Raw genomic sequence first — 56,519 nt, forward strand, 5'->3', positions numbered from 1 at the left:
TGATCGAGGACAAGGTCCGGTTCCACGACCTCGGCCTGGTCGTCGTCGACGAGCAGCACCGCTTCGGAGTCGAGCAGCGCGACGCCCTCAGGGGCAAGGGGAAGCAGCCGCCGCACCTCCTCGTCATGACCGCCACCCCCATCCCGCGCACGGTCGCCATGACCGTCTTCGGCGACCTGGAGACCTCCGTCCTCGACCAGCTGCCCGCCGGCCGCTCGCCGATCGCCAGCCATGTCGTGCCCGCCGCCGACAAGCCGCACTTCCTCGCGCGCGCCTGGGAGCGGGTCCGCGAGGAGGTCGGGAAGGGACACCAGGCGTACGTCGTCTGCCCCCGCATCGGCGACGAGGAGGACCAGAAGAAGAAGGCCAAGGCCTCCCCGGAGGACGAGGCCGAGAAGCGCCCGCCGCTCGCCGTCCTCGACGTCGCCGAGAAGCTCGGCGCCGGCCCTCTCGCGGGCCTGCGGATCGCCGTCCTGCACGGCCGTATGCACCCCGACGACAAGGACGACGTCATGCGCCGCTTCGCCGCAGGCGAGCTCGACGTCCTCGTCGCCACCACCGTCATCGAGGTCGGTGTCAACGTGCCCAACGCCACCGCCATGGTGATCATGGACGCCGACCGCTTCGGCGTCTCCCAGCTCCACCAGCTCCGCGGCCGCGTCGGCCGGGGCTCCGCCCCGGGCCTCTGCCTCCTCGTCAGCGAGATGCCCGAGGCCAGCCCCGCCCGGCAGCGGCTGAACGCCGTCGCCACCACCCTCGACGGCTTCGAGCTCTCCCGCATCGACCTCGAACAGCGGCGTGAGGGCGACGTCCTCGGCCAGGCCCAGTCCGGCGTCCGCTCCTCGCTGCGGGTGCTCGCCGTCATCGACGACGAGGAGGTCATCGCCGCCGCCCGCGAGGAGGCCACCGCCCTCGTCCTCGCCGACCCCGACCTCACCGCCCACCCGGGCCTGCGCACCGCGCTCGACGCCCTCCTCAGCGAGGAGCGGGAGGAGTACCTGGAGAAGGGCTGAGCACGAGGCCCCGGCGGCGCCATAAGCTATTGCATACGCAATGGTTTATGGAGAACGAGGACACCGATGACCCGCGTGATCGCCGGTACCGCCGGCGGACGGCGCCTGGCCGTGCCCCCCGGCAACGGCACCCGCCCCACCTCCGACCGGGCACGGGAAGGCCTCTTCTCCACCTGGGAGGCGTTCCACGGCCTGGAAGGGGCCCGGGTCGCCGACCTGTACGCGGGCTCCGGCGCCGTCGGCCTGGAGGCGCTCTCCCGCGGCGCCGTCCACGCCCTCCTCGTCGAGGCCGACCCCCGCGCCGCGAAGACGATCCGGGACAACGTCCGCTCGATCGGCCTGCCCGGCGCCGAACTCCGCACCGGCAAGGCCGAGCAGATCGTGACCGGACCGGCCCCGGCCGAACCGTACGACCTCGTCTTCCTCGACCCGCCCTACGCGGTCACGGACGCCGATCTTCGCGAGATTCTCCTCACACTGCGCTCGGGGGACTGGCTGAGCGAGGATGCCCTCGTCACGGTGGAGCGCAGCACCCGAGGCGGGGAGTTCGGCTGGCCGGCCGGATTCGAGGCCCTGCGGTCCCGTCGCTACGGCGAGGGAACGTTTTGGTACGGTCGCGCCGCCTCTACGTGCGAAGACGCACGATGACCGGACCGGAGAGCGAGGGACCCAAGTTGCGCCGCGCCGTCTGTCCGGGGTCATTCGACCCCATCACCAACGGACACCTCGACATCATCGCCCGCGCCTCCAAGCTGTACGACGTCGTACACGTCGCGGTGATGATCAATCAGTCGAAGAAGGGCCTCTTCACGGTCGACGAGCGGATCGACCTGATCCGCGAGGTCACCGCCGACTTCGGCAACGTCGAGGTGGAGTCCTTCCACGGACTGCTCGTCGACTTCTGCAAGCAGCGCGACATCCCCGCGATCGTCAAGGGCCTGCGCGCGGTCAGCGACTTCGACTACGAGCTGCAGATGGCCCAGATGAACATCGGCCTCTCGGGCGTGGAGACCCTGTTCGTCCCCACCAACCCGACGTACAGCTTCCTCTCCTCCTCGCTGGTCAAGGAGGTCGCGGCCTGGGGCGGCGACGTCTCGCACCTGGTCCCGCCGACGGTCCTGCCCCGGCTGACCGAGCGGCTCGCACAGAAGTAGCCACGGAAGTGACGCGCGGCCACCGCCGCTGACGCTCCGTCACCTGGTGTCGGACGGGCACCGACTGCCCTTACAGTCGTCCCGTCCGTCTCCATCCAGCTGTAGAGAGTGGCGAGCACCAGGTGGACGTGCAGAAGAAGCTCGACGAGATCGTCGCGACCGTGCAGGGCGCCCGCTCCATGCCCATGTCGGCATCCTGCGTGGTCAATCGCGCCGAGCTGCTCTCCCTGCTGGAAGAGGTGCGGGAGGCCCTGCCCGGCTCCCTCGCCCAGGCCCAGGAGCTGATCGGCGGCCGCGAGCAGATGGTCGAGCAGGCCCGCCAGGAGGCCGAGCGGATCATCGAGGCCGCCCACGCCGAGCGGGGCTCGATCGTCTCCGACACGCAGGTCGCCCGCGAGTCGCAGGAGGAGGCCGACCGGATCCTCTCCGAGGCCCGTCGCGAGGCCGAGGAGGTACGGGCCGAGGCCGACGACTACGTCGACTCCAAGCTCGCCAACTTCGAGGTCGTCCTCAACAAGACCATCGGCTCCGTCGACCGCGGGCGCGAGAAGCTCCTCGGCCGCGGCCCGGGCCTCGACCAGGACGGCTACGCCGACGCGGACGCCCCCGAGTACAGCGCCGACCCGCAGACCCTGATCCGGCGGGCCGACGAGTACGTGGACGCCAAGCTGGGCGCCTTCGAGGCCGTCCTCAGTAAGACCCTGGAGGCCGTCGGACGCGGCCGGCAGAAGCTGCACGGCCGGATCGCCACGGACGCCCTCGGCGAGCACATGGCCGCGCAGGACGGCCTCGGCGGCGCGGTGCACACCAGCGACGCGGACTACCTGGCCGGCCTCGCGGAGCTGGCCACCCCCGAACCCGCGCCGGCCGCGCAGATCCCCGCGCAGCAGCCCGACCCGTACGGCTACCCGCAGCAGCCCCAGCAGGACCCCTCGTACGGCTACCAGCAGCAGGACGCCTACGCCTACCAGCAGCAGGACCCCTACGCGTACCAGGGCCAGTACGGCTACGAGCAGCAGCAGTACGACCCCCAGGGCCAGGGGCAGGTCCACGCCCAGCCCCACCAGCCGCAGCAGGCCGCCGCGCTCGACGAGACCAGCTTCTTCGACACGAGCATGATCGACCTGGAGCAGCTGCGCCGGTACGAACAGGGACAGTAAGGGGCACGGGGCCCGGATTGGGCCCTGGGCGAAGCGTCCAGTATCCTGGCTCTTCGGTCGCGCTATGTCCGCGATCCTTGCTGCCCACGTCTGGCAGCCTCCTCTACGCCGCAGAACGATCCGAAAGCAGGAAGACCCCTGAGTACGCGCCTCGACCACCGCAACCCCCTCGTGTTCGACACGCACGAGCTGGGGCGGCGTCCTGGTGCCCTCCAGCGGATCTCGCGTTCGGTCGAGGCTCCTGCGGAGCTCGGCGTCGAAGGAGTCATCGGAGTGCCCCAGGGCTCCCCGGTGGACATCGATCTCCGTCTTGAGTCGGTCATGGAAGGGGTGCTTGTCACAGGCACCGCCCGTGCATCGGCCGAGGGGGAGTGCGTAAGGTGTCTGGAGCCCGTCGCGCTTGAGCTCGACGTGGACTTCCAGGAGATGTTCTCGTACCCCGACTCCGACGACCGGGGCCGCTCCAAGGCGGCCGCGGACGACGAAGCCGAGGACGACGAGGACATGATCCCCCTCGAGGACGGCATGTTCGACCTCGAACCCTTGCTGCGTGATGCGGTGGTGCTCGCACTGCCGATGCAGCCGGTGTGCCGGGAGGACTGTGCGGGTCTGTGTTCCGAGTGCGGGACCAACCTGAACGAGAACCCGGACCACCACCATGACGCCGTCGACATCCGTTGGGCGGCACTGCAGGGACTCGCCGGTTCGCTGGGAACCGATGAGAAGGACAACATGAGCGGCAAAGCCTCTGACGGGGACGTCCGAAGCGCCGCCGAGAAGCAGGAGAAGTAGCCGTGGCTGTTCCGAAGCGGAAGATGTCGCGCAGCAACACGCGCCACCGCCGGTCGCAGTGGAAGGCTGCGGTCCCCACCCTGGTTTCGTGTGAGCGTTGCCAGGAGCCGAAGCTGCAGCACATCGCGTGCCCGAGCTGCGGCACCTACAACAAGCGCCAGGTCCTCTCGGTCTGAGTGGCTGGTGAGAGGCACGATGTCTGAGAACATCAGCGCAGCCTCGTCCCACACGCTTCTGGAAGGGCGGCTCGGGTATCAGCTCGAGTCCGCCCTTCTGGTGCGTGCGCTGACCCACCGCTCGTACGCGTACGAGAACGGCGGTCTGCCCACCAACGAGCGCCTCGAGTTCCTCGGGGACTCCGTGCTCGGCCTGGTGGTCACGGACACGCTGTACCGCACCCACCCCGACCTGCCGGAAGGCCAGCTGGCCAAACTGCGGGCCGCGGTGGTCAACTCGCGTGCGCTGGCGGAGGTCGGCCGCGGCCTCGAACTCGGCTCCTTCATCCGGCTCGGCCGGGGCGAAGAGGGCACGGGCGGCCGGGACAAGGCGTCCATCCTCGCCGACACCCTTGAAGCGGTGATCGGCGCGGTCTATCTCGACCAGGGCCTCGACGCGGCGTCCGAGCTGGTGCACCGGCTCTTCGACCCGCTGATCGAGAAGTCCTCGAACCTCGGTGCCGGACTGGACTGGAAGACCAGCCTCCAGGAGCTCACCGCGGCCGAGGGTCTTGGCGTCCCGGAGTACCTCGTCTCCGAAGAGGGTCCGGACCACGAGAAGACCTTTACTGCTGCCGCCCGCGTCGGTGGTGTCTCGTACGGCACCGGCACCGGCCGCAGCAAGAAGGAAGCGGAACAGCAGGCGGCGGAGTCCGCGTGGCGCGCGATCCGCGCGGCCGCGGACGAGCGCGCGGCGGCGGCGAAGGCCGCGGCCGACGCCGGCACGGGAGAGGTCGCCGACCCCTCTCCGACCGCCGACCGGGCCTCGGCCTGACGACCGGCGAGCCGTCCCGGAGAGACGGGGCCACACCGGCCACCGACTGACGGCGCCCCCGCACTCCTTCAGCGGAGACCTCCCGCCCGCCCCCGCCAGGGGCGGGCGGAGCCGTTTCCGGGGGAGCGGGGCGAGCCTTCCCCGCGCGAAGGACGGGCCGTCCCGGGCGACAGGGAAGGAAGGGGGGCCTTCCCCGGGGGTAGGTCGGTGGGCTTTCCCGGGGGTAGGTAGGTGGGCTTTTCCGGGCGGTAGGTGGGCGGGCTTCCCCGGGCGGTAGGCTGGTTCGGCCTGTTCGGCGGACCAGGGCCGGAGCGTCCTGGGACCACCACCCGTACCCCTCCGGAGGAGTCCCGTGCCCGAGCTGCCCGAGGTCGAGGTCGTACGGCGCGGTCTGGAGCGCTGGGTCGCCGGACGCACCGTGACCGAGGTCGAGGTGCTGCACCCCAGGGCCGTACGGCGCCATCCGGCGGGCGGCGAGGACTTCGCGGCCCGGCTGAAGGGGCAGCGCTTCGAGGGCGCGCGCCGGCGCGGCAAGTACCTGTGGCTGCCCCTGGCGGAGACCGGCACCTCCGTCCTGGGCCACCTCGGCATGAGCGGTCAGCTGCTCGTGCAGCCGGAGGGAGCCCCGGACGAGAAGCACCTCCGCATCCGCGTCCGCTTCGACGACTCCGCCGGCACGGAGCTCCGTTTCGTCGACCAGCGCACCTTCGGTGGCCTCTCGCTCCACGACCAGACCCCCGACGGGCTCCCGGACGTCATCGCGCACATCGCCCGCGACCCGCTGGACCCGGCGTTCGACGACGCCGCCTTCCAGAGCGCGCTGCGGCTGCGCCGTACCACCGTCAAGCGGGCGCTGCTCGACCAGTCGCTGATCAGCGGCGTCGGGAACATCTACGCCGACGAGGCGCTCTGGCGGTCGAAGCTGCACTACGACCGGCCGACGGCCACCCTGACCCGGCCGCGCTCGGCCGAGCTGCTCGGCCATGTCCGGGACGTGATGAACGCGGCGCTCGACGCCGGCGGCACGAGCTTCGACAGCCTGTACGTGAACGTCAACGGCGAGTCCGGCTACTTCGACCGCTCCCTCGACGCGTACGGACGAGAGGACGAGCCCTGCCGCCGCTGCGGTACGCCGATGCGGCGGCGGGCGTGGATGAACCGGTCCAGCTACTTCTGCCCGCGCTGCCAGCGCCCGCCGCGCGTCACGCCGTAGGGGTCGCGGCGCGCTCCGTGTCGTAACTCTCGCGCGAGGCCAGCACCTGGTCCATCCGGCCCTCGACGAGCTGGATGAGTCCGAGGAGCCGCTCGGCGATCTCGCGGCCGAGCGGGGTGAGCCGGTAGTCGACCCGCGGCGGGTTCGTGGGCTGCGCCTCGCGGTGGACGAGGCCGTCGCGCTCCAGGGCGTGCAGGGTCTGCGACAGCATCTTCTCGCTCACGCCGTCGACCCGGCGCCGCAGCTCGTTGAAGCGGAACGTCCCTTCGTGCAGGGCGCTCAGGGTCAGGCTGCCCCAGCGGCCCGTCACGTGCTCCAGCGTGCCGCGCGAGGGACAGGCGCGCGCGAACACGTCGTAGGCGAGGTCGTCAGTCATGCCTCCACGTTACTCCCGCACAGCGCTTACCGCCATGAGGGCGCTACCCATCTGCTTGCGCTTTCCAAAAGTTAGTGCTCTACTTCTGGTCATCACCCCGAACGCCTCTTCGAGGAGCCTTTTGTGACCACCCCCGTCGTCTCCATCGCCTACCACTCCGGCTACGGCCACACCACGGTCATCGCCGAGGCCGTCCGTGCCGGCGCCGCCGACGCGGGCGCCACCGTCCACCTGATCAAGGTCGACGAGATCACCGACGCCGAGTGGGAGCTGCTCGACGCCTCCGACGCGATCGTCTTCGGCTCCCCGACCTACATGGGCACCGCCTCCGGCGCCTTCCATCAGTTCGCCGAGGCCACCTCGAAGCGCTGGTTCACCGACGCCTGGCTGGACAAGCTCGCCGCCGGCTTCACCAACTCCGGCTCCAAGAGCGGCGACAAGGGGCACACCCTCCAGTACTTCCAGACCCTCGCCGGCCAGCACGGCATGAACTGGATCAACCTCGGCCTGAAGCCCGGCTGGAACACCAGCGAGGCCTCCGAGAACGACCTCAACCGCCTCGGCTTCTTCTCCGGCGCCGGCGCCCAGACCCACAACGACCTCGGCCCGGAGGGCGTCCACAAGGCCGACATCGCCACCGCCGAGCACCTCGGCCGCCGCGTCGCCCTGACGGCCCGCACCTTCGCGGCCGGCAAGGCCGCCGCCTGACCTCCACGCACACGAAAGGGCCCCGTCACCTCAGGGTGACGGGGCCCTTTCCGGGTCGGTGGCTCAGTAGCCGAAGTCCTGCGTCCACCAGGGGCCGCCGTCGCCGAAGACGACGCCCACGCCCAGGGTGGTGAAGTCGCAGTTCAGGATGTTGGCGCGGTGGCCGTCGCTGTTCATCCAGGACGCCATCACCGCCGCCGCGTCCACCTGGCCGCGGGCGATGTTCTCGCCGCCCATGCCGGTGACGCCCGCCTGCTCCGCCCGGGCCCACGGGGTGTCGCCGTCCGGGTCCGTGTGGTCGAAGAAGCCGCGCGCCGCCATGTCCGCGCTGAACGCGCCGGCCAGCGCCGAGAGCTTCGCGTCCATGCGGACCGGGGTGCAGCCCACCTTGGCGCGTTCGGCGTTGACCAGGCGCACGACCTCGGCCTCGGCGGCGTCGCCCCGGTCGGCGGTGGAGGTGACCGTGGTCGTCCGGGTCGGTGCGGGCGTCGTCGGGTCCGGCTTCGGCGCGGGCGCCTTCGTCGTGGGGACGGCCGCGATCTTCGTCGGCACCGGCTTCGCCGTGGGCGTCTTCGACTTCGTCGGGGTCGGCTTCGGCTTCGGCGTCGCCTTCGGGCTCGGCTTCCTGGACGGCGTCGCCGAGGGGGAGGGGGCGGTGCGGGCCTTGTCGCCGCTCGCCTCCGTGCCCGTGCCGGTCGGAGTCCGGGTGGCCCCGCCCTGCGTCGTCAGCTCCGGGGCCTGCCGGGACTGGACCTGGCGCTCGCTCGTGCCGGCGCTGCCGACGGTGAACGTGTCGCCGCCGGGAAGCAGGCCCGAGGCGACGGCGACGGCGCCGACCGCGACCGCCGCGGAGGCGCCGAGCAGGCCGTTGCGCACCGGCCGACGGCGGCGGGCACCCCGGTTCGGGCGGCCCGCACCGGCCGCGTAGTCTTCTGCGGCGGGTGCGGCGCCGGAGCGACGGTGGCGTCCCATCTGCTCTGCCTTCCTCTGCTGGTCTTCGCGGTGCTTCGCCGGTTCTTTGCCGGGCTTTGCTGATCTTTGCTGTCGGTACCGTTCCGGATCGACAGTCGAACGGCACGCCCTCGAACGGGTGAGGCGTGTTCGGTCGGGACTGTACGCCATGAGAAGCAGGGGCGATGTGCTCATCTGGCAATCCGCCCGTTAGCGTGCAGCCATGAGCGACGACGTACGGATGACCGCCTGGGTGCGCGGCCGGGTGCAGGGAGTTGGCTTCCGCTGGTTCACCAGGGCAAACGCCTTGGAGATCGGCGGCCTGGTGGGCTTCGCCCTGAACCTCGACGACGGCAGGGTGCAGGTCGTGGCCGAGGGGCCGCGTGAGAATTGCCACCGTCTGCTCGACTGGCTCCAGTCCGCCGACACACCCGGACGTGTGGACGGCGTGACTGAGATCTGGGACACCCCGCGCGGCGGCTACGACAGCTTCGCCATCCGCTGACGATCACGCTCCGGAACCCCGCCCGGTGACCCAGAGCGGCACCGGGCGGACGCGCGGTAACAGGGGCGTGACCAGCGAACCGCCTGATGGTTGCCAAGTCGCGCCGGTCGTGCAAGGCTGCCCGGTAAGGATGATCGCGACGCCCCCGAGGCACCGAGTTCGAAGGCCCCGCCGCCCGCTGAGCGGCCGTGGACTCCTCGGTAGCCCTTCAAACGGGGCGTGATCGTGTTGACCGTCAAACTTTTTGGTGAGACGCTGGAATCCCCGCGCACCTTAGCTGTTTGGCAGTGGAACCGGCACGACAAGCAGTACTGCCGAGCACCGCGGGTGCGAATCCCTCACGACCCACACCGCTTCGGTCGGTCACTCATTGTGGAGGACCATCCATCATGGCAAAGGCGCTTCTCGGTTACGTCGGCGGCTCCGACCCGCGACTCCTCGCCGAGATGCGACGGCTCCAGCAGCGCGTCCAGGACCTCGAATCCGAGCTGGTACGGATCCAGTCCGAGAACGACACGCTCGCCGCTGCCGCCGCTCAGCACAAGGGAGAGTCGCTGCTGAACAGCATCGACCTCGACGTACCCCAGGCAGAGCCTGCGCTCACCTGACAACCCAGCCCCCAGGGGCCAGGTGGAAAGCATTCTCGTCGGCGCAGCCGGACACCCACACAGCTGATCGTGCGGAACGACGCACGTGCACGACAGCTGGACATGCAAGGGGCGCCTCGGCGTCCCTTCTTTCTTTCACCCGCTGTTTCCCCCGCGTACCACCCCTCCTCATCCGAGGATCTGCCCCACGCGATCGCGGGCGAAACGCACGCGCCCCGGTAGAGTCCCCGGGGTGCACCTCAAGGCCCTGACGCTCCGCGGATTCAAGTCGTTCGCCTCGGCCACCACGCTGCGGTTCGAGCCGGGAATCACCTGTGTCGTGGGCCCCAACGGTTCGGGCAAGTCCAACGTGGTGGACGCCCTGTCCTGGGTCATGGGCGAGCAGGGCGCCAAGTCGCTGCGCGGCGGCAAGATGGAGGACGTCATCTTCGCCGGCACGACCGGGCGCCCTCCGCTCGGCCGCGCCGAGGTCTCGCTGACCATCGACAACTCCGACGGCGCGCTGCCCATCGACTACGCCGAGGTCACCCTCACCCGGATCATGTTCCGCGGCGGCAGCAGCGAGTACCAGATCAACGGCGACACCTGCCGGCTGCTCGACTTCCAGGACCTGCTCTCCGACTCCGGCATCGGCCGCGAGATGCACGTCATCGTCGGACAGGGGCAGCTCGACTCCGTGCTGCACGCCGACCCGATGGGCCGCCGCGCCTTCATCGAGGAGGCCGCCGGCGTCCTCAAGCACCGCAAGCGGAAAGAGAAGGCGCTGCGGAAGCTGGACGCGATGCAGGCCAACCTCGCGCGCGTGCAGGACCTCACCGACGAGCTCCGCCGTCAGCTCAAGCCGCTGGGCCGGCAGGCCGCCGTCGCCCGCCGCGCCGTCGTCATCCAGGCAGACCTGCGCGACGCCCGGCTCCGCCTCCTCGCCGACGACCTCGTCCGCCTCCAGCAGGCGCTGACCGCCGAGGTCGCCGACGAGGCGGCCCTGCTCGCCCGCAAGGAGGCCACCGAGGCCGAGCTGCGCGCCGCCCTCGCCACGGAGGCCGAGCTCGAAGCGGAGGCCCGCACCCTGGTGCCCCGCCTGGAACGCGCGCAGCAGAACTGGTACGCCCTCTCCCAGCTCGCCGAACGCGTCCGCGGCACCATCTCCCTGGCCGACGCGCGCGTGAAGAGCGCCACCACCGCACCCGCCGAGGAGCGCCGCGGCCGCGACCCGGAGGACCTGGAGCGGGAGGCCGCCCGCGTCCGCGAGCAGGAGGCCGAGCTCGAAGCCGCCCTGGAGGCCGCCGAGCGCGCCCTGGAGGACACCGTCGCCCACCGCGCGGAGCTGGAGCGGAGCCTCGCGGCCGAGGAGCGCCGCCTCAAGGACCTCGCCCGCGCCGGCGCCGACCGCCGCGAGGGCCTCGCCCGGCTCCACGGCCAGGTCAACGCCGCCCGCTCGCGCGCCGCCTCCGCCCAGGCCGAGATCGACCGGCTCGCCGCCGCCCGCGACGAGGCCGCGGAGCGCGCGGCAGCCGCCCAGGAGGAGTACGAACAGCTCAGGGCCGAGGTCGACGGCCTCGACGCGGAGGACACCGAGCACGGCGAGCGGTACGAGGCCGCCCGCCGCGAACTCGCGGACGCCGAGGCCGCGCTGAGCGCCGCCCGCGAGGCCGCCGCCACCGCCGAACGCCGCCGCGCCGCCACCCGTGCCCGGCACGACACCCTCGCCCTCGGGCTCCGCCGCAAGGACGGCACGGGCGCCCTGCTCTCCGCCGGGCTCACCGGACTCCTCGGCCCGGCGGCCGAACTCCTCACCGTCACCCCGGGATACGAGATCCCCGTCGCCGCCGCCCTCGGCGCGGCCGCCGACGCGCTCGCCGCCGAAGGTCCCTCCGCCGCCGCCGAGGCCCTGCGCCTGCTGCGCAAGCAGGACGCGGGCCGGGCCACCCTGATCCTGGCCGGAGCCCCCGAGCCGCGGCCCGCGGTGCCGGCCGACGGACACCCGTACGCCGCCGACCTGGTCCACGGGCCCGACGAACTCCTGGCCGCCGTCCGCCGGTTGCTCGCGGGGACGGTGGTCGTCGGCGACCTGGACGAAGCCGCCGAACTGGTCAGGACCCGGCCCGAGCTGACCGCCGTCACCGCCGAAGGGGACCTGCTCGGGGCGCACTTCGCGCAAGGAGGCTCGGCCGGCGCGCCCAGCCTCCTCGAAGTCCAGGCCTCGGTCGCCGAAGCGGCCGCCGAGCTCGACGAACTGGCCGTACGGTGCGAGGAGTTCGCCGCCGCACAGGCCCAGGCAACCGAGCGGCGGCGCCACGCGGGGGCGCTCGTCGAGGAGCTCGACGCCCGCCGCCGCGCCGGTGAGCGCGAGCGGTCCGCCGTCGCCCAGAAGCTCGGACGGCTCGCCGGGCAGGCCAGGGGAGCGGCCGGGGAGGCCGAGCGGACCGCGGCGGCCGCCGCCCGCGCCCAGGAGGCCCTGGAGAAGGCCACCGCGGAAGCCGAGGAACTCGCCGAACGGCTCCTCGTGGCGGAGGAGATGCCGGCCGAGGACGAGCCCGACACCTCGGTGCGCGACCGGCTCGCGATCGACGGCTCCAACGCGCGCCAGACCGAGATGGAGGCGCGGCTCCAGGTCCGTACCCACGAGGAGCGGGTCAAGGCTCTCGCCGGACGCGCCGACTCGCTCGACCGGGCCGCCCGCGCCGAACGGGAGGCACGCGCGCGTGCCGAGCAGCGCCGGGCCCGGCTGCGCCACGAGGAGCGCGTCGCCGGCGCGGTCGCCGCCGGTGCCCGCGCCCTGCTCGCCCATGTCGAGGTGTCCCTGGTCCGCGCCGAGCGGGAACGGGTGGTGGCCGAGGCGGCGAGGGCCGACCGGGAGCAGGGCCTGACGGCCGCCCGGGCCCGGGGCCGGGACCTCAAGGCCGAGCTCGACAAGCTGACCGACTCGGTGCACCGGGGCGAGGTGCTCGGCGCCGAGAAGCGGCTGCGGATCGAGCAGCTGGAGGCGAAGGCCCTGGAGGAGTTCGGCGTGGAGGCGACCGCGCTGGTCGCCGAGTACGGCCCGGACCAGCCCGTGCCTCCGTCGCCGGCCGCGGAGGGGGATCCGGAGGAGGCGTCCGACGCCCGCCCGCGGCCGTTCGTCCGTTCGGAGCAGGAGAAGCGGCTGAAGGCCGCCGAACGGGCGTACCACCAGCTCGGCAAGGTCAACCCGCTGGCCCTGGAGGAGTTCGCGGCCCTGGAGGAGCGGCACCGCTTCCTCTCGGAGCAGCTGGAGGACCTGAAGAAGACCCGTACGGACCTGCTTCAGGTCGTGAAGGAGGTCGACCTGCGCGTCGAGCAGGTCTTCACCGAGGCGTACCGGGACACCGCGCGCGAGTTCGAGGGCGTCTTCTCGCGGCTCTTCCCGGGCGGCGAGGGCCGTCTGGTCCTCACCGACCCGGAGAACATGCTCACCACCGGCGTCGAGGTGGAGGCCCGCCCGCCGGGCAAGAAGGTCAAGCGCCTCTCGCTGCTGTCGGGAGGGGAGCGCTCGCTGACCGCCGTGGCGCTGCTCGTCTCGATCTTCAAGGCCAGGCCCAGCCCGTTCTACGTGATGGACGAGGTCGAGGCGGCGCTCGACGACACCAACCTCCAGCGGCTGATCCGGATCATGCGGGAGCTCCAGGAGTCCTCGCAGCTGATCGTGATCACGCACCAGAAGCGGACGATGGAGGTCGCGGACGCGCTGTACGGCGTGTCCATGCAGGGCGACGGCGTCTCCAAGGTGATCAGCCAGCGACTCCGCTGAGGCTCGGAGAGCACCGCTCGTTCAATATGTGAACTCAAGCGGCCTCGCCGTGCTCATAAAGTCACACGACATCGGCTATTGACTTCGAAACTTGAAGGCATAGTCTCTGCAACGTTGCTTTTACCTTCACGTGGTGGGCGGCGTGAAGTTGTGCGCCACTGGAAGGGCTTGCCCCCCACCGAGGAGTCCATGTGACCAGCACCGCGCAGGCGCCCACGCCGCCGCCTTCCGAAGGCCGAGCCGCTCACCCGGACCACCTCGGCCACGTCATCTTCATCACGGCCTCCGCCGCGATGGGCGGCTTCCTCTTCGGCTACGACAGCTCCGTCATCAACGGCGCCGTCGAGGCGATCCGCGACCGCTACGACATCGGCTCCGGCACCCTCGCCCAGGTCATCGCCATCGCCCTGATCGGCTGCGCCATCGGCGCCGCCACCGCAGGACGGATCGCCGACCGCATCGGCCGCATCCGTTGTATGCAGATCTCCGCGGTCCTCTTCGCCGTCAGCGCCGTCGGCTCCGCGCTGCCCTTCGCCCTCTGGGACCTCGCCCTCTGGCGGATCATCGGCGGCTTCGCCATCGGCATGGCCTCCGTCATCGGCCCCGCCTACATCGCCGAGGTCGCCCCCGCCGCCTACCGCGGCCGCCTCGGCTCCTTCCAGCAGGCCGCGATCGTCATCGGCATCGCCATCTCCCAGCTGGTGAACTACGGCATCCTCCAGCTCGCCGACGGCGACCAGCGCGGCGAGATCGGCGGCCTGGAGGCCTGGCAGTGGATGCTCGGCGTGATGGTCGTCCCCGCACTCCTCTACGGCATGCTGTCCTTCGCGATCCCCGAGTCCCCGCGCTTCCTCATCTCGGTCGGGAAGACCGACCGGGCCAAGGAGGTCCTCGCCGAGGTCGAGGGCCACGGCGTCGACCTCGACCACCGCGTCGCCGAGATCGACCGGGCCATGCGCAGCGAGCACAAGTCCACCTTCAGGGACCTGCTCGTCGCCGGCAGCAGGTTCAAGCTGCTGCCCATCGTCTGGGTCGGCATCGGACTCTCGGTCTTCCAGCAGCTCGTGGGCATCAACGTCGCCTTCTACTACTCCGCGACCCTCTGGCAGTCCGTCGGCATCGACCCGTCCAGCTCGTTCTTCTACTCGTTCACCACGTCGATCATCAACATCATCGGCACCGTGATCGCGATGGTCCTGGTCGACCGCGTCGGCCGCAAGCCGCTCGCCCTCGTCGGTTCCGTCGGCATGGCGGTCGCCCTCGCCTTCGAGGCCTGGGCCTTCTCCGCCGACCTCGTCGACGGCAAGCTGCCCGAGACCCAGGGCGTCATGGCCCTCGTCGCCGCCCATGTCTTCGTGCTCTTCTTCGCCCTCTCGTGGGGCGTGGTGGTCTGGGTCTTCCTCGGCGAGATGTTCCCCAACCGGATCCGCGCCGCCGCGCTCGGCGTCGCCGCCTCCGCCCAGTGGATCGCCAACTGGGCCATCACCGCCAGCTTCCCGTCCCTCGCGGACTGGAACCTCTCCGGCACCTACGTGATCTACACGATCTTCGCCGTGCTCTCGATCCCCTTCGTGCTCAGGTACGTCAAGGAGACGAAGGGCAAGGCGTTGGAGGAGATGGGCTAAACCCCGCTGCCCCTCTCCTCACGACGACCGCCCCGGCCGAGGCCTCACGCCTCTGCCGGGGCGGTACGCGTCTCAGGCGGTGAGCCGTTGCGGTACGTGTCTCAAGCGGTGAGCCGCCGCGGTACGGGTCTCAGGCGGTGAGCCGCGGCAGTACGTCGTCGCAGAACAGCCGCAGGCTCCGCCACCCCTCCTCGACCGGCATCCCGCCGCACAGCGGATGCAGCACGAGGCTCTCCAGGCCGAGCTCCAGGCACTCCTCCGGCGTCACCACCCGGTACACCCCCTCCGCCCGCAGCTTCGCCACCGTCCTCGCCGCCGAACGCACCGCCGAGCGGATGTCCTTCGACTGCCAGGAGGCGTAGGTCCGCGCCTCGTGCAGGAAGTGCTCCCCGTACTCCGCCCAGGTCCGGTCCGGGTCCGCCGACAGATGCAGCAGCGGGGTCTCCTCCGCCGGCATCATCGTCCAGCCCTCCGTGCCGTACTCCGCGCACCGCTCCTGGTAGTACGTCTCCAGGTCCGGAAGGTGCGCGCTCGGGAAGAACGGCAGCCCCAGCCGGGCCGCCCGCCGCGCCGCCGCCCGCGAGGACCCCCCGACCAGAAGCAGCGGATGCGGCCGGGTGAACGGCCGCGGGGTGACCCGTACCGTACGGCCCTGATACGTGAACGGCTCCCCGGTCCAGGCCGTGAGCAGGGTCTCCAGGAGCAGGTCCTGGAGCTTGCCCCGCCGCCCCCAGTCGACCCCGCGCTCCTCGTACTCCTCCGGCCGGTAGCCGATCCCCGCCACCGTCACCAGACGGCCCCCGCTCAGCAGGTCGAGGACCGCGATGTCCTCGGCCAGGCGCAGTGGATCGTGCAGCGGGCCGATGATCGCCGAGACCGTGACCGCGATCCTGCGCGTCGCGCCGAAGACCGCGCCCGCGAAGGTGAAGGGGGAGGGCAGCCAGTTGTTCTCGACCCCGTGGTGCTCCTCCGTCTGCACGGTGTCGACGCCGTGCTCGTCGGCGTACGCGGCCATGGCGAGCGCGGCCCGGTAGCGCTCCGAGAGGGAGTCCGGGGTCGCACGGGGATCGACGAGGTTGAACCGTACGACGCTGAACGGCATGGGAAAGTCCCCCTTCGCAGGTGCGCGGAAGGGGGACAGTAGCTGACGGAGCGTCAGATGGAAACGGTCTCGCGGACTTCGGCGGGCGCCACGGGAACCGGCTGCGGAGAGCGCGGCAGCACGGCGTACAGCGCGCCCGCGACCACGATCGTCACCGCCCAGCCCAGACCGTTCTCACCGATCCAGGTCGAGGCGAGCGGACCCGAGAACCAGTCCACCTTCGTGAACAGCAGACCCACGGCCAGCGCCACGGCCCACGCCGTCATCGCCTGCCAGGCGAAACCGCCCCGGTACCAGTAGGCACTCGCCCGCGTGGTGTCCATCAGGGCCTTCGCGTCGTACGACCTCCGGCGCAGCATGTCCACGCCGAAGACGCCGATCCACGCCGAGAACGCCACCGCGAGCAGCGTCAGGAAGGAGATGAACGAGCCGATGAAGCTCGTCGCCACGACCATCAGGAGGAAGCCGAAGACCAGGCTGATCACCGCGTTCACGCTCACCGCCGCGGCCCGCGGCACCTTGATGCCCAGGGTCTGCGCCGTGAACCCGGCCGAGTACATCGACATCGAGTTGATCAGCAGCATCCCGATCAGGGCGATCAGCAGGTACGGCACCGAGATCCACATCGGCAGCAGCTCGCCGATGAAGGAGACCGGGTCCTGCGCCGAGGCCAGGTCCGGCGTCGACACCGCCATCACGGCGCCCATCAGCACCATGGGGAGCACCACGATCCCGGCGCCGCCGATCGTCGAGCCGACCATCGCCCGCGAGGAGGCCGTACGGGGCAGGTAGCGCGTGAAGTCGGGGCCCGAGGGCACCCAGCTGATGCCGCCCGCCGCGATCGTGCCGATCCCCGCGACCATCATCGCCGTCGAACCGGCGGGCTTGTCGAAGACCGCGGACCAGTCGGTGTTCGCCACCAGATGGACCAGGACGAGCACGGAGAAGGCGCCGAAGAGGTACGTCGACCACGTGCTGCACACCCGCAGCGCGTTGATGCCGAGACCCGACACCAGGAACGTGCAGGCCACGAAGAGCAGTAGCGTCACCACGATCAGGAGCGTGTTCGACTTCACCCCGAAGAGCAGGTCGAGGACGGTCAGCACCGCGTACGCCCCCGCGACCGCGTTGATCGTCTCCCAGCCCCAGCGGGCCACCCAGATCAGCGCACCGGGAAAAAGGTTTCCGCGCTGACCGAACACGGCCCGCGACAGCGCCATGCCGGGCGCCCCGCCGCGCTTCCCCGCGATCGAGATCAGGCCGACGATCCCGTACGAGAGGACCGGCGCGACGACCGCCACGACCAGGACCTGCCAGAAGTTCAGGCCGTTGAAGACGACCAGACCGGCGCCCATCGTGAGCAGCAGCACACTGATGTTGGCCGCGACCCAGGTCGGGAAGAGTTCGCGGACCCGGCCGGTCCGCTCGGCGTCGGGGACGGGTTCGAGACCGCGGGTCTCCATGGCGCCGTCGTGCGTCGCGCCTTCGGCATCGGAGGCGACGTGGGGCATAGGGGTACTCCGTTGTACAGATGTGGGGGAACCACCCACTGTACGTGCTCCGCCATCCGCCCCTTCGTGGCCGATACTGGACGCGTTATGGAACTCATCCTTGCTGTAGTCATCGCTCTGGTCGTCGCGGTCGCCGTGACGAGCGGGCTCGTGATCAGCGGTCGCAAGAAGAAGCAGCTGCCGCCGGCCGAGCCGCCGTCCACCACGCCGACCATCACCGCTCCGCCCGCCGAACCGCACGTCGGCGAGGAGGCGGAGACACCGCGGGAGGAACCACGCCGCACGGTCGAGGAGGTCGAACTCCCCACCGAGGCGGCCCCCGAGGCCCCGGTCGCGGTCGAGGAGCCCCTCGTCGAGGAGCCCGCCGCCCCCGAGATCGAGGTCCCCGAGCCCACCGCCGGCCGCCTCGTGCGGCTCCGGGCCCGGCTGGCCCGCTCCCAGAACTCGCTCGGCAAGGGGCTGCTCACGCTCCTGTCCCGCGAGCACCTCGACGAGGACACCTGGGAGGAGATCGAGGAGACGCTTCTCACGGCCGACGTCGGCGTCGCCCCCACCCAGGAGCTCGTCGACCGGCTGCGCGAGCGGGTCAAGGTGCTCGGCACCCGCACCCCGGACGAGCTGCGCGGCCTGCTCCGTGAGGAGCTCGTCACCCTTCTCGGTGACTTCGACCGCTCGGTGAAGACCGAGAGCCCCGAGGACACCCCGGGCGTGGTCATGGTCGTCGGCGTCAACGGCACCGGCAAGACCACCACCACCGGCAAGCTGGCCCGTGTCCTGGTCGCCGACGGCAAGTCCGTCGTCCTCGGCGCCGCCGACACCTTCCGCGCCGCCGCCGCCGACCAGCTCCAGACCTGGGGCGAGCGCGTCGGCGCCCGGACCGTGCGCGGACCGGAGGGCGGCGACCCGGCGTCGATCGCCTTCGACGCGGTCAAGGAGGGCATCGCCGAGAAGGCCGATGTCGTCCTCATCGACACCGCCGGCCGGCTCCACACCAAGACCGGCCTCATGGACGAGCTCGGCAAGGTCAAGCGCGTCGTCGAGAAGCACGGCCCGCTCGACGAGATCCTCCTCGTCCTCGACGCCACCACCGGCCAGAACGGCCTGATCCAGGCCCGCGTCTTCGCCGAGGTCGTCGACATCACCGGCATCGTGCTGACCAAGCTCGACGGCACCGCCAAGGGCGGCATCGTCGTCGCCGTCCAGCGCGAGCTGGGCGTCCCGGTCAAGCTGATCGGCCTCGGCGAGGGCCCGGACGACCTGGCACCGTTCGAGCCGGGCGCCTTCGTCGACGCCCTGATCGGCGACTGACACCGCGTACGGCATCTCGTACGGCATACGGAAGGGCCCCCGCCGGCTTCTGGCGGGGGCCCTTCCGCGTCCTCAGAAGTGCGTCCGGTGGCAGATGTACGCCAGCGTGCCGAGCAGCAGCCGGGCCTGCGGGGGCGCGCCCGCCGTGTCCAGCGTCGGGGGCCGCAGCCAGCGCACCGGCCCGAGCCCGCCCAGGTCCGACGGGGGAGCGGTGATGTGGGCGCCGGGGCCCAGACAGTGCAGGTCCAGATCGGCGTCGTCCCAGCCCATCCGGTAGAGCAGCTGCGGCAGCTCGGCCGCCGCGCCCGGGGCCACGAAGAAACGCGCCCGGCCGGTCGGGGTCGCGCACACCGGGCCGAGCGGCAGCCCCATGCGCTCCAGGCGCACGAGCGCCCGTCGGCCCGCGGCCTCGGCTACCTCGATCACGTCGAAGGCGCGGCCGACCGGGAGGAGCAGCGCCGCGCCCGGGTACGCGGACCAGGCCTTCACGGCGTCGTCGAGGCCGGCGCCCGCCGGGACCGGTTCCGCGAAGGAGAGGGGGTGCGCGCCGGGGGCCGCGCAGGCCGGATCGCCGCAGGAGCACTGGCCGGAGACGGCCCGCGCGCCGGGGACGACGTCCCAGCCCCAAAGTCCCGTGTACTCGGCCACCGCTGTGCACTCCGTGGTGCGTACGCGGCGGCGTGCGCCGGACCGCATCTCACGAATGCCGCCGATCGTGAAACCCATGCCCCCTCCAACGGGTCGAGCGCGCCGGTGGTTACGACCCGGAGCACAGCCGTCACCCTTCGTCACGGTCCGTCGCCGAGTGTGGCGCGCGGTCGTGAGAGGGGTGGTGCGGAGTGGGACACGCGCCTCTCCGCGCTTCCGTCCGCCGACTCCGGTTCGTCGCATGTCAAGTGAATCGCGTTCCACGCGTGGCGAGTTCATTCGAAGGGGTGGCGAATGGTGGCGTTTCTTGAATCGCCCTCGTGGAGGGGTGATCGTAGGATTACTTTCGGTACTCGAAGCTCGGGATCGCTTGCACGCGTGGGTATGCCGGAGGCAACCCGGTTTCCAGTTCGAAGGAGTGCGAACGTCGGACGGGTGCCGCGAGAGACGGCATTCTGATAGGGGTTCGTACGACAGGTCATCAGGTGGATGGGGGCGTTCCAGTGAGCGGCAACGGCGCAGACGGTACGACTGCCGGCAAGCGCCCGAACGAGCAGCTGGGCTCGTGGTTCGTGCGCAGCGGCTGGTCGAAGGGCGAACTGGCACGCCAGGTGAACCGCAGGGCACGCCAGATGGGCGCGCACCACATCTCCACGGACACTTCGCGCGTGCGCCGCTGGCTCGACGGCGAGCAGCCCCGCGAACCGATCCCGCGGATCCTCTCCGAGCTCTTCTCCGAGCGCTTCGGCTCCGTCGTCGCCATCGAGGACCTCGGGCTGCGCACCGCCCACCAGTCGCCCTCCGTCTCCGGCGTCGACCTGCCCTGGGCGGGGCCGCAGACCGTCGCCCTGCTCAGCGAGTTCTCCCGCAGCGACCTCATGCTCGCCCGCCGCGGCTTCCTCGGCTCCTCCCTCTCGCTCGCCGCGGGACCCGCCCTCATCGAACCGATGCAGCGCTGGCTCGTCCCCACGCCGGCCGGCGACATCGAGCGCCCCGAGCCGATCGTCGACGCCCGCAGACCCAACCGGCTCTCCGAGATCGAGCTCGACCTCCTGGAGTCCACCACCGCGATGTTCCGCAAGTGGGACGCCCAGTGCGGCGGCGGACTGCGCCGCAAGGCCGTCGTCGGCCAGCTCCACGAGGTCACCGACCTCCTCCAGGAGTCCCAGCCCGCCGCCACCGCCAAGCGCCTCTTCACCTGCGCCGCCGAACTCGCCGAGCTGGCCGGCTGGATGAGCTACGACGTGGGTCTCCAGCCCACCGCCCAGAAGTACTTCGTGCTGGCGCTGCACGCCGCCAAGGAGGCCGGCGACAAGCCCCTCGGCTCGTACATCCTGTCCTCGATGAGCCGCCAGATGATCCACCTCGGGCGGCCCGACGACGCCCTCGAACTCATCCACCTCGCCCAGTACGGCAGTCGGGACTGCGCCACCTCCCGCACCCAGGCCATGCTGTATGCGATGGAGGCCCGCGCCTACGCCAACATGGGGCAGCCCTCCAAGTGCAAGCGGGCCGTGCGGATGGCCGAGGACACCTTCGCCGACGTCGGCCTCGACGGCGAGCCCGAGCCCGACTGGATCGGCTTCTTCTCCGAGGCCGAGCTCAACGGCGAGAACTCCCACTCCTACCGCGACCTCGCCTATGTCGCCGGCCGCTCCCCGACCTACGCCTCGCTGGCCGAGCCCGTCATGGAGCGGGCCGTCGAGCTCTTCGAGAAGGACCCCGACCACCAGCGCTCGTACGCGCTCAACCTGATCGGCATGGCCACCGTCCACCTCCTCAAGCGCGAGCCCGAGCAGTCCGTGGTCCTCGCCGAGAAGGCCCTCGGGGTCGCCCGCAGCATCCGCTCCGAACGGGTCAACACCCGGCTCCGCAAGACCGTCGACCACGCCGCCCGCAACTACAGCGACGTCGCCGAGGTCGTCCAGCTCACCGACCGGCTCACCCAGCTCCTCCCCGAGGCCGCCGAAGCGGTCTGACCCCCCCAGGGGCCCCAGGCCCCGGCCCCCGGCCCCGCTACGGGGCCCGCACCAGACCCCGGCCGCGCCGGACGTCCCGTAAAGCCCGACTCGGCTCCCCCGCCGCAAGGTCACACGGACGCCCGGCGCGGCCGGTCCGTTCCCCGGACGTCTCCTCGTACCGACACGGCCGTTCACGGTCACGTAACACGCCCCACCCCTTCGTCACTGCGCCGAAACATCGAGCGGCATCGGCGGAAACCGCGCTGCGCGAATCTCTGGCCCATAACCGGCCACCCCTCAAGGCCGGACGCTCCCCGGCCCCGCCCCGCACGGCCGCATTCGACGACGAGGAGACGCCGATGGCACCAGCCATCACGACCCTGGCCGCAGACGCCCCCGAGCTGTCTGCCGCCAACACCGGGTTCATGCTCATCTGCTCCGCCCTGGTCATGCTGATGACCCCGGCGCTCGCCTTCTTCTACGGAGGCATGGTCCGCGTCAAGTCCACCCTCAACATGCTGATGATGAGCTTCATCAGCCTCGGGATCGTCACGATCCTCTGGGTGCTCTTCGGCTTCAGCCTCGCCTTCGGCACCGACTCCGGCTCCCTCATCGGCTGGTCCTCCGACTACGTCGGCCTCAGCGGCATCGGCATCACCGAGCTCTGGGACGGCTACACCATCCCGGTGTACGTCTTCGCCGTCTTCCAGCTGATGTTCGCGATCATCACCCCCGCGCTCATCAGCGGCGCCCTCGCCGACCGCGTCAAGTTCACCGCCTGGGCCCTCTTCATCACCCTCTGGGTCACGATCGTGTACTTCCCCGTCGCCCACTGGGTCTGGGGCGCCGGCGGCTGGCTCTTCGAGATGGGCGTCATCGACTTCGCCGGCGGCACCGCCGTCCACATCAACGCCGGTGCGGCGGCCCTCGGCGTCATCCTCGTCATCGGCAAGCGCGTCGGCTTCAAGAAGGACCCGATGCGCCCGCACAGCCTCCCGCTGGTCATGCTCGGCGCCGGTCTCCTCTGGTTCGGCTGGTTCGGCTTCAACGCCGGCTCCTGGCTCGGCAACGACGACGGCGTCGGCGCCGTGATGTTCGTCAACACCCAGGTCGCCACCGCCGCCGCCATGCTCGCCTGGCTCGCGTACGAGAAGCTCCGCCACGGCTCCTTCACCACCCTCGGCGCCGCCTCCGGCGCGGTCGCCGGCCTCGTCGCCATCACCCCCTCCGGCGGCTCCTGCTCCCCGCTCGGCGCGATCGCCATCGGCGCGATCGCCGGTCTGGCCTGCGCCATGGCCGTCGGCCTCAAGTACAAGTTCGGCTACGACGACTCCCTCGACGTCGTCGGCGTCCACCTCGTCGGCGGTGTCATCGGCTCCCTCCTCGTCGGCCTCTTCGCCACCGGCGGCGTCCAGTCCGAGGCCAAGGGCCTCTTCTACGGCGGCGGCCTGGAGCAGCTCGGCAAGCAGGCCGTCGGCGTCTTCGCCGTCCTCGCCTACTCCCTGGTCGCCTCCGCGATCCTCGCCCTGATCATCGACAAGACGATGGGGATGCGGGTCAGCGAGGACGACGAGGTCTCCGGCATCGACCAGGTCGAGCACGCCGAGACCGCGTACGACTTCAGCGGAGCCGGCGGCGGCATCACCGGACGCAGCACCGCCGCGGCCACGACCGTCCCGAGCGAGAACACGAAGGTGGACGCATGAAGCTCATCACCGCGGTCGTCAAGCCGCACCGGCTCGACGAGATCAAGGAGGCCCTGCAGGCCTTCGGGGTCCACGGCCTCACCGTCACCGAGGCCAGCGGCTACGGCCGCCAGCGCGGCCACACCGAGGTCTACCGGGGCGCCGAGTACACCGTCGACCTCGTCCCCAAGATCCGCATCGAGGTCCTCGTCGAGGACGAGGACGCCGAACAGCTCATCGACGTCGTCGTGAAGGCCGCCCGAACCGGCAAGATCGGAGACGGCAAGGTGTGGAGCGTGCCGGTCGAGACCGCCGTACGGGTCCGCACCGGCGAGCGCGGTCCGGACGCACTGTAAGCACGGATGGGAGCCGCCGGGTGACGAACCTCGACACGAGCGACACGACCGAAGAATCGGGACCCGGCGGTTACGCGGCGGCCCGGCTGCTCCTCCTCCAGGAGAAGGAGCGGCCCGGGCCGCCGCGCCGTGCCGCCCTCGCCCGGCTCACCGACGACTGGCTGGCCGGCCTCTTCGCCGCCGCCGCACCGCCCCGCGGGACCGCCCTCGTCGCCGTCGGCGGCTACGGGCGCGCCGAACTCTCCCCGCGCAGCGACCTCGACCTCCTCCTGCTCCACGACGGCACCGCCGACAAGGCCGCCGTCGCCGCCCTCGCCGACCGGATCTGGTACCCCGTCTGGGACCTCGGCCTCGCCCTCGACCACTCCGTCCGCACCCCCGCCGAGGCCCGCGCCACCGCCGCCGACGACCTCAAGGCCCACCTCGGCCTCCTCGACGCCCGGCTTCTCGCCGGAGACGCCGGACTCGTCGCCGCCCTGCGCACCACCGTCCTCGCCGACTGGCGCAACCAGGCCCCCCGGCGCCTCCCCGAACTCGACGCGCTCTGCCGCGAGCGCGCCGAACGCGCGGGGGAGCTGCAGTACCTCCTCGAACCCGACCTCAAGGAGGCCAGGGGCGGCCTCCGCGACGCCCAGGTGCTGCGCGCCGTCGCCGCCTCCTGGCTCGCCGACGCCCCCCGCGAAGGCCTCGACACGGCCCGCCGCCGCCTCCTCGACGCCCGTGACGCGCTCCACCTCGCGACCGGCCGCGCCACCGACCGGCTCGCCCTCCAGGAACAGGACGCCGTCGCCGCCGAACTCGGCCTCCTCGACGCCGACACCCTGCTCCGCGAGGTGTACGAGGCCGCCCGGACCATCTCGTACGCCACCGACGTCACCTGGCGCGAGGTCAACCGCGTCCTCAAGGCCCGCTCCGCCCGCCCGGCCCGGCTCCGCACCCTCCTCAGCCGCAACGGCGGCGCGAAACCCCTCGTCGAACGGACCCCGCTCGCCGAGGGCGTCGTCGAGATGGACGGCGAGGCCGTCCTCGCCCTCGGCGCCAAGCCGGAACGCGACCCCGTCCTGCCCCTGCGGGCCGCCGCCGCGGCCGCCCAGTCCGCCCTGCCGATCTCCCTGCACGCCGTACGCCGCCTCGCGGCCGCCGCCAAGCCCCTGCCGGTGCCCTGGCCCGCCGAAGCCCGTGAGGAGCTCGTGACGCTCCTCGGCGCGGGCGAGGCCACCGTCCCCGTCTGGGAGGCCCTGGAGGCCGAGGGGCTGATCAGCCGGCTCCTGCCCGACTGGGAGCGGGTCCGCTGCCGCCCCCAGCGCAACCCCGTCCACACCTGGACCGTCGACCGGCACCTCGTCGAGACCGCCGTACGGGCCTCCTCGCTCACCCGCCGCGTCGGCCGCCCCGACCTCCTCCTCGTCGCCGCCCTCCTCCACGACATCGGCAAGGGCTGGCCCGGCGACCACTCCGTCGCCGGCGAGACCATCGCCCGCGACCTCGCCGCCCGCATCGGCTTCGACCGCACCGACACCGCCGTCATCGCCACCGCCGTCCGCCACCATCTGCTCCTCGTCGAGACCGCCACCCGGCGCGACCTCGACGACCCCGCCACCGTCCAGTCCGTCGCCACCGCCGTCGGCACCCTCGGCACCCTGGAGCTCCTGCACGCCCTCACCGAGGCCGACGCCCTCGCCACCGGGCCCGCCGCCTGGTCCTCCTGGCGCGCCTCGCTCGTCGCCGACCTGGTCAAACGGGTCGCCGGGGTGCTCGCGGGCGCGCCCCTGCCCGATCCCGAGGCCGCCGCGCCCAGCGCCGAACAGGAACGGCTCGCGATCGAGGCCCTGCGCACCGGCGAACCCGTCCTCGCCCTCCACACCCGCGACGAGCAGCCCCTCGACGAGGAGGAGCCGGAGCCCGTCGGCGTCGAACTCCTCATCGCCCTGCCCGACCAGCCCGGCGTCCTCCCCGCCGTCGCGGGCGTCCTCGCCCTCCACCGGCTCACCGTCCGCGCCGCCGACCTCCGCGCCGTCGACCTCCCCGGCGACCTCGGCTCCGGCTCCGTCCTCGTCCTCGACTGGCGCGTCGCCGCCGAGTACGGCTCCCTGCCCGAGGCCGCCCGGCTCCGCGCCGACCTCGTCCGCGCCCTGGACGGCTCCCTCGACATCCCCGCCCGGCTCGCCGAACGCGAGGCCGCCTACCCCCGCCGCCGTGGCCTCACCGCCCCGCCGCCCCGGGTCACCGTCGCCGCGGCCGACTCCCGCCTCGCCACCGTCATCGAGGTCCGCGCCCAGGACGCGCCCGGCCTGCTCCACCGCATCGGCCGCGCGCTGGAGGGAGCGGCGGTACGGGTGCGCAGCGCCCACGTCTCCACCCTGGGCGCCAACGCCGTCGACACCCTGTACGTGACCCGCCCGGACGGCTCCCTCCTCCCGGACGAGGAGGCGATCGACCTGGCCCGGGCGCTGGAGGAGGCGCTGCGATGAACGGTCCCCGCGCGCCGGATTCGGCGGGCGGGGGCACACACTTCGAGCGGCCCGATACCCTGGAGGGCAATCCGACCGCCCCCGACACCGAGGATCCGCGACCGCCGTGTTCGATACCCTCTCCGACCGCCTTGCAGCGACCTTCAAGAACCTCCGCGGCAAGGGCCGTCTGTCCGAGGCGGACATCGACGCCACCGCGCGCGAGATCCGTATCGCGCTGCTGGAGGCGGACGTCGCCCTGCCGGTCGTCCGCGCCTTCATCAAGCAGGTCAAGGAGCGCTCGCTGGGGGCGGAGGTCTCCCACGCCCTCAACCCCGCCCAGCAGGTCATCAAGATCGTCAACGAGGAGCTCATCTCCATCCTCGGTGGCGAGACCCGTCGTCTGCGGTTCGCCAAGACCGCGCCGACCGTGATCATGCTCGCCGGTCTCCAGGGTGCCGGTAAGACCACCCTCGCCGGAAAGCTCGGTGTCTGGCTGAAGAGCCAGGGCCACTCGCCGCTGCTCGTCGCCTGTGACCTCCAGCGCCCCAACGCCGTCAACCAGCTCTCCGTCGTCGCCGACCGCGCGGGCGTGGCCTTCTACGGCCCGCAGCCGGGCAACGGCGTCGGTGACCCGGTCCAGGTCGCCAAGGACTCGATCGAGTACGCGCGGACCAAGCTGTACGACGTCGTCATCGTCGACACCGCCGGCCGCCTCGGCATCGACCAGGAGCTGATGCAGCAGGCCGCGGACATCCGCGACGCCGTCAGCCCCGACGAGGTCCTCTTCGTCGTCGACGCCATGATCGGTCAGGACGCGGTCAACACCGCCGAGGCCTTCCGCGACGGCGTCGGCTTCGACGGCGTCGTGCTCTCCAAGCTCGACGGCGACGCCCGCGGTGGTGCCGCGCTCTCCATCGCGCACGTCACCGGCAAGCAGATCATGTTCGCCTCCAACGGCGAGAAGCTGGACGACTTCGACGCGTTCCACCCGGACCGCATGGCGTCCCGCATCCTCGGCATGGGCGACATGCTCTCCCTCATCGAGAAGGCGCAGCAGACCTTCGACGAGGAAGAGGCCGCCAAGATGGCCTCGAAGCTCGCCTCGAAGAAGGGCGAGGGCTTCACGCTCGACGACTTCCTGGCCCAGATGGAGCAGGTCCGCAAGATGGGCTCCATCTCGAAGCTGCTCGGGATGCTGCCCGGCATGGGCCAGATGAAGGAGCAGATCGCCAACATCGACGAGCGCGATGTCGACCGTACGGCCGCCATCATCAAGTCGATGACCCCGGCCGAGCGCCAGGACCCGACCATCATCAACGGCTCCCGCCGTGCCCGTATCGCCAAGGGTTCCGGCGTCGAGGTCAGCGCGGTCAAGGGCCTGGTCGAGCGGTTCTTCGAGGCCCGCAAGATGATGTCCCGCATGGCGCAGGGCGGCGGCATGCCGGGGATGCCGGGCATCCCGGGCATGGGCGGCGGCCCCGGCCGGCAGAAGAAGCAGGTCAAGCAGGCCAAGGGCAAGCGCAAGAGCGGCAACCCGATGAAGCGGAAGGCCGAGGAGCAGGCCGCGGCCGAGCGCCGTGAGCAGGCGCAGGCCGGCGGCGCCTTCGGTCTCCCGGCGGCGGGGCAGACCCCGAAGGACTTCGAGCTCCCGGACGAGTTCAAGAAGTTCATGGGCTGATCGGGCCCGTATGAGGGGCCCGGGGCGGTACGAAACCGCCCCGGGCCCCTTTTCATACCTCCGCGCCGCCCGTAATGCCGGACCGATCCCGCTCTTCGATACTGGGGCCACTGCCGCCCCGAGGAGAGCCACGTGGCCAACCCCGTACCCCCGCGCGACCGGACCGACCAGCCCTGGCGCTCGGAAGGGGCCCCACCGCCCCCGTCGCCGAAGAAGCGGATGCCGGGCAGCTGGGGCAGCCTCATCCTCACGGCGCTCGTCGTCTACCTGATCGCCAACATCGTGCTGTCGTTCTTCAACGAGGGCGACGGGCCGACGATCTCCTACACCGAGTTCGACAAGCAGGTCGCCGCCGGGAACGTCACCAAGATCTACTCCAAGGGCGACGCGATCCAGGGGCAGCTGAAGAACAAGCAGCCCGTGCCGGGCGGCGACGGCGACTACACCAAGTTCCAGACCCAGCGTCCGGCCTTCGCCGACGACGACCTGTGGGCACAGCTGACCAAGCAGAACGTGGTCGTCACGGCCGAGCCGGTCGTCAAGGAGCGCAGTTTCCTCGCCAACCTCCTGATCTCGCTGGCGCCGATGCTGCTGCTCGTCGTGCTGTGGGTGTTCATCGCCCGCCGGATGAGCGCCGGCATGGGCGGCGCGGGCGGGATGCTCGGCCGCAAGCAGCCGCCGAAGCCGGTCGAGCTGGAGGGCGGCAAGCGCACCACCTTCCAGGACGTCGCCGGCATCGACGAGGTCGAGGGCGAGCTCAACGACGTCGTCGACTTCCTGAAGAACCCGCAGGCCTACCGCGAGATGGGCGCCAAGATGCCCCGCGGCGTGCTCCTCGCGGGCCCTCCCGGCACCGGCAAGACCCTGCTCGCCCGGGCCGTCGCGGGCGAGGCGGGGGTGCCGTTCTTCTCGGCCTCCGCCTCCGAGTTCATCGAGATGATCGTGGGCGTCGGCGCCTCCCGGGTCCGCGAGCTGTTCGCCGAGGCCCGCAAGGTCGCCCCCGCGATCATCTTCATCGACGAGATCGACACCATCGGCCGGGCCCGCGGCGGCGGCTCCGGGATGGGCGGCCACGACGAGCGGGAGCAGACCCTCAACCAGATCCTCACCGAGATGGACGGCTTCACCGGCTCCGAGGGCGTCATCGTCCTCGCCGCCACCAACCGCGCCGACGTGCTCGACCCGGCCCTCACCCGGCCGGGCCGCTTCGACCGCATCGTCCACGTCAACCCGCCCGACCGGGGCGGCCGCGAGGCCATCCTGAAGATCCACACCCGGGAGATCCCGCTCGCCCGGGACGTCGACCTGGAGCACGTGGCCCGCACCACCCCCGGCATGACCGGCGCCGAGCTCGCCAACCTCGCCAACGAGGCCGCCCTCCTCGCCGTCAAGCGCCAGCAGCAGGCCGTCACCCAGTCGGATCTGTCGGACGCCCTGGAGAAGGTCCAGCTCGGCGCCGAACGGCCGCTGGTGATGCCCCTGGAGGAGCGGCGCAGGACCGCGTACCACGAGAGCGGCCACGCCCTGCTCGGCATGCTCCAGCCCGGCGCCGACCCGGTCCGCAAGATCACCATCGTGCCGCGCGGCCGGGCCCTCGGCGTCACCCTGTCGACCCCCGACGCCGACAAGTACGCCTACACCGAGGACTATCTGCGCGGCCGGATCATCGGCGCCCTCGGCGGGATGGCCGCCGAGCAGGTCGTCTTCGGCGTCATCACCACCGGCGCCGAGAGCGACCTCGAACAGGTCACCAACATCGCCCGGGGCATGGCAGGCCGCTGGGGCATGAGCGAGCGCGTCGGCCGCCTCACCGCCATCCCGAGCGACGCCCAGCAGGCCTACGGGCTCTCGGCCGCCCCCGCGACCCTCGACACCGTCGACGAGGAGATGCGGCGCATCGTCGACGAGTGCTACGAGAGCGCGGTACGGCAGCTCCGCGAGCACCGCGACAAGCTGGACGCCCTGGCCGAGGCCCTCCTCGCCAACGAGACCCTGGAGGAGGACGCGGCCTACCGGGCAGCGGGCATCCCGCGCCTGAGGAAGGAGCCCGAGTCCTGAGTCCCGCGTCCTGAGCCCGAGTCCTGAGTTCCGCGTTCCGCGTTCTGAGTCCCGAGTCCCGAGTCCCGAGTCCCGAGTCCCGAGTCCTGAGTCCCGCGTCCTGCGCGGCCTACCGCACGCGTGCGACCACGTACCGGAAGACGTTCGGCATCCACACCGTCCCGTCCGGGCGGACGTAGGGGGCGAGCGCCTCCTCGATCTCCTTCGCCACCTGCGCGTGCTCCGTCGCCCGGACCGCCTCGTCGAAGACGCCCGTCGACAGCAGCCCGCGCACCGCGCTGGCCTCGTCCGCGTACCCGAAGGGGCAGGCCACCCGGCCCGAGCCCGCCGGCCGCAGCCCCGCCCCTGCCACCAGCGCGTCCAGGTCGGGACCCGGCGCGGGCCCGCGGTCCGCGAGCCGGGCCGCGACCCGCAGCACCGGCTCCGTGGCGCACCGCTCCGGCGGCCCCCACCCGGCGAGTACGACCGCCGTGCCCGAGTGGGCCGAACGGGTGAGAGCCCGGAGTTCGGGGAGCATCCCGTCCGTCGCGTGGAAGGCCGTGATCACGTCGTACGGGAGGTCCTCCGGGAGCTCCTCGGTGACGGTGACGTCCTCCGGCAGCCGCTCCCTGGCCAGCTCCACGCGCGCGTGGTCCCGGTCCGCGCCGGCCACCCGCGCGCCCCGCGCCGCGGCCATCAGGAGGGCCAGGCCCGAGCCGCAGCCCAGGCCCAGCAGCCGGGAACCCGCGCCCACGCCCAGGCGGTCGTACACCGCCTCGTAGAGCGGGACCAGCATGCGTTCCTGGATCTCGGCCCAATCGCGCGCGGGGTGGTGCGGGACGAGCGTAGGTGTCATGGAAAAGCGCCCCAATCCGTGCTCGGACGACAGCCCCCCGTAGCCAGGGAACTGCGCTTCCCCGGCCGCGTCCAGTGCTCGCGCCGGACCGATTCACCCGGGGGAGGGGCGGTGCGCCGCCTTGCGCATCGACCCGGTAATGTCCTCGCAACAGTTCCCCGGGCCGCTCCGCCCACCCGGGGGCGCGCGCACCGCGGCCACGCGCCGGGGCGTATGCGCCACTACGCACCGGCTTGACGATCTCTGCGTGACTTCTCCGCAGATCGGGGGCACTGGCCCGCGTCGGGACACATCAAGGCAACTGACGGGTACGTGCAAAATATTTGGGATGCCCCGGAATGGAACCCGGGGGCACTTCGGCTCGTTGTACGCGACGTGAGCACGACACCCCCTGTTCTCGCCGCAGAGCTGGCACAGGCGTGGGCCGACATTCAGCGGCACCACCCCGAGCTGCCCGATCTTGCCGCGCCCGAGTCCCTGATCGGAGAGTCCTCGTCCGCCTGTGGCGCCGAGCTCTCCTTCGAGCGACTGCTCCACGAGGCAGTCCACGGCATCGCCGCCGCCCGAGGTGTCCGCGACACCTCCCGGGCCGGCCGCTACCACAACCGCAGATTCCTCGCGATCGCCGAGGAAATGGGCCTCGACCATCCCGAGGAGCCGCACGCCAGCAGCGGCTTCTCCCTGGTCACGCTCAACCCAGAGGCCAGGCGCCGGTACCGGCCCACCATCGAGCGGCTCCAGCGCGCCCTCAAGGCGCACACGGTCGCCACGGCCGCCGACACCAAGCGCTCCTTCCGCGGACCGGCCGCCCGGCACGGATCCTCGGGCGGCGGCGTGCGCGTCAAGGCCGTCTGCGACTGCGGGCGCAACGTGCGCGTGGTGCCGTCCGTGCTGGCCCAGGCCCCGATCGTCTGCGGCGGCTGCGGCAAGCCCTTCCGCATCCCCGAGACAGTGGGCGCCGCCAACTGAGTCGGCGGCGTGTGGCACAATGGCTAGCTGTACTCGACAGTCGCACAGGACCCCTCTCTCCTCCGGCTGACGCGTCCATCGGGCACCCGAGTACCGCAACCCCACGTGGCATCTCAAGTGCCCAACCACGTCAAGACCAGGAGACACCACTCCAGTGGCAGTCAAGATCAAGCTCAAGCGCCTCGGCAAGATCCGCCAGCCGCACTACCGCATCGTCGTCGCCGACTCGCGCACCCGTCGTGACGGTCGCGCGATCGAGGAGATCGGCCTCTACCACCCGACGTACAACCCGTCGCGTATCGAGGTCGACTCCGAGCGTGCGCAGTACTGGCTGTCCGTCGGCGCCCAGCCGACCGAGCCGGTTCTCGCCATCCTGAAGCTCACCGGCGACTGGCAGAAGCACAAGGGTCTGCCGGCCCCCGAGAAGGCTCTGCTCGTCCCCGCCACGAAGGAGGCGAAGCGCGCCTCGTTCGACGAGTTCGCGAAGACCCTCGAGGGCGGCGACGACAAGGGTGAGGCCATCACCCCGAAGGCCAAGAAGGCCGACAAGAAGGCGGACGAGGCCGAGGCCGCGTCCACCGAGTCGACCGAGGCCTGATCATGCTCGAGGAGGCTCTCGAGCACCTCGTGAAGGGCATCGTCGACAACCCCGACGAGGTGCAGGTCGCCTCGCGCAACCTGCGCCGGGGTCGCGTGCTGGAGGTCCGGGTCCACCCCGACGACCTCGGCAAGGTGATCGGCCGCAACGGCCGCACCGCGCGTGCGCTGCGCACCGTCGTGGGCGCCATCGGCGGCCGGGGGATCCGCGTCGACCTCGTCGACGTGGACCAGGTCCGCTGAGCAGGTCGGCAGCATAACTAGTTGTGCCGGCACGGGCCGGGGAGGGCTGAAGAGCCCGCCCCGGCCCGTTGTCGTACGTACGAGCTGTGTGACAGGAGAGTGTGGAGCAGTGCAGTTGGTAGTCGCGCGGGTCGGCCGCGCCCATGGCATCAAGGGCGAGGTCACCGTCGAGGTGCGGACGGACGAGCCCGAGCTCAGGCTCGGCCCCGGTGCCGTACTGCTCACCGACCCGGCCTCCGCCGGGCCGCTGACCATCGAGACCGGCCGCGTCCACAGCGGCAGGCTGTTGCTGCGCTTCGAGGGCGTCCGCGACCGCACCGCCGCCGAGGCCCTCCGCAACACCATCCTCATCGCGGAGGTCGATCCCACGGAGCTGCCCGAGGAGGAGGACGAGTACTACGACCACCAGCTGATCGACCTCGACGTCGTCCTCGCCGACGGCACCGAGATCGGCGTGATCACCGAGATCTCCCACCTGCCGTCCCAGGACCTCTTCATCGTCGAGCGCCCCGACGGCACCGAGCTGATGATCCCCTTCGTCGAGTCGATCGTCACCGAGATCGACCTGGAGGAGCAGCGGGCCGTGATCGACCCGCCGCCCGGTCTGATCGACGACCGCGCCGAGATCGTCTCCTCCCGGGACGACGGCCCCGCGGAGTCCGGCGAGGAGTCGGCATGAGGCTCGACGTCGTCACGATCTTCCCCGAGTACCTCGAACCGCTGAACGTCTCCCTCGTCGGCAAAGCACGCGCGCGCGGACAGCTGGACGTCCATGTGCACCACCTGCGCGACTGGACGTACGACCGGCACAACACGGTCGACGACACCCCCTACGGCGGCGGCCCCGGCATGGTCATGAAGACCGAGCCGTGGGGCGACGCGCTCGACCAGACGCTCGCCGACGGCTACGAGGCCGGCGCGCACGGGCCGGTCCTCGTCGTCCCGACCCCCAGCGGCCGCCCCTTCACCCAGGAGCTCGCCGTCGAGCTCTCCGAGCGCCCCTGGCTGATCTTCACGCCGGCCCGCTACGAGGGCATCGACCGCCGCGTCATGGACGAGTACGCGACCCGGATGCCCGTCTACGAGGTCTCCATCGGCGACTACGTCCTCGCCGGCGGCGAGGCGGCCGTCCTCGTCGTCACCGAGGCGGTGGCCCGCCTGCTGCCCGGCGTCCTCGGCAACGCCGAGTCCCACCGGGACGACTCCTTCGCCCCCGGCGCCATGGCCAACCTCCTGGAAGGCCCCGTCTACACCAAGCCCCCCGAGTGGCGCGGCCGGGGCATCCCCGACGTCCTCCTCAGCGGGCACCACGGCAAGATCGCCCGCTGGCGGCGCGACGAGGCCTTCCGCCGTACGGTCGCCAACCGGCCCGACCTCATCGAGCGCTGCGACCCGTCCGCCTTCGACAAGAAGGACCGCGAGATCCTCTCCATGCTGGGGTGGGCGCCCGAGCCCGGCGGCCGATTTTGGCGCAGGGTCGAGGGCGTGGAAGAATAGGCCGCTGTCGTCCGTCCGGCGCGCGCCCCTGCCACAGGGGGAACGACGCCGCCAGAAACGGACGACGCTCCCCATCATTCGAACGTACCGCTGATGACCTGTGGCATCAGCGAGGAAAGAGACCTCCATGGCCTCCCTGCTCGACCAGGTCAACGCGGGTTCGCTCCGCTCCGACCTCCCCGCCTTCCGTCCCGGCGACACCGTGAACGTCCACGTGCGCGTCATCGAGGGCAACCGCTCCCGTATCCAGCAGTTCAAGGGTGTCGTCATCCGCCGTCAGGGCTCGGGCGTCTCCGAGACCTTCACGGTCCGCAAGGTCTCGTTCTCCGTCGGCGTCGAGCGCACCTTCCCGGTGAACTCCCCGATCTTCGAGAAGATCGAGCTCGTCACCCGCGGTGATGTCCGTCGCGCCAAGCTCTACTACCTGCGCGAGCTGCGCGGCAAGGCTGCCAAGATCAAGGAGAAGCGCGACCGCTGAGCTCAGGCTCCCGGCACGCTCCCCGCTTCGGACTCCTCGCACAGACAGGCCGGATAGGCTTTGCCGGCGATGGACACCGAAGCACAGCACACGGAGCGCGACCCCTCTTCCGACACGGATACGTCCGGTACGGAGGAAGGGTCGCGCTCCGCGCGCGTTTCCGACGGCTCGGAGCGCGCGTCCGAGGATTCCGGAAGCGCGTCCGAGGACTCGAGCCGCGCCCCTTCCTGGCGGCGCACCGCCCTCGTGGGAGGCGCCTGCATGGCCTTCCTGCTGCTCCTGAGCCACTTCGTGATCCAGCCGTTCCTGATCCCCAGCGGCTCCATGGAGCCGACGCTCCAGGTCGGCGACCGGATCCTCGTGAACAAGCTGGCGTACCGTTTCGGCAGTGAGCCCGCCCGGGGAGACGTCGTCGTCTTCGACGGCACCGGCTCCTTCGTACGGGAACAGCCGAAGGACAATCCCGTCACCGGGCTCCTGCACGACGGGGCGGCCGCCCTCGGCCTCGCCGAGCCCGACGAGACCGACTTCGTGAAGCGGGTCGTCGGCATCGGCGGCGACCGGGTCGTCTGCTGCGACAAGGACGGCCGGATCACCGTCAACGGCGCCCCCGTCCAGGAGCGGTACGTGATGCTCGGCGACCGGCCCTCCAGCGTGCCCTTCGACATCGTCGTCCCGCAGGACAGGCTCTGGGTGATGGGCGACCACCGCAGCCAGTCCAGCGACTCCCGCGACCACCTGGGCAACCCCGGCGGCGGCATGGTCCCCGTCGACAAGGTCGTCGGCCGCGCCGACTGGATCGCCTGGCCCTTCGGCCGCTGGACCACCGTGCCCGGCACCGACGCCTTCGGCGCCGTACCGGCCCCGCCGGCCGGCGGACACGGAGCGGGAGCCCATGGGTAGCCGGGGCCGCGGCCGCCCCTCCGCCGGGGCCGACCAGGGCCCCACCGCCCTGCCCGGACGGGCCGAGCGCCGCAGGCTGGCCCGCAAGGTCAAGCGGCGCCGGCAGCGCTCCGCGATCCGGGAGATCCCGGTCCTGATCATCGTGGCCGTGTTCATCGCGCTCGTCCTCAAGACCTTCCTGGTCCAGGCGTTCGTCATCCCCTCCGGCTCCATGGAGCAGACGATCCGCATCGAGGACCGGGTCCTCGTCGACAAGCTCACGCCCTGGTTCGGCTCCCGCCCGCAGCGCGGCGACGTCGTCGTCTTCAAGGACCCCGGCAGCTGGCTCCAGCAGGAGGCCGAGCCGCCCGCCGACGACCCGATCGGCATCAAGCAGGCCAAGCAGGCCCTCACCTTCATCGGGCTGCTGCCCTCGGCCGACGACCGGGACCTCATCAAGCGGGTGATCGCAGTCGGCGGCGACACTGTGCGCTGCTGCGGCGCGGACGGGCGGATCAGCGTCAACGGCGTACCCCTGGACGAGCCGTACCTGCATCCCGGGAATCCGCCGTCCAAGATCCCCTTCGAGGTGAAGGTCCCGCAGGGCCGCATCTTCGTCCTCGGCGACCACCGCTCCGACTCGGCCGACTCCCGCTTCCACCTCGACGAGGAGGGCCACGGCACCGTCTCCGAGGAGCAGGTCGTCGGGCGCGCGGTGGTGATCGCCTGGCCCTTCGGGCACTGGCGCGGCCTGGAGGAGCGGGAGACCTTCTCCGCCGTACCGGACGCACGTGCGAGTTCCGGGACCGCATCCGATCTGTCGCATAGTGTGTCCCAGCGGAATCTGAACGGATTGCCCGGGCTCCCGACCCCTGCGGAACTTCTGCTCGTTATGGGAGTGGTGGGCCTGTCCCTGACCCGGGGCAGGCGTTCGCACGGACTGAGGAGTGGATGTGGGGGATTTGGCCGTCGGCGCACGATCCGGACACGATGAGCCCGAGAAGAGGGCCGACGGGGCCTTCGGCGATGACACGACGGGTGGCGACGTGACGGGTGACGAGCAGGCGCAGCCGCCGGGCGGCGGTACGCCGGGCGAAGGCGGCGACGAAGCGGCGGACGGGTCCGGCAAGGGCCCGAAGAAGCAGCGTTCCTTCTGGAAGGAACTGCCCCTCCTCGTCGGCATCGCGCTGGTGCTCGCCCTGCTGATCAAGACCTTCCTGGTGCAGGCGTTCTCGATTCCCTCGGAATCGATGATGAACACCCTTCAGAAGGGCGACCGCGTCCTCGTCGACAAGCTGACCCCCTGGTTCGGCTCCGAGCCCGAGCGCGGCGAGGTCGTCGTCTTCCACGACCCGGGCGGCTGGCTGGAGGGCCAGGAGACGCCCACGCCGAACGTCGTGCAGAAGTTCCTCAGCTTCATCGGCCTCATGCCCTCCGCCGAGGAGAAGGACCTCATCAAGCGCGTCATCGCCGTCGGCGGCGACACCGTCTCCTGCAAGGAGGGCGGCAAGGTCGTCCTCAACGGCGTGGCGCTCGACGAGAGCGCGTACCTCGCCCCCGGCGCGGTGCCCTGCCAGGACTCCTTCGGTCCGATCAAGGTCCCCAAGGGCCGGATCTGGGTCATGGGCGACAACCGGCAGAACTCCCTGGACTCCCGCTTCCACCAGCAGCTCCCCGGCGGCGGCACCGTCTCCAACGACGAGGTCGTGGGCCGCGCCGTCGTGATCGCCTGGCCGGTCACCCGCTGGGCCACGCTCCCCGTGCCCGACGTCTTCGACCAGCCGGCCCTCAACAAGGCCCTCGGCGCCGCCCCCCTCGGGGCGGCCGGGCTCGCCGGAGCGCTCCCGCTCGTGCTGTGGCGCCGGAAGAAGCAGGCCGCACGGCATACCGCCGAGTAGCGACCCGCGGGTAGGGTGCCGTCCCGGACCGTCGACAGGGCTACGGTCCGCCGACAGACCTACGGGGTGCGCACATGAGCGGAACCATACGGACCAAGGGCGGCCGCGGCCGCCTCGGCAGCGTGCTGTCGGGGCTGGCCGTGGCCGTCGGCTGTGTGCTCTTCCTCGGGGGATTCGTCTGGGGCGCGGTGCTCTACCAGCCGTACACGGTCCCCACCGACTCCATGACCCCCACCCTCGACGTCGGTTCCAAGATCCTCGCCCAGCGGATCGACGGCGACGAGGTGCGGCGCGGTGACGTCGTCGTCTTCGTCGACCCGCTCTGGGGCTCTTCGCCCATGGTGAAGCGGGTCGCGGCCGTGGGCGGTGACACCGTCGCCTGCTGCGACCGGGACGGGCGGCTCACCGTGAACGGGAAGCCGGTCGACGAGCCGTACCTGCGGCCCGGACCCGGCGGCCGGACCGTCGCCTCGGGCCAGGACTTCTCGGTGACCGTCCCCCGGGACAACCTCTTCCTGCTCGGCGACGACCGGCACACCTCGCTCGACTCCCGTACGCACATGGAGGAGGCCGGACAGGGCTCCGTGCCCCGCTCCACGGTCGTCGGCAGGGTGGACGCGGTCGTCTGGCCCGCCAAGGGCCGTCTGGAGCCCGCCGAGGGCTTCGCGGGTCTCCCGGGCGGCATCTCGCGACCGGGCCCGTTCAAGGCGCTCCTCACGGCGATCACGGCCGGCACCGTGCTGATCCTCGCGGGAGCCGCGTACGGTCCGGTGGTCGGCCGCCTGGGCCGGGGTCGGTCCGGGGGGCCGAGGCCGGGCGCGAGGGAGAAGGTGGGGGCATGACGGACACGGCTCCGGAAGCGGGGCTCGTCGCGCGGCAGGTCGCGCGGGTCGTGCTGCTCGATCCCGACGACCGCATCCTGCTCCTGCACGGCTACGAGCCCGACGACCCGGACCAGACCTGGTGGTTCACCCCGGGCGGCGGCCTGGAGGGCGACGAGACCCGGGAGGAGGCGGCCCTGCGCGAACTCGCGGAGGAGACCGGCATCACCGAGGTCGAGCTCGGCCCGGTGCTCTGGAAGCGGTACTGCTCCTTCCCCTTCGACGGGCGCCGCTGGGACCAGGACGAGTGGTACTACCTGGCCCGCACCCGCGGGACCGAGGCCGCGCCCCGGCCGCAGGCCCTCACGGAACTGGAGACCCGCAGCCTCGCGGGCCTGAGATGGTGGACCTCCGCCGAACTGTCGGCGGCGCGTGAGACGGTGTACCCGACCAGACTCGCCGAGCTGCTGCGCACGCTGCTCGACGAGGGACCTCCGAGTGCACCGGTGGTTCTCGCCCCGGAAATCGTTTAGGGGCGCGTACGACTGGCGCACAATAGGGGGACGCACGGCTGAAGGGGAACATGCCATGAGCGCCGAGGACCTCGAGAAGTACGAGACCGAGATGGAGCTGAAGCTCTACCGGGAGTACCGCGACGTCGTCGGGTTGTTCAAATACGTGATCGAGACCGAGCGGCGCTTCTACCTCACCAATGACTACGAGATGCAGGTGCACTCGGTCCAGGGCGAGGTCTTCTTCGAGGTCAGCATGGCCGACGCCTGGGTCTGGGACATGTACAGGCCCGCCAGGTTCGTGAAGCAGGTCCGTGTGCTGACCTTCAAGGACGTGAACATTGAGGAGCTCAACAAGAGCGACCTCGAACTTCCCGGCAGCTGACGTCATCCTTCGGGCGGCCTCACCCTCGGGGGTGAGGCCGTTTTCCACAGCCTCCCGGCCGTCCACAGCGCCGCACGCGGCCCTCCGCACTCCGTCACAGTCGGTGACGGAGGTGGTACCGCATGAACAGGACCCAAGCCCTCGGACGGTACGGGGAGGAGCTGGCGACCCGCCGGCTCACCGCGACCGGCATGCACATCCTCGCCCGCAACTGGCGCTGCGGCCGGACCGGCGAGATCGACATCGTCGCCCGCGACGGCGACACCCTCGTCATCTGCGAGGTCAAGACCCGGCGCGACGGCGCCTACGAACACCCGATGGCCGCCGTCACACCCCGCAAGGCCGAGCGGCTACGCCGCCTCGCCGCCTGCTGGCTCGACCGCAACGACACCCCGGCCCCCGCCGGCGGCGTCCGCATCGACCTCGTCGGCATCGTCCTGCCGTACAAGGGCGCCCCCGTCCTCACCCACGCCCAGGGGGTGGCCTGAGATGGGTTTCGCCCGTACCTGCTCCGTCGCCCTCGTCGGCGTCGAAGGCGTCGTCGTCGAGGTCCAGGCCGACCTCGAACCGGGCGTCGCCGCCTTCACCCTCGTCGGCCTCCCCGACAAGAGCCTCAGCGAGAGCCGCGACCGGGTCCGCGCCGCCGTCGTCAACTCCGGCGCCGAATGGCCCCAGAAGAAGCTGACCGTCGGCCTCAGCCCGGCATCCGTCCCGAAGGGCGGCTCGGGATTCGATCTGGCCGTCGCCGCGGCCGTCCTCGGCGCCGCCGAGCGGATCGATCCGCGGGCCATCGCCGACCTCGTCCTCATCGGCGAACTCGGCCTCGACGGGCGCGTCCGGCCCGTCCGCGGTGTCCTGCCCGCCGTCCTCGCCGCCGCCGACGCCGGATACCGCCAGGTCGTCGTCCCCGAACAGACCGCGGGCGAGGCCTCGCTCGTCCCCGGGGTCTCCGTCCTCGGCGTCCGCAGCCTCCGCCAGCTGATCGCCGTCCTCACCGACGAACCCGTCCCCGACGAGGAAGCCGACGAGGACGGCCGGCCCGACGCCATGCTCGCCGGACTGCTCGTCCCCGGCGCCTGCCTCGGCACCGGACTCGCCGCCGAGGCCACCGAAGGACCCGACCTCGCCGACGTCGCCGGCCAGCACCGTGCCCGCCTCGCCCTGGAGATCGCCGCCGCCGGCAGCCACCACCTGCTGCTCTCCGGCCCGCCCGGCGCGGGAAAGACCATGCTGGCCGAGCGTCTCCCCGGCATCCTGCCGCCGCTCACCCGACAGGAATCCCTGGAGGTCACCGCCGTCCACTCCGTCGCCGGCATCCTCCCTCCCGGCGAACCCCTCGTCCGCCGCGCGCCCTACTGCGCGCCCCACCACTCCGCCACCATGCAGTCCCTCGTCGGCGGCGGGAACGGCCTCCCCAGGCCCGGCGCCGTCTCCCTGGCTCATCGAGGAGTCCTCTTCCTGGACGAGGCCCCGGAGTTCTCCGGCAAGGCCCTCGACGCCCTCCGTCAGCCCCTCGAATCCGGGCACGTCGTCATCGCCCGCGCCGCCGGAGTCGTCCGCCTCCCCGCCCGCTTCCTCCTCGCCCTCGCCGCCAACCCCTGCCCCTGCGGCCGCCACACCCTCCACGGCGCAGGCTGCGAATGCCCCGCCTCCGTCGTCCGCCGCTACCAGGCGCGGCTCTCCGGACCCCTGCTCGACCGCGTCGACCTCCGTCTGGAAGTCGAACCCGTCACCCGCGAGGACCTCCTCGGGCGGGGCGGCCGCGGCGAGACCACCGCCACCGTCGCCGCCCGCGTCCACGAAGCCCGGGCCAGGACCGCCGCGCGCCTCGCCGACACCCCCTGGAGGGTGAACAGCGAGATCCCCGGACACGAACTCCGCACCCGCTACCTCGCCGCGCCCGGAGCCCTCGCCATCGCCGAACGCGACGTCGAACGCGGACTGCTCACCGCCCGCGGCCTCGACCGGGTCCTGCGCGTCGCCTGGACCGTCGCCGACCTGAACGGCCACGACCGGCCCGACAGCCAGGACATCGCCCTCGCCCTCGAACTGCGCACCGGCGTCGCCCGCGGCGTGCCCGTCGGAGCGGGGGAGCCCGCATGACCACCACACCCGGCCCCACCGACGAGCACCTGGCCCGCGCGACCCTCAGCCGCGCCGTCGAACCCGGCGACGAACACGCCGGCCGATGGCTCCGCCAGTACGGCGCCACCGGCTTCCTCGACCGCCTCCTCCGTGCCGGGGACGACCCCGGCCCCTTCCCCGGCACCGGAGCCGGACGCCTCACCTCCTGGCGGCAACGCGCCCTCGCCGCCCGCCCCGGCCACGACCTCGACACCGTCCACGGACTCGGCGGCCGCTTCCTCGTCCCCGGCGACACCGAATGGCCACGTCAACTCGACGACCTCGGCGACGCCCGCCCCATCGGCCTCTGGGTCCGGGGCCCGGCCGACCTGCGCGCCTGGGCCCTGCGCTCCGTCGCCCTCGTCGGCGCCCGCGCCTGCACCCCGTACGGCGCCCACACCGCCGCCGACCTCGCCGCCGGCCTCAGCCGACAGGGCTGGGTCGTCGTCTCCGGGGCCGCCTACGGCATCGACGGCGCCGCCCACCGGGGCACCCTCGCCGCCGGCGGCGCCACCGTCGCCGTCCTCGCCTGCGGCGTCGACACCCCGTACCCCCGCGGCCACGACCGACTCATCCGGCGCATCGCGGAACAAGGCCTCGTCGTCGGAGAACTGCCACCCGACAGCCACCCCACCCCCAGCCGCTTCATCCTCCGCAACCGCGTCATCGCCGCCCTCACCCGCGGAACCGTCGTCGTCGAGGCCCAGCACCGCAGCGGCTCCCTCGTCACCGCCCGCGCCGCCACCCGCCTCGGCCGCCACACCATGGGCGTCCCCGGCCCCGTCACCAGCGCACTCTCCGCAGGCGTCCACGAACTCCTGCGCGGCGACGCCACCCTCGTCACCGACGCCGACGAGATCATCGAGCTCGTCGGGGACATCGGACAGCTCGCCCCGGCGCGCCGGGGCCCCGTCCTGCCCCGCGACCTCCTCGCCCCCGCCACCGCGCACGTCCTCGAAGCGGTCCCCGCCCGAGGTCCCACGCCCACCACCGCCATCGCCCGCCGTGCCGGAACCACCCCCGACGACACCCTCGCCAAGCTGTACGAACTCCACTCGCTCGGCTTCCTCGAACGGCACGGGGACGGTTGGCAGTTGACGAACACCGCGACAGAAGCGTCGAACGCGCGGCGAGGCGGTACTTGACCTGGCGCATTCGAGTGAAAAGGTGAAGGCCGATGAACAAGCCAGTTCTCTCGACCGCACCCGAGGGGCCGACACGCGCCACGGCCCGGGTTCGAAGATGTGGCCGACGGCGTCCACCCGGAGCGGCGCGATCCGCCGATGTTCGCTCACCGCGACAGCACACTCACGCTACGCTCACCAGGATTCCCTCCAGGACACCCACACCGACACACCCGACAGCAGAACGGCTCAAGGCAACGCATGCCCCAGCACACCTCCGGGTCTGACCGCGCTGCGGTGCCCCCAGCGGCCCGGGGCACCGTGCGACCGCCCGCACCGACCTCCCTCGACGAGCTGTGGCGCTCGTACAAGGACACCGGCGACGAGCGGCTGCGGGAGCAGCTGATCCTGCACTACTCGCCGCTCGTCAAATACGTCGCGGGACGGGTCAGCGTGGGGCTGCCGTCCAACGTGGAACAGGCCGACTTCGTCTCCTCCGGGGTCTTCGGGCTCATCGACGCCATCGAGAAGTTCGACGTCGAGCGGGCGATCAAGTTCGAGACGTACGCCATCACCCGCATCCGCGGCGCCATGATCGACGAACTCCGCGCCCTGGACTGGATCCCGCGCTCCGTCCGCCAGAAGGCCCGCAACGTCGAGCGCGCCTACGCCACCCTCGAAGCGCAGCTCCGCCGGACACCCTCCGAGAGCGAGGTCGCCGCGGAGATGGAGATCACGCTGGAGGAACTGCACGCGGTTTTCAGCCAGTTGTCCCTGGCGAACGTGGTCGCCCTGGAGGAGCTGCTGCACGTCGGCGGCGAGGGCGGCGACCGGCTCTCCCTCATGGACACCCTGGAGGACACCGCCGCCGACAACCCCGTCGAGGTCGCCGAGGACCGCGAGCTGCGCCGGTTGCTCGCCCGTGCGATCAACACGCTCCCCGAGCGGGAGAAGACCGTCGTCACGCTCTACTACTACGAGGGCCTGACCCTCGCCGAGATCGGCCACGTCCTCGGCGTCACCGAGAGCCGCGTCAGCCAGATCCACACCAAGTCCGTCCTCCAGCTCCGGGCCAAGCTGGCCGACGTCGGCCGCTGACCCTTGCGGGCCGGTCGTACAGTGGATCCGTGCCCAGGATTCGAGCGGCCTCCGTGGCCGAGCACCGGACCATGCAGCGCGGCGCCCTCCTGGACGCCGCGCGTTCCCTGCTGTCCGAGGGGGGTACGGAGGCGCTGACCTTCCCCGCCCTCGCCGAGCGCACGGGCCTGGCCCGCTCGTCGGTCTACGAGTACTTCCGTTCGCGCGCCGCCGTCGTCGAAGAGCTCTGCGCCGTCGACTTCCCGGTCTGGGCGGCCGAGGTCGAGGCCGCCATGGCCGGTGCCGAGACCCCGCGCGGCAAGGTCGAGGCGTACGTCCGCACCCAGCTGGACCTCGTCGGGGACCGGCGCCACCGGGCCGTCGTCGCCATCTCGGCGAGCGAGCTGGACGACGGCGCCCGCGAGAAGATCCGCGCGGCCCACGGCGGCCTCGTCGCCATGATCGTCGAGGCCCTCGCCGCCCTGGGCCAGCCCCAGCCCCGCCTGGGCGCCATGCTCCTCCAGGGCGTCGTCGACGCCGCCGTCCGCCGCATCGAACTCGGCGCGGCCGAAGACCCCACGGTGATCGCCGAAGCAGCGGTCACGATGGCCCTCCACGGAGTCTCCGGCCCCACGCACTGACCCCTCGGCCGGTCGGCCGTGTCAGTGGTTCCCCTCCTGTGCGACCCCGAGGCCATGGCCGAGCCACTCGGCCCGGAGCGCGTCGACGCCGTCCGGCTGGAGGTGGTCCTCGCCGAGGACTTCGCCGACCACCGCCGCCGGCTACTGCCGTATTGGTCGGACCCGACGCCGACGCCCGAACATCGTCGACGACCCGCCCACCCCGTTCCCCGAGTACGCCGCGGGCCTCGTCGGGCGGGGCCACTGGTCGTTCTGGTGGGACTAGGGGGCGCCCCGGGTGACGGGGAGGAGCCGTGACGCGGGGCGGTGCGTCAGGGGCAGGGGGTTCAGGTAGGTCTCGCCCTTCAGGAGGCCCCAGTGGAGGCAGGTCTTCGGGCAGTGGGGGTTCTCCGTGACCTCGGCGATCGGGGTGCCCGGTGAGACCTGGGTGCCCTGGGGGACCAGGGGGGTCACCGGGGTGAACGTCGTGCGGAGCGGGGGAGTGCCCGTGCCCGGGAGGGTGAGGGTGACCGCGCCGCGGCCGCCCACCGGGCCGGCGAACGTGACCGTGCCCGCCGCCGGTGCGAGGACCGGGGTGCCCGGCGGCGCGGCGAGGTCCACACCGCGGTGACCCGCGGCGTACGGGCCCGGCGGGGGCTCCCAGCCGCGGAGGATCTCCGGCGGGGGAGGGCCCACCGGCCAGAGCAGGGTCAGCATCGCGAGCAGCATCGTCAGGTGCATGGGGGAAGGTTTTCCCGGGCGCCCGGTCCGTGGGGGTCCAGGGCGACATCTGTGGATCGCTCGCCCGCTGTGGACAGTGCCGTCACCCGGCGCTCCCAGGGTCCCGTACACTTCCTATGGCGACTCGGGTCACCGGGTCGACTTCGCACGCCCCGCCACCAGTCCTTGCGGCGGGTGGCAGCGCCTTTCGGTCCCTCTGGGGCATGGCGCGCCGGGGCGTCAGGAACACAAAACCGAGAAAACCAAGGAGATGGCCATGGCCGTCGTCACGATGCGGGAGCTGCTGGAGAGCGGCGTCCACTTCGGTCACCAGACCCGTCGCTGGAACCCGAAGATGAAGCGCTTCATCTTCACCGAGCGCAACGGCATCTACATCATCGACCTGCTCCAGTCGCTGTCGTACATCGACCGCGCCTACGAGTTCGTCAAGGAGACCGTCGCGCACGGCGGCTCCATCATGTTCGTCGGTACGAAGAAGCAGGCCCAGGAGGCCATCGCCGAGCAGGCGACGCGTGTCGGCATGCCGTACGTCAACCAGCGTTGGCTCGGTGGCATGCTCACCAACTTCTCCACCGTCTACAAGCGTCTGCAGCGCCTCAAGGAGCTCGAGCAGATCGACTTCGAGGACGTCGCCGCCTCGGGTCTCACCAAGAAGGAGCTCCTGGTCCTCTCCCGCGAGAAGGCCAAGCTGGAGAAGACCCTCGGTGGTATCCGCGAGATGCAGAAGGTGCCCAGCGCCGTCTGGATCGTCGACACCAAGAAGGAGCACATCGCCGTCGGTGAGGCGCGCAAGCTCCACATCCCGGTCGTCGCGATCCTCGACACCAACTGCGACCCCGACGAGGTCGACTACAAGATCCCGGGCAACGACGACGCGATCCGCTCCGTCACCCTGCTCACCCGCGTGATCGCCGACGCCGTCGCCGAGGGCCTCATCGCCCGTTCCGGCGCCGCGACCGGCGACTCGAAGCCGGGCGAGAAGGCCCAGGGCGAGCCGCTCGCCGAGTGGGAGCGCGACCTGCTCGAGGGTGAGAAGAAGGCCGACGAGGCCGCCGAGGCCCCCGCCGCCGAGGCCGCTCCGGCCGAGGCCGCCGCCGAGGCTCCGGCCGCGGACGCCGAGCAGGCCTGACCCTTCAGGACCCTGAGGATCTTCGGGTGACGACGGCGGGGGCCCACGAAGCCCCCGCCGTCCACCCGTGGACCCGCCCGATCTTTCAGACTTCGAGAGAGAAACAGACTCATGGCGAACTACACCGCCGCTGACGTCAAGAAGCTCCGCGAGCTCACCGGCGCCGGCATGATGGACTGCAAGAAGGCCCTGGACGAGGCCGACGGCAACGTCGACAAGGCCGTCGAGGCGCTCCGTATCAAGGGTCAGAAGGGCGTCGCCAAGCGCGAGGGCCGCTCTGCCGAGAACGGCGCCGTGGTCTCCCTCATCGCCGACGACAACACCTCCGGTGTCCTGGTCGAGCTGAAGTGCGAGACGGACTTCGTCGCCAAGGGTGACAAGTTCCAGGCCGTCGCCGCCCAGCTGGCCGAGCACGTCGCCGCCACCGCCCCGGCCGACCTGGAGGCCCTGCTCGCCTCCGAGATCGAGGCCGGCAAGACCGTGCAGGCGTTCGTCGACGAGGCCAACGCCAACCTCGGCGAGAAGATCGTCCTCGACCGCTTCGCGCAGTACGCCGACGGCTTCGTCTACGCGTACATGCACCGCACGATGCCCGACCTGCCGCCGCAGATCGGTGTCCTCGTCGAGTTCGACAAGGCCGACGCCGACGTCGCCAAGGGCATCGCCCAGCACATCGCCGCCTTCGCGCCGAAGTACCTCACCAAGGAAGACATTCCGGCCGAGGTCGTCGAGTCCGAGCGTCGCATCGCCGAGGAGACCACCCGCGCCGAGGGCAAGCCCGAGGCCGCGATCGCCAAGATCGTCGAGGGTCGCGTCAACGGCTTCTTCAAGGACGCCACGCTGCTCGGCCAGCCGTACGCCCTTGACAACAAGAAGTCCGTCCAGAAGGTCCTGGACGAGGCCGGTGTCACCCTGAAGCGCTTCACCCGCATCAAGGTCGGCATCTGAGTCCGTACGCAGACGCGACGGACACCGGACCCCGGTAGGGTCTGAGGCAGTCGTCCACGCCCGCGCAGGACGACCGCAGATCTGACGAGGAGGCCATTGCCGTACGGGATACCGAGAGGACCCAAGGCAATGGCCTCCTTCGTATGTGCACGAGGAGATCTCCATGAATCAGGGCGCCGTACAGGGCGACGACAACAACGGCAAGAAGGCCGGCCGCTACATGCTGAAGCTGTCCGGAGAAGCCTTCTCCGGCGGTACCGGCCTGGGCGTCGACCCCGACGTCGTGCACGCCATCGCGCGTGAGATCGCGGCCGTCGTCCGCGACGGCGCGGAGATCGCGATCGTGATCGGCGGCGGCAACTTCTTCCGCGGTGCCGAGCTCCAGCAGCGCGGCATGGACCGGGCCCGCTCCGACTACATGGGCATGCTCGGCACCGTGATGAACTGCCTCGCCCTCCAGGACTTCCTGGAGAAGGAGGGCATCGACTCGCGCGTCCAGACCGCCATCACCATGGGCCAGGTCGCCGAGCCGTACATCCCGCTGCGCGCCGTGCGCCACCTGGAGAAGGGCCGCGTGGTCATCTTCGGTGCGGGCATGGGCATGCCGTACTTCTCCACGGACACCACCGCCGCCCAGCGCGCCCTGGAGATCGACGCCGAGGCCCTGCTCATGGGCAAGAACGGCGTGGACGGCGTCTACGACTCCGACCCGAAGCGCAATCCCGACGCGGTCAAGTTCGACGCCCTCGAGTACGGCGAGGTGCTGTCCCGCGACCTCAAGGTCGCCGACGCCACCGCCATCACCCTGTGCCGGGACAACAACCTCCCGATCCTCGTCTTCGAACTGCTCACCGAGGGCAATATCGCTCGCGCGGTGAAGGGTGAGAAGATCGGCACGCTCGTGAGCGACCAGGGCACCCGGGCCTGACCCGAACCGGGGAACCGCCCCGCAAGGGGATGGACAGAGCCCTGCCGGTCGTACACCGTGCAGGACACAACGCGACGACACGCAGGAGCAAGTGGTGATCGAAGAGACCCTCCTCGAGGCCGAGGAGAAGATGGAGAAGGCCGTCGTGGTCGCCAAGGAGGACTTCGCCGCGATCCGCACCGGCCGTGCGCACCCGGCGATGTTCAACAAGATCGTGGCCGACTACTACGGTGCCATCACCCCCATCAACCAGCTGGCGTCCTTCTCCGTCCCGGAGCCGCGCATGGCCGTGGTGACGCCGTTCGACAAGAGCGCGCTGCGCAACATCGAGCAGGCGATCCGGGACTCGGACCTCGGCGTCAACCCGAGCAACGACGGCAACATCATCCGCGTGGTGTTCCCCGAGCTGACCGAGGAGCGCCGCCGGGAGTACATCAAGGTCGCCAAGGGCAAGGCCGAGGACTCGAAGATCTCGATCCGCTCGGTGCGCCGCAAGGCCAAGGAGACCATCGACAAGTTCGTCAAGGACGGCGAGGTCGGCGAGGACGAGGGCCGCCGCGCCGAGAAGGAGCTCGACGACACCACCGCGAAGTACGTCGCGCAGGTGGACGAGCTGCTCAAGCACAAGGAAGCCGAGCTGCTCGAGGTCTGATGAACGACTCTTCCTGGGGGGCGCCGGCCGGTTCAGGCCTCGGCGGACCCGACCAGGGGCCTGCCCCGGCGGGTCCCGCATACGATCGGCATCAGGCGGCGCAGACTCGGCCCATGCCCATCGTGCCCGACGTTCCCGCCGGCGGATTCCAGGACGGTCACGGCCGGGGGGCCGCTCACCCGAGCGGTCCCCTGTTCCGTGACGAGACGCCGCACGAGCACCCGCAGGAGCCCATGTCCAGCCCCACCCCGCCTCCGCCGCCCGCGCCGACGGCGCCACGGCAGAAGAAGAGCGCGGGGCGCGACCTGGGCGCGGCCATAGGGGTCGGGGTCGGTCTCGGTGCCGTCATCATCGCGTCGCTGTTCATCTGGAAGCCGGCGTTCGTCGGCGTGATAGCGGTCGCGGTGGTCGTCGGCCTGTGGGAGCTCACCTCCCGCCTCCAGGAGCGCAAGGCGATCAAGGCGCCGCTGGTGCCGCTCGCGGTCGGCGGCGCGGCGATGGTCGTCGCCGGCTACGTCCGGGACGCCGAGGGCGCCTGGGTGGCGATGGCCCTGACGGCGCTCGCGGTGCTCGTCTGGCGGATGACGGAGCCTCCCGAGGGCTACCTGAAGGACGTCACGGCGGGGGTCTTCGCCGCGTTCTACGTGCCGTTCCTGGCGACGTTCGTGGCGATGCTGCTGACCGCGGACGACGGGCCGCAGCGGGTGCTGACCTTCCTGATCCTGACCGTGGTCAGCGACACCGGGGCGTACGCGGTCGGCTGGCGCTTCGGCAAGCACAAGCTGGCCCCGCGGATCAGCCCCGGCAAGACCCGGGAGGGCCTGCTCGGCGCGGTGACCTTCGCCATGGCGGCGGGCGCGCTGTGCATGGAGTTCATGATCGACGAGGGTGCCTGGTGGCAGGGCCTGATCCTCGGCCTCGCGGTGGCGGCGAGCGCGACGCTCGGCGACCTCGGCGAGTCCATGATCAAGCGCGACCTGGGCATCAAGGACATGGGCACGCTGCTGCCGGGCCACGGCGGCATCATGGACCGTTTGGACTCGCTGCTGCCGACGGCGCCGGTGGTGTGGCTGCTGATGGCGATCTTCGTCGGAACGGGTTGACGGACAGCGGGTACTCTGGAAGGGCTCGTGGCGCGTGCGCTGCGGGCCCTTCCGTCGTCCTCGCCGCCGCGAGGACGGTCCAGTGAGGTCTCCTGGCTTCGGCATCGTGATGCCGCGCTCCCCGCCGTCGCGGGGATGCCAGACCTCGTGCCGTCTGAGGAGACACCCGATCGTGGCCCGTCCAGTGCCCGGAGAACTCACTTTCGTCGCCCCCCGCGGAGCCAAGAAGCCGCCGCGGCACCTGGCCGACCTCTCGCCCGCCGAGCGGAAGGAGGCCGTCGCCGCGATCGGCGAGAAGCCGTTCCGCGCCAAGCAGCTTTCCACGCACTACTTCGCGCGGTACGCGCACGACCCCGCCGAGTGGACCGACATCCCGGCCGCCTCGCGGGAGAAGCTGGCCGGCGAGCTGCTGCCCGACCTGATGTCCGTGGTGCGGCACATCTCGTGCGACGACGACACCACCCGTAAGACCCTGTGGCGGCTGCATGACGGCACGCTCGTGGAGTCCGTGCTCATGCGCTACCCGGACCGGGTGACCATGTGCATCTCCTCGCAGGCCGGCTGCGGCATGAACTGCCCGTTCTGCGCGACCGGGCAGGCGGGGCTCGACCGGAACCTGTCGACCGCCGAGATCGTGCACCAGATCGTGGACGGCATGCGTTCCCTGCGCGACGGGGAGGTGCCCGGGGGACCGGCGCGCCTTTCCAACATCGTGTTCATGGGCATGGGCGAGCCGCTCGCCAACTACAAGCGGGTCGTCGGCGCCATCCGGCGGCTCACGGACCCCGAGCCGGACGGGCTCGGGCTGTCGCAGCGCGGCATCACCGTCTCCACCGTCGGCCTCGTCCCCGCGATGCTGCGCTTCGCCGACGAGGGCTTCAAGTGCCGGCTCGCCGTCTCGCTGCACGCCCCGGACGACGAGCTCCGCGACACCCTCGTGCCCGTCAACACCCGCTGGAAGGTCCGCGAGGTCCTCGATGCGGCCTGGGAGTACGCGGAGAAGTCCGGGCGCCGGATCTCCATCGAGTACGCCCTCATCCGGGACATCAACGACCAGGCCTGGCGCGGCGACCTCCTCGGCCGCCTCCTCAAGGGCAAGCGGGTGCACGTCAACCTGATCCCGCTGAACCCGACGCCCGGCTCGAAGTGGACGGCCTCCCGCCCGGAGGACGAGAAGGCCTTCGTCGAGGCGATCGCCCGCCACGGCGTGCCGGTGACCGTGCGGGACACCCGCGGTCAGGAGATCGACGGTGCCTGTGGACAGCTCGCGGCCGCCGAGCGCTGACCTTGTAGTCTGAGCTCGAACACATCTCCATATTCCGACAGGGGAGCGCCACAGCGCTGAGAGTGCGGTAACCGTAGACCGCAGACCCTCTGAACCTCGCCCAGGTCATTCTGGGTAGGAAGTTCGGTCGTAACTCAAGCTGTTGCGCCCTGCCCGCGCCCGGTCCGCCGGACGTGGGCAGGGCCGCGTCTCTTCCTGGTCATACCCAGGAGGAATCCAGTGAGCATCAAGAAGGCCGCCGCCGCCGCGCTCGTCGCGGCGCTCGGCATCACCGGTCTCGCCGCGTGCGGCACCGACGACGTCCGGGGCTCGGCCGGCAAGACCGACCAGCCCGCGCCGAAGACGGTGACGCTGGTGAGCCACGACTCGTTCAACGCCTCCAAGGAGGTGCTCGCGGACTTCACCCAGCAGACCGGTTTCACGGTCAAGGTGCTGAAGAGCGGCGACGCCGGTGAGGCCGTCAACAAGGAGATCCTCACCAAGGGCTCCCCGCAGGGTGACGTCTTCTTCGGCGTCGACAACACGCTCCTCTCCCGCGCCCTGAGCAACGGGATCTTCGTCCCGTACGAGGCGAAGGGCCTGGACCGGATCCCCGCCGCGTACCAGCTGGACAAGGAGCACCGGGTCACCCCGATCGACTCCGGCGACATCTGCGTCAACTACGACAAGAAGTACTTCGCCGACAAGAAGCTGGCCCCGCCGCAGACCTTCGACGACCTCGCCGAGCCGGAGTACAAGGACCTCCTCGTGGTGGAGAACCCCGAGCGGTCCTCCCCGGGCCTCGGCTTCCTCCTCGGCACGGCCGCCAAGTACGGCGACGAGGGCTGGCAGGACTACTGGAAGAAGCTCAAGGCCAACGGCGTGAAGACCGTCGACAGCTGGGAGCTCGCCTACAACCAGGAGTTCTCCGGCTCGGCCGGCGGCAAGCAGGCCAAGGGCGACCGGCCGCTGGTCGTCTCGTACGCCTCCAGCCCTCCGGCCGAGGTGCTGTACGGCGAGCCGCAGCCGAAGGTGGCGCCCACCGGTGTCTCCACCGGCACCTGCTTCCGGCAGACCGAGTTCGCGGGCCTGCTGAACGGCGCGAAGAACCCCGAGGGCGGCAAGGCGCTCATCGACTTCCTGATCTCCAAGAAGTTCCAGGAGGACATGCCGCTCCAGATGTTCGTCAACCCGGTGGCGAAGGACGCGGCCCTGCCGGAGCTCTTCACCAAGCACGGCGTGGTGATCGAGAAGCCGGAGACCATGGCGCCCGAGAAGATCGCCGAGAAGCGTGACCCGTGGATCCAGCAGTGGTCGTCGCTCGTCCTGAAGTGACCCGCGACCTCAAGGGGAGCGCGACGCGGCTGGGCCTCATGGCCCTGCCCGTCGCGTTCTTCGGGGTCTTCTTCGCCTGGCCCGTCGTGTCCATCGTGGACCGGGGGCTGCGGCCCGACGGCGCCTGGCGGTTCGGCCGGATCGGCGAGACGCTCAGCCGACCGGACATCCTCGACGTGCTCGGCTTCACCGTGTGGCAGGCGCTCGCCTCCACCGGGCTCACCCTCCTGGTCGCGCTGCCCGGCGCGTACGTCTTCGCCCGCTTCGACTTCCCCGGCAAGAGCGTGCTGCGGGCCGTCGTCACCGTGCCGTTCGTGCTGCCGACCGTCCTCGTCGGCACGGCGTTCCTCGCGCTCGTCGGCCGGAACGGGCTCACCGACGAGTTGTGGGGGCTGCGCCTCGACACCAGCGTGTGGGCGATCCTCCTCGCGCACGTCTTCTTCAACTACGCGGTCGTCGTCCGCACCGTCGGCGGCCTCTGGTCGCAGCTCGACCCGCGCCAGGAGGAAGCCGCCCGGGTCCTCGGCGCCTCGCGCTGGACGGCCTGGCGGACGGTGACGCTGCCCGCGCTCGTGCCGGCGGTGGCGGCGGCCGCCCTGATGGTCTTCCTCTTCACCTTCACCTCCTTCGGCGTCGTACAGATCCTCGGCGGGGACGCGTACTCCACGCTGGAAGCCGAGATCTACCGGCAGACCGCCCGGCTGCTCGACCTGCCCACGGCCGCCGTGCTCACCCTCGTGCAGTTCGTGGCCGTAGGCGTGATCCTCGGTGTGCACGCCTGGACGGTACGGCGGCGCGAGACCGCGCTCCGGCTCGTACCGCCCGAGTCGACGGCGCGCCGGCCGCGCGGCGCCGGCCAGTGGGCGCTGCTCGCCGGTGTTCTCGTCTCGGTGGCCCTGCTGATCCTGCTGCCGCTCGGTGTCCTCGTGGAGCGGTCCTTCGCCGGGCCGGACGGGTACGGTCTCGGCTACTACCGGGCGCTCGGCTCGCTCGACGAGTCCGGGACCTTCCTCGTCCCGCCCCTGGAGGCGATCGGGAACTCGCTGCGGTACGCGGTGGCCGCGACCGCCATCGCCGTGCTGATCGGCGGACTCGCGGCGGCGGCGCTCACCCGGCGGCGGGCCGGAAGGCTCGTGCGGGGCTTCGACGCGCTGCTCATGCTGCCGCTCGGGGTCTCCGCCGTCACCGTCGGCTTCGGTTTCCTCATCACGCTCGACGAGCCGCCGTTCGACCTGCGGGCCAGCTGGATCCTCGTACCGCTCGCCCAGGCCCTCGTCGGCGTCCCCTTCGTCGTACGGACGATGCTGCCGGTGCTTCGCGCGGTGGACGAGCGGCTGCGGGAGGCCTCGGCCGTGCTCGGCGCCTCGCCCTGGCGGGCCTGGCGGGAGGTGGACCTGCCGCTGGTGCGGCGGGCGCTGCTCATCGCGGCCGGGTTCGCGTTCGCGGTGTCGCTCGGCGAGTTCGGGGCGACCGTCTTCATCGCCCGGCCCGAGAGCCCGACGCTGCCGGTGGCGGTGGCCCGGCTGCTCGGCCGGCCCGGCGCGCTCAACTACGGCCAGGCGATGGCCCTCTCGACGATTCTGATGGTGGTGTGCGCGGTGTCCCTGCTGCTGCTGGAACGACTCCGCACCGACCGGACCTCCGGGGAGTTCTGATGCTTTCGATCGAGGCCGCGACCGTACGGTTCGGGGAGCGGGCCGTGCTCGACGCCGTGGACCTGGAGGTCGCCGAGCACGAGATCGTGTGTGTGCTCGGCCCCAGTGGCAGCGGCAAGTCCACGATGCTGCGGTCCGTCGCCGGGCTCCAGGCGCTCGACGGTGGCCGGGTGCTGCTCGGCGGCGCCGACCAGGCCGGGGTGCCGGTGCACCGGCGGGGCGTCGGCCTGATGTTCCAGGACCACCAGCTGTTCCCGCAGCGGGACGTCGGCGGCAACGTCGCCTTCGGACTCCGCATGCGGGGCGCCCGGAAGGCCGAGCAGGCGGAGCGGGTGCGGGAGCTGCTCGACCTCGTCGGCCTCCCCGGGGCCGAGCGGCGGTCCGTCGCCGCGCTCTCCGGCGGTGAGCAGCAGCGGGTGGCGCTCGCGCGGGCCCTGGCGCCCCGGCCGCGGCTCCTCATGCTCGACGAGCCGCTCGGCCAGCTCGACCGGGGGCTGCGGGAGCGGCTCGTCGTGGAGCTGCGGCAGCTCTTCGGGAGGCTCGGGACGACGGTCCTCGCCGTCACCCACGACCAGGGCGAGGCCTTCGCGCTCGCCGACCGTGTCGTGGTCATGCGGGACGGACGGATCGCCCAGTCGGGGGCGCCGGTCGACGTGTGGCGGCGGCCCGCGTCGGAGTTCGTGGCGCGGTTCCTGGGCTTCGACAACGTCGTGGCGGCGCGGGTGACGGGCGGGGTCGCGCAGACCGTGTGGGGGAAGATCCCGGTGCCGGACGGCTCGCCGGAGGGGGAGCGGCGGCTCCTCGTCCGCCCGGGCGGGGTACGGCTCGTGGAGCAGCGTCCGGTGTGGACGGTGGAGTCCCGGACCTTCCGGGGCAGCCAGGTCCTCGTACGGCTCCGCCCGGCCGAGGGGCCCGCCCTGGAGGCCGAGCTGCCGCTCCGGGACGCGCCGGAGGAGGGCGCCGGGGTGGGCGTGGAGTTCCGGGCGGAGGACGTGGTCGTGCTGGCGGACGACACCCCGTAGCGGAGCGATGAGTTTTTGCGGCCGGTGGAGTCTCCTGTTCGTACGTTGTCTCACTGTCGACCACGCGGGAGGAACAGACATGGGCCAGTTGCTCAGGGTGCAGAACTTCATGGTCTCGTCCGACGGATTCGGTACGGGGGAGGGCCAGAGCCTGGAGCGACCGTTCGGGCACGCGGATCCGGGGGCGCTGTTCTCGTGGGCGGGTGCCACGGCGAGCTGGCCCAACCGCACCGACCCCGGGGGCAGCCGGGGCCTCGACGACTACTTCACCCGGGACTTCGCCCGGAACATCGGCGCCGAGATCATGGGCCGCAACAAGTTCTCCCCCCTGCGCGGGCCCTGGGAGAACGAGGACTGGCGCGGCTGGTGGGGCGACGAGCCGCCGTTCCACACGCCGGTGTTCGTGCTGACCCACCACCCGCGCCCGTCGTTCACGCTCTCCGACACCACGTTCCACTTCATCGACGCCGACCCGGCGACGGCGCTCGCGCGGGCGAAGGAGGCGGCCCAGGGGAAGGACGTTCGCCTCGGCGGCGGCGCCACCACGATCCGGGAGTTCCTGGACGCAGATCTCGTCGACACCCTGCACGTGGCGGTCGCGCCGGTGAAGCTCGGGGCCGGCGTACGGCTCTGGGACTCGCCCGAGGAGCTGCTCGACCGCTTCCACTGCGACGTCGTGCCGAGTCCGGGCGGGCAGGTGACGCACCACCTGTTCTGGCGGAAGTGAGGGAGCGGTGCCTCCGCCCGCCGCCGTGTGGGCGATCGTCCCGCTGGGGCGGGACGGGTGGGCACACGGGACGGCGCCTTCTCGCGGCGCCTCCGCGTTCCGCGCCCCGACCCGCACCACCTTGCGCGGCGCACATCCGGTGCGGGTCCAGGCTCGGGAGCCTCTGGCGCCGGCATGGGCGCCGTCCGTTGTGCCCACCCGTTCCGCCCCGGCGGAACGCATGCCCACAACGAGGGGGCTACGCCCCCAGGCGTTCCAGTGTGGCCGGGGCCTCGTCGATCGAGTCGACCAGGGCTATGCGGCTTGCCATCGGGCGGTCTGCGGCGAGGGTTTCCAGGAGGGGCCAGGCCGGGAGGTGGGTGGTCCAGTGGGCGCGGTTCACCAGGACCATCGGGGTCGGGGTGCCCCGGGAGCCGTAGTAGTTCGGGGTCGCGTTGTCGAAGATCTCCTGGACCGTGCCCGCAGCGCCCGGCAGGAAGACGATGCCCGCCGTCGAGCGGGCGAGCAGGCCGTCCTCCCGGGTGGCGTTCGCGAAGTACTTGGCGATGTGCGCGGCGAACGGATTCGGCGGCTCGTGGCCGTAGAACCAGGTCGGGATGCCGACCGAGTCCCCGCCGCGCGGCCACAGGGCCCGTACCGCGAAGGCCGCCCGCGCCCAGTCCGTCACCGACGGGGTGAAGGACGGGGCCTTGGCGAGGAGGTCCAGCGAGGAGGCGAGGGCCTCGTCCGCGTGGGGCGCCAGGTAGGCGCCGAGGTTCGCGGCCTCCATCGCGCCCGGTCCGCCGCCGGTCGCCACGGTGAGCCCGGCGCGGGCCAGGGTCCTGCCGAGCCGGGCGGCGCCCGCGTACGCCTCGGTGCCCCGGCCCATCGCGTGCCCGCCCATGACGCCGACGACCCGGGCCCCGTCGAGGTGTTCGTCGAGGGCGTCGGAGACGGCGTCGTCGTGGAGGGAGCGGAGCATCGAGGAGAGGATGTCGCCGTCGGCCCTGGTCCGGCCGAACCACGTGTACGCGCGGAAGTCGGGCGTCGACTCGTACCCGGTCTCGGCGATCCCCGCGAAGAGTTCCTCGGGGGTGTAGAGCCTGGCCCGGTACGGGTCGAAGGGCAGCTCGGGGACGGGCGGGAAGACGAGGGCCCCGTCGGCGCGGACCTTGGCGGCGGCCTCCGGCTCCATGGGGCAGCCGAGGAAGACGGCCTCGGCGGTGACGGCGGTGAGCAGGGCGAAGGTCCGGCCGGTGAGGTCGATCGACTGGATCCGGTGTCCGGCGAGCGAGCCGGGGCGGGCGAGCGCCGCGTCGAACTCGGCGAGGGTGTGGATCTCGCGTCCGTGCC

At 71.5% G+C, this 56,519-nt stretch carries 55 protein-coding genes and 1 riboswitch (2 of these 56 only partly in view); of the genes, 47 read left to right on the forward strand and 8 right to left on the reverse strand.

The annotated features are described in order from the left end of the window. The 8 genes from recG to mutM form a co-directional block, all read left to right on the forward strand. Positions 1-1,013 carry the final stretch of an ATP-dependent DNA helicase RecG gene (recG, locus tag AB5J54_RS28400; RefSeq protein WP_369146749.1) on the forward strand. Its footprint begins 1,180 nt before the window's first position, so only the last 1,013 of its 2,193 coding nucleotides appear in the window; its start codon lies off the left edge, out of view; the stop codon is at positions 1,011-1,013. A gap of 66 nt (positions 1,014-1,079) precedes the next feature. After that, positions 1,080-1,661, forward strand: coding sequence for a 16S rRNA (guanine(966)-N(2))-methyltransferase RsmD (rsmD, locus tag AB5J54_RS28405; protein ID WP_369146750.1), 582 nt, complete (start codon positions 1,080-1,082; stop codon positions 1,659-1,661). A 26-nt stretch (positions 1,662-1,687) separates the two neighbouring features. Continuing rightward, positions 1,688-2,167 carry a pantetheine-phosphate adenylyltransferase gene (gene coaD, locus AB5J54_RS28410; RefSeq protein WP_369149479.1) on the forward strand — a complete coding sequence of 160 codons (480 nt, stop codon included), beginning with the start codon at positions 1,688-1,690 and terminating at the stop codon, positions 2,165-2,167. A gap of 122 nt (positions 2,168-2,289) precedes the next feature. Then, positions 2,290-3,327: an ATP synthase F0 subunit B gene (locus tag AB5J54_RS28415; RefSeq protein WP_369146751.1), complete on the forward strand. Its 1,038-nt coding sequence runs from the start codon at positions 2,290-2,292 to the stop codon at positions 3,325-3,327. A 138-nt stretch (positions 3,328-3,465) separates the two neighbouring features. Then, positions 3,466-4,119, forward strand: a complete 654-nt coding sequence (locus tag AB5J54_RS28420; protein ID WP_369149481.1) for a DUF177 domain-containing protein — start codon at positions 3,466-3,468, stop codon at positions 4,117-4,119. Between the two features lie 2 nt (positions 4,120-4,121). Further along, the gene (gene rpmF / locus AB5J54_RS28425) at positions 4,122-4,295 is read left to right on the forward strand and encodes a 50S ribosomal protein L32 (protein WP_015036448.1); all 174 of its coding nucleotides are present in this window, start codon (positions 4,122-4,124) and stop codon (positions 4,293-4,295) included. Positions 4,296-4,314: 19 nt separating this feature from the next. Beyond that, complete coding sequence (rnc, locus tag AB5J54_RS28430; protein ID WP_351189757.1) at positions 4,315-5,109, forward strand: ribonuclease III; 795 nt, start codon at positions 4,315-4,317, stop codon at positions 5,107-5,109. A gap of 352 nt (positions 5,110-5,461) precedes the next feature. Then, entirely contained in the window at positions 5,462-6,322 is an 861-nt protein-coding gene (gene mutM, locus AB5J54_RS28435; protein ID WP_369146752.1) for a bifunctional DNA-formamidopyrimidine glycosylase/DNA-(apurinic or apyrimidinic site) lyase, read from the forward strand. Here the strand turns inward: mutM and AB5J54_RS28440 are convergent. Continuing rightward, positions 6,312-6,698: a winged helix-turn-helix transcriptional regulator gene (locus AB5J54_RS28440; RefSeq protein ID WP_369146753.1), complete on the reverse strand. Its 387-nt coding sequence runs from the start codon at positions 6,696-6,698 to the stop codon at positions 6,312-6,314. The two genes, mutM and AB5J54_RS28440, sit on opposite strands and share 11 nt — an antisense overlap. A gap of 123 nt (positions 6,699-6,821) precedes the next feature. On the opposite strand from AB5J54_RS28440, the gene AB5J54_RS28445 reads away from it, so the two are divergent. Then, complete coding sequence (locus AB5J54_RS28445) at positions 6,822-7,406, forward strand: flavodoxin family protein (protein WP_369146754.1); 585 nt, start codon at positions 6,822-6,824, stop codon at positions 7,404-7,406. Between the two features lie 63 nt (positions 7,407-7,469). Here the strand turns inward: AB5J54_RS28445 and AB5J54_RS28450 are convergent, their stop codons facing one another. Continuing rightward, on the reverse strand, positions 7,470-8,378 hold the full coding sequence (locus AB5J54_RS28450) for a CAP domain-containing protein (protein WP_369146755.1): 909 nt from the start codon (positions 8,376-8,378) through the stop codon (positions 7,470-7,472). 202 nt (positions 8,379-8,580) lie between these two features. On the opposite strand from AB5J54_RS28450, the gene AB5J54_RS28455 reads away from it, so the two are divergent. From AB5J54_RS28455 to AB5J54_RS28470, 4 genes are all read left to right on the forward strand, one after another. Next, positions 8,581-8,862 carry an acylphosphatase gene (locus tag AB5J54_RS28455; RefSeq protein ID WP_369146756.1) on the forward strand — a complete coding sequence of 94 codons (282 nt, stop codon included), beginning with the start codon at positions 8,581-8,583 and terminating at the stop codon, positions 8,860-8,862. A 389-nt stretch (positions 8,863-9,251) separates the two neighbouring features. Next, positions 9,252-9,470, forward strand: coding sequence for a hypothetical protein (locus AB5J54_RS28460; protein ID WP_369146757.1), 219 nt, complete (start codon positions 9,252-9,254; stop codon positions 9,468-9,470). A 232-nt stretch (positions 9,471-9,702) separates the two neighbouring features. Beyond that, positions 9,703-13,236, forward strand: a complete 3,534-nt coding sequence (gene smc / locus AB5J54_RS28465) for a chromosome segregation protein SMC (RefSeq protein WP_369146758.1) — start codon at positions 9,703-9,705, stop codon at positions 13,234-13,236. A 191-nt stretch (positions 13,237-13,427) separates the two neighbouring features. Continuing rightward, entirely contained in the window at positions 13,428-14,861 is a 1,434-nt protein-coding gene (locus tag AB5J54_RS28470) for a sugar porter family MFS transporter (protein WP_369146759.1), read from the forward strand. A 130-nt stretch (positions 14,862-14,991) separates the two neighbouring features. Here AB5J54_RS28470 and AB5J54_RS28475 read toward each other — a convergent pair whose 3' ends face one another. Together AB5J54_RS28475 and AB5J54_RS28480 are read right to left on the reverse strand one after the other, a co-directional pair. Further along, positions 14,992-15,963 carry an LLM class flavin-dependent oxidoreductase gene (locus AB5J54_RS28475; protein ID WP_369146760.1) on the reverse strand — a complete coding sequence of 324 codons (972 nt, stop codon included), beginning with the start codon at positions 15,961-15,963 and terminating at the stop codon, positions 14,992-14,994. Positions 15,964-16,016: 53 nt separating this feature from the next. Beyond that, positions 16,017-17,474 carry a cytosine permease gene (locus tag AB5J54_RS28480; protein ID WP_369146761.1) on the reverse strand — a complete coding sequence of 486 codons (1,458 nt, stop codon included), beginning with the start codon at positions 17,472-17,474 and terminating at the stop codon, positions 16,017-16,019. Between the two features lie 87 nt (positions 17,475-17,561). Here AB5J54_RS28480 and ftsY point away from each other — a divergent pair, with 87 nt between their 5' ends. After that, positions 17,562-18,782 (forward strand): signal recognition particle-docking protein FtsY, encoded by a 1,221-nt coding sequence (ftsY, locus tag AB5J54_RS28485; RefSeq protein ID WP_369146762.1) that lies wholly within the window; start codon positions 17,562-17,564, stop codon positions 18,780-18,782. A gap of 72 nt (positions 18,783-18,854) precedes the next feature. On the opposite strand, the gene AB5J54_RS28490 is transcribed toward ftsY, so the two are convergent. Beyond that, complete coding sequence (locus tag AB5J54_RS28490; RefSeq protein ID WP_369146763.1) at positions 18,855-19,508, reverse strand: bifunctional DNA primase/polymerase; 654 nt, start codon at positions 19,506-19,508, stop codon at positions 18,855-18,857. A 425-nt stretch (positions 19,509-19,933) separates the two neighbouring features. Between AB5J54_RS28490 and AB5J54_RS28495 the strand changes: the two genes are divergently transcribed. The 6 genes from AB5J54_RS28495 (at position 19,934) to ftsH (ending at position 29,621) form a co-directional block, all read left to right on the forward strand. After that, the gene (locus AB5J54_RS28495; protein WP_369146764.1) at positions 19,934-21,409 is read left to right on the forward strand and encodes a hypothetical protein; all 1,476 of its coding nucleotides are present in this window, start codon (positions 19,934-19,936) and stop codon (positions 21,407-21,409) included. A gap of 341 nt (positions 21,410-21,750) precedes the next feature. Further along, a complete protein-coding gene (locus AB5J54_RS28500) occupies positions 21,751-23,097 on the forward strand; it encodes an ammonium transporter (RefSeq protein WP_369146765.1) in 1,347 nt (448 codons plus the stop codon). Continuing rightward, positions 23,094-23,432: a P-II family nitrogen regulator gene (locus AB5J54_RS28505; RefSeq protein ID WP_015036464.1), complete on the forward strand. Its 339-nt coding sequence runs from the start codon at positions 23,094-23,096 to the stop codon at positions 23,430-23,432. The genes AB5J54_RS28500 and AB5J54_RS28505 overlap by 4 nt, the downstream gene beginning before the upstream one ends. Before the next feature lie 20 nt (positions 23,433-23,452). Further along, positions 23,453-25,903 carry a [protein-PII] uridylyltransferase gene (locus AB5J54_RS28510; RefSeq protein ID WP_369146766.1) on the forward strand — a complete coding sequence of 817 codons (2,451 nt, stop codon included), beginning with the start codon at positions 23,453-23,455 and terminating at the stop codon, positions 25,901-25,903. A gap of 106 nt (positions 25,904-26,009) precedes the next feature. After that, complete coding sequence (gene ffh / locus AB5J54_RS28515) at positions 26,010-27,563, forward strand: signal recognition particle protein (RefSeq protein ID WP_369146767.1); 1,554 nt, start codon at positions 26,010-26,012, stop codon at positions 27,561-27,563. A gap of 132 nt (positions 27,564-27,695) precedes the next feature. After that, positions 27,696-29,621: an ATP-dependent zinc metalloprotease FtsH gene (ftsH, locus tag AB5J54_RS28520; RefSeq protein ID WP_369146768.1), complete on the forward strand. Its 1,926-nt coding sequence runs from the start codon at positions 27,696-27,698 to the stop codon at positions 29,619-29,621. A gap of 109 nt (positions 29,622-29,730) precedes the next feature. Here the strand turns inward: ftsH and AB5J54_RS28525 are convergent, their stop codons facing one another. Beyond that, positions 29,731-30,456: a methyltransferase domain-containing protein gene (locus AB5J54_RS28525; protein ID WP_369146769.1), complete on the reverse strand. Its 726-nt coding sequence runs from the start codon at positions 30,454-30,456 to the stop codon at positions 29,731-29,733. A gap of 375 nt (positions 30,457-30,831) precedes the next feature. Between AB5J54_RS28525 and AB5J54_RS28530 the strand changes: the two genes are divergently transcribed. From AB5J54_RS28530 to AB5J54_RS28610, 17 genes are all read left to right on the forward strand, one after another. After that, positions 30,832-31,425, forward strand: coding sequence for a hypothetical protein (locus tag AB5J54_RS28530; protein ID WP_030690647.1), 594 nt, complete (start codon positions 30,832-30,834; stop codon positions 31,423-31,425). A gap of 154 nt (positions 31,426-31,579) precedes the next feature. Continuing rightward, positions 31,580-32,023 (forward strand): 30S ribosomal protein S16, encoded by a 444-nt coding sequence (rpsP, locus tag AB5J54_RS28535; RefSeq protein ID WP_015036470.1) that lies wholly within the window; start codon positions 31,580-31,582, stop codon positions 32,021-32,023. Positions 32,024-32,025: 2 nt separating this feature from the next. Further along, entirely contained in the window at positions 32,026-32,265 is a 240-nt protein-coding gene (locus tag AB5J54_RS28540) for an RNA-binding protein (RefSeq protein WP_020868149.1), read from the forward strand. A 109-nt stretch (positions 32,266-32,374) separates the two neighbouring features. Beyond that, positions 32,375-32,944 (forward strand): ribosome maturation factor RimM, encoded by a 570-nt coding sequence (gene rimM, locus AB5J54_RS28545; protein ID WP_369146770.1) that lies wholly within the window; start codon positions 32,375-32,377, stop codon positions 32,942-32,944. Next, complete coding sequence (gene trmD, locus AB5J54_RS28550) at positions 32,941-33,762, forward strand: tRNA (guanosine(37)-N1)-methyltransferase TrmD (RefSeq protein WP_041131460.1); 822 nt, start codon at positions 32,941-32,943, stop codon at positions 33,760-33,762. The genes rimM and trmD overlap by 4 nt, the downstream gene beginning before the upstream one ends. A gap of 127 nt (positions 33,763-33,889) precedes the next feature. Further along, the gene (gene rplS, locus AB5J54_RS28555) at positions 33,890-34,240 is read left to right on the forward strand and encodes a 50S ribosomal protein L19 (RefSeq protein ID WP_015036473.1); all 351 of its coding nucleotides are present in this window, start codon (positions 33,890-33,892) and stop codon (positions 34,238-34,240) included. Positions 34,241-34,309: 69 nt separating this feature from the next. After that, positions 34,310-35,143, forward strand: a complete 834-nt coding sequence (gene lepB / locus AB5J54_RS28560; protein ID WP_369146771.1) for a signal peptidase I — start codon at positions 34,310-34,312, stop codon at positions 35,141-35,143. Then, positions 35,136-36,116, forward strand: a complete 981-nt coding sequence (gene lepB / locus AB5J54_RS28565; protein WP_369146772.1) for a signal peptidase I — start codon at positions 35,136-35,138, stop codon at positions 36,114-36,116. The genes lepB (AB5J54_RS28560) and lepB (AB5J54_RS28565) overlap by 8 nt, the downstream gene beginning before the upstream one ends. After that, positions 36,085-37,020, forward strand: a complete 936-nt coding sequence (lepB, locus tag AB5J54_RS28570; RefSeq protein WP_369149483.1) for a signal peptidase I — start codon at positions 36,085-36,087, stop codon at positions 37,018-37,020. Before lepB (AB5J54_RS28565) ends, lepB (AB5J54_RS28570) begins: the two co-directional genes overlap by 32 nt. A gap of 74 nt (positions 37,021-37,094) precedes the next feature. Then, a complete protein-coding gene (lepB, locus tag AB5J54_RS28575) occupies positions 37,095-37,862 on the forward strand; it encodes a signal peptidase I (RefSeq protein WP_369146773.1) in 768 nt (255 codons plus the stop codon). Then, positions 37,859-38,374, forward strand: a complete 516-nt coding sequence (locus tag AB5J54_RS28580) for an NUDIX hydrolase (protein WP_369146774.1) — start codon at positions 37,859-37,861, stop codon at positions 38,372-38,374. Before lepB (AB5J54_RS28575) ends, AB5J54_RS28580 begins: the two co-directional genes overlap by 4 nt. Positions 38,375-38,429: 55 nt before the next feature. Next, positions 38,430-38,738 carry a DUF2469 domain-containing protein gene (locus AB5J54_RS28585; RefSeq protein ID WP_005311352.1) on the forward strand — a complete coding sequence of 103 codons (309 nt, stop codon included), beginning with the start codon at positions 38,430-38,432 and terminating at the stop codon, positions 38,736-38,738. A gap of 122 nt (positions 38,739-38,860) precedes the next feature. Further along, positions 38,861-39,226, forward strand: a complete 366-nt coding sequence (locus AB5J54_RS28590) for a YraN family protein (protein ID WP_369146775.1) — start codon at positions 38,861-38,863, stop codon at positions 39,224-39,226. Position 39,227: 1 nt separating this feature from the next. Next, positions 39,228-40,841 (forward strand): YifB family Mg chelatase-like AAA ATPase, encoded by a 1,614-nt coding sequence (locus tag AB5J54_RS28595; protein WP_369146776.1) that lies wholly within the window; start codon positions 39,228-39,230, stop codon positions 40,839-40,841. Next, a complete protein-coding gene (dprA, locus tag AB5J54_RS28600) occupies positions 40,838-42,007 on the forward strand; it encodes a DNA-processing protein DprA (RefSeq protein ID WP_369146777.1) in 1,170 nt (389 codons plus the stop codon). The genes AB5J54_RS28595 and dprA overlap by 4 nt, the downstream gene beginning before the upstream one ends. 240 nt (positions 42,008-42,247) lie before the next feature. Next, complete coding sequence (gene whiG / locus AB5J54_RS28605) at positions 42,248-43,084, forward strand: RNA polymerase sigma factor WhiG (RefSeq protein WP_041131468.1); 837 nt, start codon at positions 42,248-42,250, stop codon at positions 43,082-43,084. Between the two features lie 53 nt (positions 43,085-43,137). Then, on the forward strand, positions 43,138-43,704 hold the full coding sequence (locus AB5J54_RS28610) for a TetR/AcrR family transcriptional regulator (RefSeq protein WP_369149485.1): 567 nt from the start codon (positions 43,138-43,140) through the stop codon (positions 43,702-43,704). A 261-nt stretch (positions 43,705-43,965) separates the two neighbouring features. On the opposite strand, the gene AB5J54_RS28615 is transcribed toward AB5J54_RS28610, so the two are convergent. Continuing rightward, positions 43,966-44,424 (reverse strand): murein hydrolase activator EnvC, encoded by a 459-nt coding sequence (locus AB5J54_RS28615; RefSeq protein WP_369146778.1) that lies wholly within the window; start codon positions 44,422-44,424, stop codon positions 43,966-43,968. 256 nt (positions 44,425-44,680) lie between these two features. Between AB5J54_RS28615 and rpsB the strand changes: the two genes are divergently transcribed. The 10 genes from rpsB to AB5J54_RS28665 all read left to right on the forward strand — a co-directional run bounded on the left by rpsB (position 44,681) and on the right by AB5J54_RS28665 (position 55,187). Continuing rightward, positions 44,681-45,553, forward strand: coding sequence for a 30S ribosomal protein S2 (gene rpsB, locus AB5J54_RS28620; RefSeq protein WP_369146779.1), 873 nt, complete (start codon positions 44,681-44,683; stop codon positions 45,551-45,553). Positions 45,554-45,664: 111 nt separating this feature from the next. Then, the gene (gene tsf / locus AB5J54_RS28625; RefSeq protein ID WP_369146780.1) at positions 45,665-46,501 is read left to right on the forward strand and encodes a translation elongation factor Ts; all 837 of its coding nucleotides are present in this window, start codon (positions 45,665-45,667) and stop codon (positions 46,499-46,501) included. Between the two features lie 163 nt (positions 46,502-46,664). Beyond that, positions 46,665-47,429 carry a UMP kinase gene (gene pyrH / locus AB5J54_RS28630; RefSeq protein WP_352020822.1) on the forward strand — a complete coding sequence of 255 codons (765 nt, stop codon included), beginning with the start codon at positions 46,665-46,667 and terminating at the stop codon, positions 47,427-47,429. A gap of 94 nt (positions 47,430-47,523) precedes the next feature. After that, on the forward strand, positions 47,524-48,081 hold the full coding sequence (gene frr / locus AB5J54_RS28635) for a ribosome recycling factor (protein ID WP_030690629.1): 558 nt from the start codon (positions 47,524-47,526) through the stop codon (positions 48,079-48,081). Further along, on the forward strand, positions 48,081-49,184 hold the full coding sequence (locus AB5J54_RS28640; protein WP_369146781.1) for a phosphatidate cytidylyltransferase: 1,104 nt from the start codon (positions 48,081-48,083) through the stop codon (positions 49,182-49,184). The genes frr and AB5J54_RS28640 overlap by 1 nt, the downstream gene beginning before the upstream one ends. Before the next feature lie 172 nt (positions 49,185-49,356). Then, a complete protein-coding gene (rlmN, locus tag AB5J54_RS28645; RefSeq protein ID WP_030690627.1) occupies positions 49,357-50,469 on the forward strand; it encodes a 23S rRNA (adenine(2503)-C(2))-methyltransferase RlmN in 1,113 nt (370 codons plus the stop codon). 29 nt (positions 50,470-50,498) lie between these two features. Then, positions 50,499-50,608, forward strand: a riboswitch (TPP riboswitch). Positions 50,609-50,688: 80 nt separating this feature from the next. Then, positions 50,689-51,783: a thiamine ABC transporter substrate binding subunit gene (locus AB5J54_RS28650; RefSeq protein WP_369146782.1), complete on the forward strand. Its 1,095-nt coding sequence runs from the start codon at positions 50,689-50,691 to the stop codon at positions 51,781-51,783. Between the two features lie 38 nt (positions 51,784-51,821). Continuing rightward, positions 51,822-53,438 (forward strand): ABC transporter permease, encoded by a 1,617-nt coding sequence (locus tag AB5J54_RS28655; protein ID WP_369149486.1) that lies wholly within the window; start codon positions 51,822-51,824, stop codon positions 53,436-53,438. Then, entirely contained in the window at positions 53,438-54,460 is a 1,023-nt protein-coding gene (locus AB5J54_RS28660; protein WP_369146783.1) for an ABC transporter ATP-binding protein, read from the forward strand. The genes AB5J54_RS28655 and AB5J54_RS28660 overlap by 1 nt, the downstream gene beginning before the upstream one ends. Positions 54,461-54,539: 79 nt before the next feature. Then, entirely contained in the window at positions 54,540-55,187 is a 648-nt protein-coding gene (locus tag AB5J54_RS28665; RefSeq protein ID WP_369146784.1) for a dihydrofolate reductase family protein, read from the forward strand. 238 nt (positions 55,188-55,425) lie between these two features. On the opposite strand, the gene AB5J54_RS28670 is transcribed toward AB5J54_RS28665, so the two are convergent. After that, positions 55,426-56,519, reverse strand: the 3' portion of a protein-coding gene (locus tag AB5J54_RS28670; RefSeq protein ID WP_369146785.1) for an LOG family protein. 43 nt of this gene lie beyond the right edge of the window; 1,094 of the gene's 1,137 nt are visible here — the last part of the coding sequence; its start codon lies beyond the right edge, outside the window; the stop codon is at positions 55,426-55,428.

The sequence above is a fragment of the Streptomyces sp. R44 genome (assembly GCF_041053105.1).
Lineage (GTDB): Bacteria > Actinomycetota > Actinomycetes > Streptomycetales > Streptomycetaceae > Streptomyces.

Coding starts and splice junctions, on each gene's coding strand:
- AB5J54_RS28580 (WP_369146774.1), top strand. CDS start 37,859: ATGACGGACACGGCTCCGGAAGCGGGGCTCGTCGCGCGGCAGGTCGCG.
- AB5J54_RS28455 (WP_369146756.1), top strand. CDS start 8,581: ATGAGCGACGACGTACGGATGACCGCCTGGGTGCGCGGCCGGGTGCAG.
- AB5J54_RS28505 (WP_015036464.1), top strand. CDS start 23,094: ATGAAGCTCATCACCGCGGTCGTCAAGCCGCACCGGCTCGACGAGATC.
- AB5J54_RS28615 (WP_369146778.1), bottom strand. CDS start 44,424: ATGCACCTGACGATGCTGCTCGCGATGCTGACCCTGCTCTGGCCGGTG.
- tsf (WP_369146780.1), top strand. CDS start 45,665: ATGGCGAACTACACCGCCGCTGACGTCAAGAAGCTCCGCGAGCTCACC.
- rsmD (WP_369146750.1), top strand. CDS start 1,080: ATGACCCGCGTGATCGCCGGTACCGCCGGCGGACGGCGCCTGGCCGTG.
- pyrH (WP_352020822.1), top strand. CDS start 46,665: ATGAATCAGGGCGCCGTACAGGGCGACGACAACAACGGCAAGAAGGCC.
- AB5J54_RS28525 (WP_369146769.1), bottom strand. CDS start 30,456: ATGACACCTACGCTCGTCCCGCACCACCCCGCGCGCGATTGGGCCGAG.
- AB5J54_RS28500 (WP_369146765.1), top strand. CDS start 21,751: ATGGCACCAGCCATCACGACCCTGGCCGCAGACGCCCCCGAGCTGTCT.
- AB5J54_RS28450 (WP_369146755.1), bottom strand. CDS start 8,378: ATGGGACGCCACCGTCGCTCCGGCGCCGCACCCGCCGCAGAAGACTAC.
- lepB (WP_369146772.1), top strand. CDS start 35,136: ATGGGTAGCCGGGGCCGCGGCCGCCCCTCCGCCGGGGCCGACCAGGGC.
- rnc (WP_351189757.1), top strand. CDS start 4,315: ATGTCTGAGAACATCAGCGCAGCCTCGTCCCACACGCTTCTGGAAGGG.
- whiG (WP_041131468.1), top strand. CDS start 42,248: ATGCCCCAGCACACCTCCGGGTCTGACCGCGCTGCGGTGCCCCCAGCG.
- AB5J54_RS28655 (WP_369149486.1), top strand. CDS start 51,822: ATGGCCCTGCCCGTCGCGTTCTTCGGGGTCTTCTTCGCCTGGCCCGTC.
- AB5J54_RS28590 (WP_369146775.1), top strand. CDS start 38,861: ATGAACAGGACCCAAGCCCTCGGACGGTACGGGGAGGAGCTGGCGACC.
- AB5J54_RS28585 (WP_005311352.1), top strand. CDS start 38,430: ATGAGCGCCGAGGACCTCGAGAAGTACGAGACCGAGATGGAGCTGAAG.
- AB5J54_RS28475 (WP_369146760.1), bottom strand. CDS start 15,963: ATGCCGTTCAGCGTCGTACGGTTCAACCTCGTCGATCCCCGTGCGACC.
- ftsY (WP_369146762.1), top strand. CDS start 17,562: ATGGAACTCATCCTTGCTGTAGTCATCGCTCTGGTCGTCGCGGTCGCC.
- AB5J54_RS28665 (WP_369146784.1), top strand. CDS start 54,540: ATGGGCCAGTTGCTCAGGGTGCAGAACTTCATGGTCTCGTCCGACGGA.
- AB5J54_RS28640 (WP_369146781.1), top strand. CDS start 48,081: ATGAACGACTCTTCCTGGGGGGCGCCGGCCGGTTCAGGCCTCGGCGGA.
- AB5J54_RS28660 (WP_369146783.1), top strand. CDS start 53,438: ATGCTTTCGATCGAGGCCGCGACCGTACGGTTCGGGGAGCGGGCCGTG.
- dprA (WP_369146777.1), top strand. CDS start 40,838: ATGACCACCACACCCGGCCCCACCGACGAGCACCTGGCCCGCGCGACC.
- AB5J54_RS28460 (WP_369146757.1), top strand. CDS start 9,252: ATGGCAAAGGCGCTTCTCGGTTACGTCGGCGGCTCCGACCCGCGACTC.
- lepB (WP_369146773.1), top strand. CDS start 37,095: ATGAGCGGAACCATACGGACCAAGGGCGGCCGCGGCCGCCTCGGCAGC.
- rplS (WP_015036473.1), top strand. CDS start 33,890: ATGGCCTCCCTGCTCGACCAGGTCAACGCGGGTTCGCTCCGCTCCGAC.
- AB5J54_RS28440 (WP_369146753.1), bottom strand. CDS start 6,698: ATGACTGACGACCTCGCCTACGACGTGTTCGCGCGCGCCTGTCCCTCG.
- AB5J54_RS28540 (WP_020868149.1), top strand. CDS start 32,026: ATGCTCGAGGAGGCTCTCGAGCACCTCGTGAAGGGCATCGTCGACAAC.
- trmD (WP_041131460.1), top strand. CDS start 32,941: ATGAGGCTCGACGTCGTCACGATCTTCCCCGAGTACCTCGAACCGCTG.
- lepB (WP_369146771.1), top strand. CDS start 34,310: ATGGACACCGAAGCACAGCACACGGAGCGCGACCCCTCTTCCGACACG.
- AB5J54_RS28480 (WP_369146761.1), bottom strand. CDS start 17,474: ATGCCCCACGTCGCCTCCGATGCCGAAGGCGCGACGCACGACGGCGCC.
- AB5J54_RS28490 (WP_369146763.1), bottom strand. CDS start 19,508: ATGGGTTTCACGATCGGCGGCATTCGTGAGATGCGGTCCGGCGCACGC.
- rpsB (WP_369146779.1), top strand. CDS start 44,681: ATGGCCGTCGTCACGATGCGGGAGCTGCTGGAGAGCGGCGTCCACTTC.
- AB5J54_RS28595 (WP_369146776.1), top strand. CDS start 39,228: ATGGGTTTCGCCCGTACCTGCTCCGTCGCCCTCGTCGGCGTCGAAGGC.